The sequence below is a fragment of the Photobacterium galatheae genome (genome assembly GCF_000695255.1).
GTDB classification, from domain to species: domain Bacteria; phylum Pseudomonadota; class Gammaproteobacteria; order Enterobacterales; family Vibrionaceae; genus Photobacterium; species Photobacterium galatheae.
In genome coordinates, this window is sequence record NZ_JMIB01000021.1 from 230,686 (window position 1) to 279,621 (window position 48,936).

The window sequence follows — 48,936 nt, forward strand, 5'->3', positions numbered from 1 at the left end:
CCATTCCAGAATCGTTATCAGACTCAGTCTGATAAATATCAGAGTCAGATTTCTGCCTACGGCAAAATCGAATCAGCTCTGCGTGCGTTCCGTACTGCCGTGGAAGACATGAATGGCCTGAATGACAGCGTTGTTAAAAACAACGCAACCTTCTCTCAGGAAGGCAACCTGAGTGCCAGTGTGGACGGGAATGCACTGGCAGGTGAATATCAGGTCTTTGTTGAGCAAGTTGCAACAGCACACCAAATGAGTGTTGATCTGGGTGCTGGCACAACGTCATCAACACCGGTTCCGGCAACAGGCACCATGATGATTACCATGGATGGCAAAACCCTGAACCTGGATCTGTCCACTGTAGATACCGACAGCGACGGCACAGCAACCGTTCAGGAGCTTGTTAATGCCATCAATAATGATGAAAACAATCCGGGTGTAAACGCCACCCTGGTCCGTGCCAATGGTGAAACGCACTTCATGCTGTCCGGCAAGGAAACTGGTTCTGCCAATGCTATCTCTGTCAGTGCAAGCGGGACTGGTGATGCCACCTTTGAAAATGCCTTTGCAAGCGCCAGTGACATCACCACACCTCAGGATGCCGTGATCTGGCTGGGGGCTGAAGGAACAGGCCTGAAACTGACCAACAGCTCCAATACCTTTGAAGGGGTGATTGATGGAGTCGATCTGACCGTCACTAAAGCGCAGAAAAGCGGCGATCAACCGGTAGGCATGTCTGTAGGCGCAGATAAAGAAGCGACCAAAGAGCAACTGAACAAGCTGGTTGAAAGCTACAACGCCCTGATGTCTGAAATCGACAAGTACACCAAAACCGGTTCAGAAGATGAAAAACGCGGCGTTCTGGCCGGTGACGGTACACTCCGTTCACTGGAAAACCAAATCAGCAGCATTTTCCGTCAGAACTACAACAGCCAGAGCCTGTATTCCGTGGGTGTCAGCATCGACCGAAACGGCAAACTGGCCATTGATAACGAGAAATTCGAAGCCGCGCAAGCCAAAGACCCGGCAGCGCTCGGCGAAATGTTTAACGGCACAGATCAGCTGTTCGACTCTCTTGAAGCAACCGTCAAACCTTACCTGTCATTCTCTGATGGGGTCTTCAAGAGCCGTAAGGACAGCCTGCAGCAAAACATCAGCCGGATCGACGACAAGTTGTCGGGCCTGGAGCGTAAATATCAGATGTCTTATGACCGTTATCTTGCGCAATTCACCCAGATGAACCAGTTGATGACACAAATGAACCAAACAAGCGGATTATTCGCGATTTAAAGGAGCTACCCATGCTAATGCAAAACTCGGGCTTTGATTCTTATCAAAGCGTTGATCTGGATGCCCAGGCCGCATCGGCAAACCCGCATCAGCTTGTCCTGATGCTGATCGATGGCCTGTTGGATGAACTCATCCGGGTCAAAGGTCACATCGAATCCAAACGTTTGGAAGCCAAAAGTAAAGGAATCAGTAAGTGCATGAACATTCTGATTGGCCTGGACAGTGCGTTGGATATCGAAGCAGGTGACGAACTTGCTGCCAACCTGCATGACCTTTACGAGTTTTGCATTGCTGAGCTTTTCAAGGCGAGCTCTGAGAACAAAGCCGAGCATCTCGACTCCGTTGAGAAAGTCATGAAGAACATTCGTGAAGGCTGGGAAGGATTCGGACAGCATGCCTAACATCACGGTCACTCAACTGCACAATCTGAAGCAGAATATCGACCGCGCAGTTGCCGAGCACGACTGGAACCGTTTGCAACAGCTTGACCAGACACTGCAAAAGGTACTGCTGAGTTTACAGCATGAGTCTTTCAGTCATGAACAGATTCAGGCATTAAACCACCTGAAAAGCAGTCATCTTGCGGCGATTAGTGCCGTCAAGGAAAACAAAGACAAACTTCAGCAAGACATGAATGCCGTCAGTGAAGGAAAAGAAGGACTTTTGGCATATCAGATGGCCATGAACATGGAGCTTTAATGAATACTATCGTCTCAAATTCCAAACTGGCTCACAGCAACAGTGAAACTGGCGACATCAACGGCGGTATCGTCAAACCGTCTCAGGATGACAAATCCACCAGTTTCACCGACACGCTGCAGCGTAAAGCGCCACGAGGCAGCCAAAGCAACATGGGCACTGAAGGGGCTTTTTCTGCAGACGAGCCTCAAACACTCGCTGAATCAAATGCGCAGACTGAGTCAGGTGACAACACACTGACCCCTGCTGTCGCAGCGGACATCATCGCGAACTTGCTGGCTCAGGCTGAAAAACAACTGGGAACCGGTTCCGCCCTCTCGGGCAATGCAGCCGCAGAACAAATGGCGATTGGCGCGACAGGTAAATCGGGAACAGCTTCGGTTCGTGACGCGCATCTGATGCAAACGGCTGCCGCGAACGCTAATGGCGAACGTCAGGGTGTTTCAGGTCAACAAGGGGCCACTTCATCCGCTGAGCGTCTCTCAGTTCTGATGCAACAAGCACAGTCCGGCGTTCAGCAGGAAACAACTTTATCAGGTCTGAGCGACAACCGCTTAGCGAACAGCACGTCTTCCTTACAAGCGCTCGTCACTGGCCTGTCGGCAGATCACGGCGCCAGTCCAACACACTCACAATCCGCTTCAGCACCTGGCTCACCTGCTGCCACTCAAGTTGAATGGGCCAGTGTCAAACTGCCGCAAGGGCAGCAAAGCAAATGGGGCGAACAAATGATGCAGGTGCTGCAAGACAGAGTGCAGTTACAGGCCAGCCAGAATCTTCAGGAAGCACGCATTCGACTGGACCCGCCTGACCTGGGCAAACTGGATTTAATCGTTCGTATGGACGGTGACCGCCTCAGTGTTCAGATTCACGCGAATCAGTCTGCGGTCCGGGATGCGCTGGTTCAGGTATCTGAACGCTTACGTGCCGAACTGCAGGACCAAAATTTTGTTCATGTTGATGTGAACGTCGGCGATGGCCGTCAGGGACAACAGCAGGAACACACAGAAGAAGACTCACAACCTGTCATCTTTGCTAATCAACACACAGATGACCACCAGATAACAACAACAGATTCAGGCCATTGGCTGTCAACCAGAGCCTGATGAGGAGCTATTTTCATGACCCAGCGTAATCTCGTCTTGATCATTATCATCATGCTGATCACCAGTGTTCTGGTGGCAGCAGCCAGCGTCGGCGGTACCCTCTGGTACGTCAAAAGTCATCAGGGCGAAAGCGGTACAAACTTTAGTCTCCCCTTTGGCCAACCTGAGAATTTAGATCCTGTCTTCCATCCGCTGGAAAAACTGGTGCTGTCAGTAAAAGGAGAACGCCAGACTCATTTCATTATGATGGAATTGGCCCTGGAAACCCGTCGTCCGGAAGCAATTGAGGGCATTGATAACTACATGCCGGTTATTCAAAACGCCTTGCTGAAATTGTTCAGTGACAAGACTTACGAACAGTTACAGAACCAGCGCACGATTGATGAGCTACAGAACGAAGTCAAAGGCACGCTAATGAATGCATTTGATAAAACCCGTTACGCCCATACTATCGACAACGTATTACTGACCAAATATGTGATTCAGTGAGGCGCTTATGCTTGATATCAACCCGACTGAACATTACGACAACGAACAGGAAACCGGGCAAAACAGCCCGGTCATCAACGAAAATAAGCTGATCCGCGATCACCTGGTTCTTGTGAAACGTGTTGTCAACCAACTCCGCAGTCATGTCAGCACCCATTGCAGTCTGGAAGATATGCAGCAAATCGGTCTGATGGGGCTGTTAGAGGCCGGCCGCCGTTACGGCAATGTCGAAGATCCGAACTTTCCTTCTTTCGCCGTCTGTCGTATCCGAGGCTCCATTCTGGATGAGCTTCGCCGGCTGGACTGGCGCTCACGCCAGACCCGTCAGCAGGCGCATGAACTCAATGACGTCACGCGTGATTTAATGAAAAAACTTGGCCGCCAGCCAAGCGAAGCTGAAATTATTGAAGCCCTCGGAACCGATCAGGCGGACTATCTGCAGCGCCTCAACGCGTCGATGGCCAGTGAGATGCAAAGCCTGGATCAGCTTCTGGAAAGCGGCAACGACTTTTCAATGACCAATGACGGCGGTGAGTCTGTCCGTCATGAACATATTCGCCGCACCCTGAATGTGGCACTGGGCAAGCTGAAATCTCGCGAACAGCTCTTGCTCACCCTGTTCTATCAACATGATATGAACCTGCATGAAATTGCACTGGTGCTCAACCTGACACCGCCACGCGTGTGCCAGCTTCATAAGCAGGCCCTGAAACAACTGAATCAATATCTTTGCTGATAGGAGCAAACTGAAATGCAAAAATTTACCGGCGCAATCGTCATTATTCTCTGCGTATTCGGCGGTTTCAAATGGGCTGGTGGCAACTTTTCGGCCATCTGGCAGCCTGCTGAAATTCTGATTATTGTCGGTGCAGCACTGGGGTCCATCATTATCGGTAACCCACCCCATGTGATTCGTGAAATGCGCATCCAGCTTCGCCATATTTTAAAGCCGCGTAAAAATGAACAAGAATACTACATGCAGTTGATGGGCCTGATGCAGCTTCTGCTTGAAACAATCCGTAACGGTGGCTTCAAGTCTCTCGACAGCCATATTGAAGACCCGCAGAACAGTGAAATCTTCGAGCGTTATCCACTGGTCAAAGATGACAGCCACCTGGTTGCCTTCATTACTGACAACCTGCGCCTGATGGCCATGGGTCAGATGTCACCGCATGAACTGGATACATTGCTGGAACAGGAAATCATGGCGATTGAAGATGACTTGCTGCTGCCTTCCCGTTCCCTGCACCGCACTGCAGAAGCCCTGCCCGGTTTCGGTATTCTGGCTGCTGTGATGGGGATCATCATCACCATGCAAGTGATCAATAGCGAAATCGATGTCATCGGCGTTAAGATTGCCGCAGCACTGGTTGGTACTTTCCTGGGTATTTTCGGCTGTTACTGTGTGTTAGACCCTGCGAGCAATGCCATGTCTCAGCGCGTAAAGCGTGACATGTCTGCGTTCGAATGTGTTCGCGCAACACTGGTCGCTTATGTAGCGAAGAAGCCAACCCTGCTGGCAATCGATGCAGGCCGTAAGAACATTCAGCTGGACATTAAGCCAAGCTTCAACGACATGGAAAAATGGCTGTCTGAACAGGAGGCATAATGCAACGGCACAATCAGATCATCATCAAACGCGCACGCCAGAACGACCATGATGTCGGTCATGGCGGCGCGTGGAAAGTCGCTTTTGCCGACTTTATGATCGCCCTGATGGCTCTGTTTCTGGTTCTCTGGATTCTGGCCATCACAGATCAAACACAGCGTAATGCAATCGTCGCACACATGAACAGCTCGAGCCTGTTCGAGCAAGGTGTCGGCAACCCGTTCGACAGCTCCACCAGTCTGTCTCCGATTGACTTTGGTGGTGACGCTTCTGATTTAAGTTCGCATAACGCAGCGATGACAGTCACCTCTTTCTATGATGGTAATGGCGATGGCCAGTATACAGAATCTCTGGTTCAGGGTACTTATGACACCCAGGAGCAGCTCAAAGTTCTGGCAAAAGTCGTTGAAGAACTGGCAAAACAGGTTTCTGCTGAAGGCAACATGTACGTTGATGTCACCCCACAGGGTCTTCGGATTGTCCTGCAAGACGACTTCCGCGAAAACATGTTCCACCGTGGCAGCAGTCAGCTCACCCCATTCTTTGAAGATTTGCTGTTAGCGCTGGCCCCGATTTTCAAGAAGATCGAAAACCCATTGATTATCAGTGGCCATACCGATGCCATTCGCTACAGCCGCTCTGTCAGTGATAAAACAAACTGGGAGCTGTCGGCATCCCGTGCCAATGTGGCCCGCCAGACACTGATCGCCGGTGGCGCACCGGAACAGCGTATCCTGCAGGTTGCAGGCATGGCTGACAAGGCCCCCCTGAATCCGGAAACACCCAGTGCCAGCGAGAACCGCCGGATTGAGCTGTTCGTGCTGACACCTTCGGCTGCGCGTATGGTGGAAACCCTGTTCAGAGGCCCGGCGAAACACAAAGACGGTCCGGCAGTTCAGCAAGCACGTAAAGAAGCTGAATTAAACCAGCCTGTTATTCGACAGGATTTCGTCAAAGCATCTTAACCTGCAAACGGCAAAGGCATTCCTTTGCCGTCTGCTCATCATTAGCGAAAGAAACCCATGAAAAAAGCTGCATCTTCTTCTGTTGTTGACCCAAGGGTACGCCGACCAGACGGACTGCAAAAGTTATTTCTATGGCTGATCGTTCTGGATTACTTCCTGCTCAGTCATTTTCTGCTGAGGATGCACCAGATGACTCTGAATGCAGGAACCACAATCAGCCTGTTACTGTTTGGTTATAACGGGCTGCTCGTGTACCTGTGTTTCAAGCGTGCCAGACGTGGTGGTGATTACTACATCATTTACCCGACGCTTGCTGCCATTTTGCTGGCTTTTATTCTTTTTTTGTATTTCTTCTTTCTGGTTGCTTAATGGGACAACGCCGCAGGATGCGAAGCAGGAACTTATGCCACAGAGCACAATTTTACATCACCATTTCCTGATATAAGTTAATTCTGCCAGCCGCTTGTCGCCTAAGCCTTAGAGATAGCGAATGAGCTTAGCGTAATGAAAGATCAACTCACAATCTCGATATCAACAATTAATGGTTCTTACCATTTTCAGTTAGGCAAGTACCTGCGCCGAAATCTGGTCGCGACTTTCCTGCTGTTTCTGGTCACTGTCGTGGTGATGGCATTTTCAATCCAGTATTTATGGACAGCCGTCAATCAGACAGAACAGGAAAAAACTCAGTTAAGTCGTCATGCGAACGAACTGAAAGATGAAATTTCAAGCCTGGAAAGTGATCGACAGTCACTGGAGCAAAATCTGGCTGATCGGCGCTATGAGCTGGAGCAAATCACCGGGCGCGTGAACGATCTTGAAAATGTGCTGGGTATTGATACGGAAACTGAACAACCGCTGAATGATCGGTTGGATACAGCCGCGTTGAACTCAGCGGTTCGTGTCGCCATGCTGAAGGTGATCCCGAACGGTAGTCCAATGGATTACCGCCGTATATCTTCAAGCTATGGTTCCCGCAACCATCCGGTCTTCGGGAATAAACGGCGCCATCTCGGCATTGATCTGAGCAGCAGTTCAGGTACAGCTGTTTACGCGCCAGCTGATGGTGTCATCGAGCTGGTTCGTCCGAGCAAAAAAGGCTATGGCAATCTACTGAAAGTTGATCATGGCTATGGCTTCATGACCTTGTATGCGCACTTAAAGACATTCAAGGTCAAAACCGGGGATTTCGTCCGAAAAGGCGATCTGATTGCACTATCAGGCAATAGCGGTACTTCTACCGGCCCTCACCTCCACTACGAGGTACGTTTTCTGGGTCGGGCACTAAACCCCAAATATTTCATTAACTGGGGGCCCGATAACTTTGACTATCTGTTTAACCATGAGAGGAGCATCCAATGGGACTCTTTAGTAAAAGTGCTGGAAACACAAGTAAGCACTCAACTGCAACTATCATTGCACAAGGCTGTTCCATCAAAGGGGATATCGAATTAAGCGGCAACATCCAGGTGGATGGCTACATTGAAGGACGTATCCGTACCGAACAAACGCTGTCGATCAGTGCGACGGGCCGGGTATCCGGAGAAATCTACGCCAATAAAGTCGTAATTAACGGCTTACATGAAGGGGCTTGCCACGCTGCCAGTATCGAAATTCTGGAAAAAGGCAAAGCGAAAGGTGTCATTTATACCAATGACATTTGCATTGAGCGAGGCGGTTGCTTCCTGGGTCAAACCCATCCGGCCGACGATGAAAAAGTGGTGACACTGAACAAAGAAGAAGCGAAGACCAGTAGCGAGTCAAAAAGCAACCCAAAAGATGCGGCGTCTCTGACGCCTCCGACGCAATTAAAACCCGCAGAAGTCGGCAGCAGTGACAAAAACAGCACGGCGGCTTCCGCGTCAGCTGGCAAACCCGGTGCCTCTCCTACCCCGACCGCAACGGCCAGTGACAATAAAAAACAGGCCAATGCGAGAAAATAATCATCATAAACCGGAACATCTCGTTCCGGTTTTTTTCACGTCTTCCCTATCTTTGCCGATCCGAATCGTCTGCCCAAACTGTTAGCTGTCTCCAAAAATTACGGTTTTCCCTAAAGCCAGCAAGAAAAGCCTGTATATCAAGACAATAATGGAGTCATCCATCGACAAACATAGGGAACATGTATGAAATCAACACTCACCTTCGTCGCAGCCCTGATTGGCAGCCTGAGTCTCACCGCCTGTACAACGACCACGCCCGAATCCGGACAGACGAATGTCGCAAACGCAACGCAGGATATCCTTGTCGCTGAAAACTGCATTGGCTCAACGGAGCCACCGGCAGCATGGGCCGGTAAATTAGTCTCTACCGATGATCCGCAGCTTCTGACCAATTCACTGGGTGAACCCAATCAGGGCAAACTCTGTCAGGGGCAGGTGTACAAAGTCAAAGACGGTGAAGCACTCACAATTTACCGCGCATGGAACAGCACCAATCCAAACAGCCAATATGGCGCTTGGTGGGCAACCAGCCAGCCAGACGGAAAAGTTGCTCAATACCGTGCCGGTTATGAGATTTGCTATCAGTGGTCCCCGCTGGATAAGTTGACACGCTGTGAACTGAAATCCGGCAGTAAACTGGTGATCGGGAACGGACAGAGTGCTCAATGTTCACAATGGCTCACCTACCCTGTTTCTGCCGATCAACAGCTTTATCTTGAAGACACAGCGTCTCTGGTTGGCAATTGCCAAACGTATGATGCTGTTTTCGGGTGGGAGTAATTACTCAACCGGATTGATTAGGAAGGCTTCTCCAACGGCACGGATTGCCTCTGCCACTGAGCGAAAACTCACTTTGGCTGCACAACATGCCCCCTGACAGGACTGATGAAACTGAATCATTTCAGAAATTTCTATCAGGGGTATCAGCCTCGGCGTTTTCATCAAAGCAACAAGATCTCCTTTCCTCCAATGCAGCTCAAAGACCTGTCCCTGCGAATCAATCAACTGGTCTCGCGGCTGAAATCCCAACACATGTAAATCCTCATCTTCCTCCCAGCTTTGCTGATCTGGTAAGTAAAACAACTCAGGGTCGCCGTCATATTTGAGGATTGCAGGCCAAACAACCATGCTCTATCTCTTCAGTACCGAAAAGCGTGATCATGCCTGCCGCAGCCGCAGCTTTCAAGCAAGCGGCAAAGCCCTCAGTCCAAGTTTCAACGTCATTTCACCTAACAACTTGATTACTTAACAGATATTCTGCTGCAGCATAAAAAATAACTGCTGTACCTTTTCATGCCTGCATTCATCTTACTTGATCTCAGATGTCACCAATCAAGCATCTCAATTTCTGATATTAATAACTTAGATATTTTTACTTAAACTCAATCTACTTGAGTTCATCACATAAAAATAATTTTCCCAGTTTTCATAGAAGTACAAAATCGTTTGAACTAATTGATTACCAAAATATCCGGCTCCACCGATTATTCATATTTATCACCTAACATAGACCATAACAAAAGTTATCATTCATAATAAATCAGTTAATTTTATATCTATGCTAGCATCATCATGAGTACGTTCACGATGAAACATCAGCGTAATCATATCTATAACCGTGACCTTCATTCCACCTATTTTTTTGGCACAAGATCACACAATAAATTTAGCTGATACGTTTTCATAACTATCAAAAATTGTAAAAAAAGCATTATCGCGTATTATCTCAATGCTTTTTATTCAACCGCCCCTTCATGATGTGATGCTGGTACAAATATTTCACCTTATTTTCATTTATTTGGTTTTTAGAAATTATTATCATCAATAATTAAATACGAAAGATTGAAGACAAATGAAGCTTCTTCGTGAGTTGCTCTGTTGATAAAGATTTTAAACTGCTCACAGAAGGAAATAAGACTCATGGACCTTTACTCATAACCTGAAGCGACTGGGCTCGACTACCATGGCATAAGCGGTAACAAAACCAGCGATGAAACAAGGTTGATATAAGGTTCAGCAGATAGATCATTTGCTCTTTGATGTGAGAACTTTAGCACTGACAACAGCGGCAGGTCAGAGCCTGAGTGAGTCCGTGTGATTTGGTGGTAATAGATACACCAGACGATAAGAACCGATGAGTTTGGATTTGAAAACTTCTAATGCTCAACATATTGATAAGAAAGCGAGATTTTCAGTAATGAGTGATTTATATCAGAAAAACTTAGGCGTGATTCACCGCAGATGGCCTGAGCTAGCCAACCTGATTGATATACAAGAGATTGAGCATTTAGATGCATGTGTCGTCGATGGCAAACACCAAACAATCAGTGTGGAAGGTATTCAATTAAGCAGTCGATACGACCCGATTGAAGAAGCGTTCATGTACAGAAAACACACAAGTGGTGATGAATACCACGTCATGGGTTGTGGCATGGGTGATGTGCCTAAAATTCTGATGCATGATAAAAATGCAAAAAAGGTTTTTATCCATATCATTAACCCGGATGTATTTAAACTCGTTCTTCATTTTACAGACCAGCCATGGTTAAACGATGAACGATTTCACTGCTTGCACGATACTCTTATGAATACTTCTGTATCAGAGGTTGTATTAAAACATCCAGGGGCAATCATTCTCCCTCAAGAAATAATTTTGGCGAAAAGAAAAACACCTAATCTATATTATCATTATGAAAGCATTATATTTTATCGCTATGCGATCCAGCAGTTCAATTCTGATGGTTCAATCGAATTTGACCAACTCAGAATTAAGGAGAACCTCCCACTCCTTCGCAAGAAAAAGCCTGTAGATGAATTATTCAAAAAACATGGGAAAAAACATCAAAGTGTTATTCTTATCGGAGCTGGCCCAACGCTGGAAGAGAATATAGACAAGCTAAAAGAAGTATATAAAAAACCAGGAAGACCTTATATTGTCGCAGCATCCATGGCAGGAAAATTATTATATAAACATGAGATTTATCCTGATGTAATCGTCAATGTTGACCGTGGTAAAGGTCTTGAAGATAACAATCAGGATTTAGCCGATTTTTTCCCTTTTGAACTGGCGAGGCACAAAACCCGTTTTGTCTGCTCGACATTAACACCTCATAACATTTTGAAAGACTGGCGTGGAAAAACTTATTACGCCAACTTGCTTACTGAAGATTATGATAAAATACAAGAGATTTTACCATCAATCAGGTTATACATGTACGGTTCAGTTATTGCATCCGCGCTTCATATTGCATTTGCTATAGCAACGCAACGCGTTTATTTCATGGGGATGGATTTTTCTTTCCCTGATAATAAATTCCATGCTGGCATGGATAACTCAACACATGAAAAAACAATGAAGGCGAACACCAGCGTTATCAATGGTTATGGTGAAGAGGTAGAAACTGAAATTTCATACCGAACATTCCTTACTGGTGTCGAAAACTTTATCTCTATGCAAAAAGTCAATGAGCTAGAGTTTATCAACTGCAGTCGAAGAGGCGCTAAAATCGCAAATACAACGTATTTAGATGATCAGGAGATAATCTGATGCAAGAGATTAGCTACACAACTATTGAGGCCCCTTTTAAAGAGCTATCCAGAAGCTTACGATTAGGTGATTCCTATGCCATCAGTAAACTCGTCAGAGATTGCTGCCTGCTTTTAACAAAGTATTGGCACACGTTTGAAAAAGATGGACGTGATTACATCAAGTTACTATTTAAAGAAATCAATCTGAGAACTAGAACTGAAGACTACATATCTTTAGCTGACACGATTGAGTATGAACTTATTCCCAATCTAAAAATCATCCTGTCCAGCAACGACACGCCTCATCATTCAGCGTGAATTGACCTCCCCAAAAACAGCGCCCTTCCCGGGCGTTGTCTAATAGCATAAAAACCATCTATCAACTTTGTGAAAATTTTTCACCAGTATATAAACTAAATTTATTTCAAAAATAATACGTGTGCTCATAATTTTTCGCCCAGCTTTTTCAGATAACTTTTTGCCAATGTGTGATTCCCTCTGCTCAACCATTTTACTAGGGTAAAATCGCGAGCATTATATAATCAATTTCCTCCTGTTTGACCTGCAGACCGAGTTATGATCTTATACTCTCTTTTTCGAGAGTAGCACAATGAGGATTAATACCTTTCCTCAGTACTTCTGCGATCTGAAAGACCCACGTCAATCAGCGAAAATCAGTTATCCATTATTTAATTTTGTTCCTAACCACTTGTGTAATGATAGCCGATACCGAGGGGCGGAAAGACATTGAAGACTTTGGTGAAATCCACCTTGGTTCCAAGATAAGGCCTTATTCAAAGATGGTTGTCTGTTACTCATAAACAGGACCTTAAGCATTAAGCCTTTAATAAATTCCATCTAAGGTTCTGTCGTTCTTGGATTTTCTCTAAGCTTCTTTACGAGCATTCATTGATATGTATGCCCACTCCAGTCGTCCTGATATTTCAGACATTACTTGGTGCATCAAGCCTTCCAATATTGAAAGTAGCCAAACATCACCATTTTTTACCGCTTTAAATACAGATACTAACGGCAGGCTGGTCATGGTGATACTTCGCCGAAAAATCAGTGTTAGCAAACTAGCCCAAATCAGTTCCTCAGCAATGGCTTTTGTGCCGTTACAAACGGCATCAATTCGTATGTGATTTCAACGCTTTAAATAGTAGATCAATTTTTCACTGGCACCGATAGAGCGTCATGCTATCGTCTGCTGAAAATTGCCATGTCGGCAAGTTTGTTAACCACAGACAGAAACGTTTTTCTTCAGTAAACCAACGGCACACTACCCGGAATTTATACTTTCCTCGCTTTCATCTCAGGTCAAGAACTTCGGAGCGGTTGGTTTTTCAGCTGGCATCCTTGAGTTTCTAATCAATTAATTTTGGTAATCGCCGACCTTCCTCATTGTGGGCATCAACAATCGTTGGGTTAAGAGATTTGCAGCCACGGACGATGAAAGAGTTGCTCGAAATAGCTAAAATCCACATAGTCAGCATCGGCCAAAAGCAATTTTTTGTCTATAGGTGCAGGCAAGTACACCCGCTCAGATGCTGTATCTGCCGTTAATGTCATTGTTTTTGGTGATTGGTCAAGCAACGACATGGGCATATGACATTCAGTCGCAGTTGGATAGTTTTTGAATCGGCTTGGAAAAGCCTCACTAAGTCCGTCATAAATTCGAAAAGAGCTGTTAAAAAGCGTAAAAGCCGCGATTTTACGGGATGATGTCACCATCGAGCAGAGTCATGGGCGTGTAGAAGTCCGTAAATACCATGTGCTTCCAGCAGGTGAACTTACCCAACATTTCCCAGACTTGAAAAAACTAGAAAGTATAGGAATTGCTATCGGTTACCGTATTGATAAGGCTGGTAAAAAATCGCTCGATTATTCTAATACATCGGTTCTGCAGAGCTAGGACAAAAGCGTTTTGCAGCCGCTGTTCGGTATCACTGGAGCATAGGAAATAACCTGTACTGGGTTTAGAATGCATCGGTAAATAAAGATGCTTGCCAGATATTCAGCTGCAACGCCACTAAGATCATGGTTTGTATGCGCCACATCGCCATCAATATGCTGCGTACTGAAGCGACCCCAAAAGCCAGTATCTGGCGTCAATAGAAAATTTCGGCAATAAGGAGCAGCTATTTGGAGAAGCTACTTCTGGCTGGTTTTAAGAGGTGAGTAAAAAGCGAACATTCATGCTCTTATCCTGTATGATGCTGTTTTCGGGTGGGAGTAAAGACTAAAATTCAAATACTTACCATTAAAAATATCTGATGAGGTCAATCATAAAGATACGATCTCTGATTAACTTAGTACCATCCCACATCGATTGTTGGTGTTATTTCAATTAGTTATCACATTAAACCATAAGAAAAAGACCACCTTTGCTATAGTGGTCTTTAAAATAAATTTATTTTATATAGTAAAGTAGAGAGTTGATTCTATCCCAGACGTGTCCTTGGTAATAACGACCTGGAGCATAATCCCAAACATCAAATTTTATATAACCGTGATTATAAACAGAAGCCCCATTCAGCTGACTTTTATTGAAGAGTCCTTCCCCAGAATCTTTACTATACATCACTATAGCCGTAAAATCATTGATTCCCGCTGAAGATGATTTAGCATGCCAGAGCAAATGTGCCTTGGATAAATCTGGAGCTAAACTTTCAACTCTATTTTCAGGATTCACTTGATTCATGGTTTCAAAAGTAACCATTGCTTTTTTCCCAGCTTGATCCAATGTCATAAGACCATAATGAGAGGCAGATAAAAGTGCATTCCAACGTAAATTACGCATAACACCTAACTGATTGGGAGATACAGTTTCTACAAACTCTTTCGTTAAAATGTTGTCTTTATTATGAGCAAAAAGTGTCCATCCCCCACCCTGGTTAGTCATATCACAATAGACTTCAAATGGTTCAACGCCATTATTTTCTCCATCTGGATCAATCATGTAATACCCGTCACCAACAGAGTTACCAGAGTCCAAGATGTGCCAACATGTTTTTTTTATGACAGTGTTATCGGTATCCGTGCGAATTGACCAGTCACCAGATTGACCTGCGGTATTGTACCAAGTACCTGCGTAACCAGACTCTCCTTTCTTACCTAAGTAGTATTGTTTGATAGATTCGGAAGTCTGGTTAAACTCGATGATTTTACCATCATTTAAATACTGACCGACAAAAACATCATTCTCAGTTGAAGCAAAGGTCATTTGTCTTACTGTGACATCAGTGTTATATTCTGCATCCCCGTTAACAACACCATCTAGAACATCGTCATAGTGTATGGACCAATTATCAGCCGATACATGTAACGGAACTAAACAGAAGATTAAAGAAGAAAATTTCAAACAGTTTTTCATCAAATCACTCTAACTACTATTAATAAAACAGCTTTAAATATACACATTTTCCATATGAATAACACGCATATTATTGAAATTTTAAGATTATAAGCCAAAAAACTCACAATAACGGTCAAATCATTTATAAAATGATGGCAGTAGATTTGAACAAGCACAATAGATGACTCACTCAATTAATCCTCAAGATATTGAAAATTTCTTCTATGACAAGTAATTCATTTATAACCTAGCGGGTTTACTTTCAGAATTGTTTAATGGGTATCCACATAGTGGCCAATACCCATTACCATCAATTGTGAATTTTAACAAATTTTTATCAATTCCAAATTTAGTTCAGATCGCCAGAGGTAATATTTATCTTCACAGAGATAAAACTCCACGTTTATTTCCGGTGAGAGTCGCTCCACCAGCAACACGACCCCGAGACACTTTCCTGAACAGTAATATTAGCGCCATCACTGCTCATATCTATTTTCACTTACCCTGAATGAACCGGACAGACAACGATGCTCTCTTCATGCAATACTGCATCACTTGATTCACGGCAACTTTCGAGCACCGGTACGCATATATGCCCATTCCTTTGCCATTCAGGGAAACCATCATATAGAAAAGAGTCACAATTCTGCGCCGCTTTGAACGCTTCAGATTAGGCAGACGATGACTGACTGACAAATTGATAAAAATCATTGGCATCATTTCAGATCCTCTTCTGAAAAAAAAATAGAAACGAACTCACTCAGGCGAACAGGCATGCTCGCCTGAAAGGTGCTTAAACAGGATGTGCTGCGGGCCAGCAGGTCCACCGTAATATAAATCGCCAGTGTCCTGAAAACCTGTTTTCAGATAACACTGATATGCAGGCAGGTTGTGGCAATTTACCGTTAAATAGAGCGCCTGAACGTCTGGATAATGTCTCTGTACAAACGCTGGTAGTGCTCTGATCCCCTGACTTGCAATTCCTTGTCCCTGAAATGCCTTATCAATCAGTAAGGCCCTGACACCCAATGCATCCTCAGGGCAAAAACGATACGTCTCGGCATAACGTGTATCCAGAATGAAAGAGCCAGCGACCTGATGATTGATGGTGATTAAACAAGCATGCTCATGCGCTTGTAAATCAGCGAGAACCTCGGGCATTTTTCCAATTGTAAATTCCGTTTGTTCTGGGTTAACCAAGAGTGAACAGACTTCCGCTTTACGATATTCTGTATACTGTTCAATTCGAATCATTCCATTTCCTTTTTCGTTCCTTTTCCTGACGATACACTACATAGAGAAATGGAGGAACACATTTGCCGTTATGACCAATGTGGTTCCAGCTTTCGTCCATTGTATTCACACAAATACCCGGGCCAGCAAGAAATATGAACACGGTGTCTAGTCTAATATTCACCAAGATAATACGGATACTCCGGTTTTTCTCCGGGCTCTGACCACAGATCCTGGCTTTTAAACACAAACTAGTTACCATTCAGCCAGAGGAAAAAGTCAGCCCAAGCTAAACGAACAAGACCAGGGTGTGCTTGTTGTTGTTTTCAATTTCATTCTCTCAATGAAAGTTACTGAAGGAAGACGTTGCTTCTGGCTATTTGCTCCCTCAAAGGTCAACCAGAAAAAACTTAAGCTTCTCTGATGCTGTTCTGGCAGATTTTATGAATGCAAACTGTTGGTTGTTCACCCAGTAGATTTTTTTCACCCGCCACAGGTTGAGAAAATCACCTTCTTGATGTCCGTAAATCGTCTTCCAGTTTCCATCTATTTTTTCTTGTAAGCAGTATTCACTGTCCTGGCCATTGTAATAATTAGTATATCTGTAGCGGCCATTGGGCGAGTAAACAGCTTTCTCAGGATTCCCGTACAAATATTCCCCGGTTTGAAGGGAGATCAACGTTTCGGCTTCATGACCACAGGTAAAATTGATCACATCTTCTTCCGGATAATACGCTTCAAATTGGCACTCACTTTCAAAATGGGGCTCCTGCAACAGAACTTTCCCTTTAGGTCCCTTGATAAGCAGTGTCTCGTTCAGGTGAAACCGATCACCAAGCATTTGCTTCGCCTCACTGAAGCTGAACACAATTTGCAGCTCTGGTTGACGATAAGAAGGTGCGAAGCTGACCCACTGCATGAACGATGACCCGGTAAGAGGTTTCATTTTCAATTGAAACTTATTCTCTTGAGCCAATCCTGCCGGGGAAAATAGTGCCGCAATCAATACAGATACCGTCAGCTTTTGTTTTTGATTTATTTTGAACATGGTTTCCTCTCAGATTCACTGTGCTTCGACAAACCAGTGCCTGTTTGTACTCTGCACAATCCACCGCTACTTTTAATACATTCTATGTAACTGTATGCGGCAGTAAGGAAACAAGATGAAATACAAAACGTTCGTGCTCACGCTGGCCTTCGTTATCAGCTTTCCCGGTTATGCCCAAAATGGCCTGATCAAGATGAAAAGTACGTTTGACGTGGCCACAACGGCTGACCGTTTAGAAGCAGCCTTAACATCCAAAGGAATGACCCTTTTTGCGCGAATTGATCATGCAGCCGCCGCGAAACAAGCCGGAATATTATTACGCCCGACAACCCTGCTGATATTCGGAAACCCGAAAGTTGGCTCCCCGCTCATGGTCTGTGCACAGAGTGTCGCCATCGACCTACCGCAAAAGGCACTCATCAGTCAGGATGAATCCGGTACAGTCTGGCTGAGGTATAACGATCCGAGCTATCTGGCTTCACGTCACCACATAAGCGGATGCAATGACGTGCTCCAGAAAATCGGGACGGCACTCTCCGCTTTTGCCAATGCCGCAACACAACCTTAGCCAACTTCGTCTGCCAGTCATTGCTGTCATATAACCATGTCGTGTATTCATCAGAGACATGCTCAGTTTTGCAGTAATATAGTGCTGGCTCTATCTTCATGGCTGTATGCACTGCAGAGTGTTTGACCATCTATGGCCACCACGTGACCTTCAGTCAATCTATGTACCGAAGACATCCACAGGACAAAAAAACTTGAACTGTTCGGCATCAAATCGTAGAGACAACTCTATCAATAGAATCATCAGCGAGATACTCAAAAAAATCAATATCCCTGAAGATCTCCCCAAAAAAGAAGGCATTGTCACAATTTATATCGCCCGAAAAGAAAACGACCCGATTCCCATGCTAGCATCATCACTTGACCGAACAGGTTTCGCGATCGTGTCCGCTCCGAACTATCAAGAGCTGGATATTTTGATGAAAGACATTGACACCGTAAGCTTGGAAACTCGTGATGCATAAGGATATGAATACCCCACTTTCCCATCAGATTGAACGTTTTGTCATGGGCTGGTCTAACTCACGCCGTATTGGCCCTGTGAAACTTAATCAACGTCAAGAAGGGTTACTTTGCAGCTTCAGCCAGCCGATCGGTTCAACCAAACGTTCACACGAAATGTTTATCTGGGATTGGGCTTCCTTCTCTCCTGAGAAACTGATCAGTGAAATGGGTAGCAAGCTGCATTTTGTCTCAGTCTTTGATGCAAATGAAGCGGCGAAACAAAAGCTGGCATCCGTTGGTTATCAACACCTCACCAACGAAAAGCTGATGCGCCTGGATCTCACCCGCCTTCAGTCAGTCAATGATCAGTCTGTCAATCATTCGTCTGATATTGAGATTGCGGTTCAACCTGCACAAATCGATTGGTTTAACCAGCAACGGCAACAAAATATCATCCAGCATGAACAGTTCAAAGCTGATCAAGTTCAGGTTTATTTCATTCGAAAAGAGAACGTGCTGGCCTCATGGGCGAGAGCAATTCAAGTGGGGCAGACAGTCATAATCGACGATGTTCAGACGCACCCCGAATTCCGGCGTCAGGGTTTGTCTAAGCAAATCATGCGTCTCATCTTCCGTGACGCACAGCAAAATGCATGTGACCAGGTGTTATTGGCTGCAAGTGAACTCGGTCAGAGACTTTACAGCCATTTAGGCTTTGAAGTCTTAAGTGAGATTCAGGTCTTTTCTAAAAGCGAACCAAGAAATCATTGAACGTTTTCTTCACACAATTATCCGGGATGAATCGTTCGATTCGTCCCGCTCTTTACACGTCTCAGATGAAATTTAACCCCGACGAGCCATCGTAAGAAGCAGCCTTAACCGACACCGTCAGTAAGTCATCGCCATCATGGTACATATTGTGCAATGTATTCCGAGCAGCAATGTATTCCACCGGGCAAAAAACGCGTTACCGATTCTGAAGTCAGCAGCTTTGAGTAAATATCGATATCATTGGCAGTCACCGGAGTTAAAATAAGCCTCTTCGTCACAATCACGTGATCCCTTTCCATTTTCATCTCTTCTGCTAGTCATTCATAATCTGGTAAGTCAGGGACTGTCATGTAATAAACACCCAGCTTTTCCATACAAAGGAACATCTGATATTTTTGATAATTGTACTTTTTGTCCACATAGGTTTCATAACCACACACCTGCTTTGCCGCTTTCACGGCCAGTGGGTTTACTTCATTTCCCGGCTCATCAACCCAAATATAGTGACGCTGTTTTGATGTTGTTGATGTTTCTTTTGTATTCACTGACTCGGTATTCGTACAACCAGTCATGACCATCAGAAGCAGACCCGGTATGACCGCACCTTTTCTCGGGTGAAAACGCATATTTCTGTCCTTGAAGATTTTGATGCTTTACTTGAAATCAACAGAAGTCTGATATCGGCCTCACAATAACACTGATGCTAATTGATTGACAGATTCCCGGATCTCATCCTCATTTAAAGCACCAAAGCCAAATCGAATATGGCTCGGGCCTGCTTCATCGTTCCCGTCATACAGGTCAACATGATAATTTTTCAGTTCCGTACTGTTGAACGATTTATTTTCGGTCAATCCTGAAACATTGACCCAAAGTGCCATGCCACCAGCCGGTAAATCAAAACTGATTTGCTCACCGAACACCTGTTGAAACATCTGAGCCGCAAAATTCCGTCGGTTTTCATAGCATTTTCGAACTTTCCGGATATGTTTTTTCACTTCGCCTAATTCCATCAGTTCTGATACAGCTAATTCGGTCAGAGGATTCCCTTGCCGGTCTATCAGCATGACTTCCTGAGCGGCTCTGTCGATGAATCTTTCGTCTGCAATCAGATAACCTAACCGAAGTCCGGGCGCAAAGACCTTTGACATCGAACCAATGTGAATCACATTCTCTGCACCGGGTAAGCTGGAGAGCGGCGGAATCGGCCTGGATTCATAGTGAAACTCATGATCATAGTCATCTTCAATCACAGCGAACTGATGCCTTTGAGATAGCTTTAAGAGCATCAATCGTCGTTCCATCGACAGCGTCACGGTTGTCGGGTACTGATGATGCGGTGTGATAAACACACCAGCCACCTGATGACGAGAGAGTATCTGCTGGAGTTCGTTGGTATCCAGCCCCTGTTTGTCCAATCCACAACGGACGATTTGAAAGCCATTCGACTCAAAGGCAGCCATGGCCGGCGGATAGCACTGAGCTTCAAAGACCATGACACCATTTTCAGGGTTCAAAAGCCTTGAGCTGAGATAGATACCCATCTGACTACCACGAACAATGCAAACCTGCGGCAGAGAGACTTTCATGTATCGATCCATATTCAGCATCTTCCGGATAGCATTGCGCAACTCAATGGTGCCACGCGGATCGCCATACCCAAGTTTTGCCTGCCGGCTCGCGTGAATCATTGCTCGACGATAGGCTCTGGATAATACTTCGTAAGGGATGAGCCGGGCATCTGGAATGCCATCGTTCGCGACCGGAACAACGCGCTCAGCAACCATTGCGGTACGAGATATCGAACGCATCAGCCCTGAAGCTGAGCGGGTTTTCTCTGCAGCGTTCACCAACACCTGATTTTCTGCCGAAAGATCTTGCTCCGGTAAGACATCGGCAACGAATGTGCCACGCCTTGGTTTTGTCACCAGCCACCCCTGCGATTCCAGCTCCTCATACACAAGCTGAACGGTTTTTCGGTTTACCCCCATGTCGGCAGCCAGTGAACGGGAGCCTGGCATCATCGTACTGGGTTGCAGCCTGCCCGTTTGAATCTCCCGCGTGAGCTGATTTGACAACCGCAGGTGAAATGACTCCCCATGACACTCCTCCAGCCAGAGTTTCATCTGCCAGGGTCTTTTCATCAATCCGCCCTCTCTGGACCATTACAAATCTGAAATCTGGATGTTATTTCTGGTCCAGATGAGCATTAGTATCCCGGTTAGAAAGTCGTGATGCAACAAGAGGAACTCACCATGAAAACTGCTTCTCTTCCCAAACAAGACCTCATGCGAACCGCACAGGAACGTATGACTCAACTGATTGAAGATACCGCGCTCACTGATCGGCAAAAACTCGCACTCACATGCAGAATTCTATTTGAGAAAGGACACGACGCGGGTCTGGCCGGGCAGATCACCTGCCGCACTGATCAGTCCAATACTTTTATCACCCAGCGATTTGGATTAGGTTTTGATGAAATTACGGCAGAAAACCTGCTCGAAGTTAATCAGGATCTGATCCCGCTGAATGGTGAAGGCATGGCAAACCCGGCGAACCGCTTTCACACCTGGATTTACAAGGAACACCCGGACGTCAACTGTATTATTCATACCCATCCGACACATGTCGCGGCTTTATCGATGCTGCGGGTGCCCCTCATCATTTCACAGATGGATACCTGCGGCCTGTATGAAGACTGTGCGTTTCTCAGCGACTGGCCGGGCGTCCCTGTCGGGAATGAAGAAGGCATTATCATTTCAAAAGCTCTGGGTCAAAAGCGCGCGGTGCTCCTGGCACATCATGGACAACTGGTCGTCGGTAAAACCATTGAAGAAGCCTGTAACCTCGCCATTTTAATTGAGCGCGCAGCACAACTGCAGCTGATTGCCATGTCTGCAGGGCAAATTCAACCCTTACCCCAGCCCTTGGCCCGAGAAGCCCATGACTGGGTTTCTACAGATAAGCGAAACAAAGTTAATTTCGCTTATTACGCCCGACAAGCGCTGAAAAACCATACTGACTGTATTTGAGGAACCTGCCATGCAACTCTCCGGTATTATTGCCTACCCGATCACCCCATTCAGTGATGATGGAAAAAAGATTCAATTCGATATTCTTGGACAAACGCTGGAACATTTACTCGACCACGGCTGTGATGCGATTGCGCCATTAGGCAGCACTGGTGAAAGTGCCTATCTCAGCCTGGAAGAATGGCAGCAGATTGCTGAGTACACAGTCAAAACTGTCAATCAACGTGTTCCGGTGATCGTTGGGATTGGCGAGCTGACTACCCGCCAGGCAATTCTGAAAGCCAAGTTTGCTGAATCTATCGGCGCTGACGCCATCATGGTCATTCCCGTTTCCTACTGGAAGCTCACGGATGAAGAAATCTTCAACTATTTCGAAGAAATTGCGACATCAACTTCGCTTCCTGTGATGGCCTATAACAATCCGGCCACCAGCGGCATTGATATGTCTCCAGAGCTATTGGTCAGGATGTTCGAAAACATTACGAATGTCACCATGGTCAAAGAAAGCTCGGGCGATATTCAGCGAATGCACAGACTGCATGAACTGTCTGGAGGTGGATTACCTTTTTACAATGGAAGCAATCCCCTCGCCCTTGAAGCACTCTGTGCCGGTGCAAGTGGCTGGTGTACCGCGGCACCCAACCTGTTGGGCGGATTACCCAAAACGCTGTACCAATTGATAACCTCAGAGCAACTCTCAGCAGCACGCGCGATTTTCTATCAACAACTGCCCCTTTTACGGCAGATGGTCATCGCTGGCATTCCTAAAGTGGTGAAGGCTGGACTAGCCATTCAGGGGATTCACGCAGGCAGCCCAAGAAAGCCGCTCCATCACACGACAACAGAAGAAGCGCTTTCCTTACGGGAAATGTTGGCAGAAGTGAACCGATAACCGAAACATCATGACGGGCTGCACGCTCGTCATGTCTTTATCCTATGGCCTGATTCACACTTCAGGCACCAACTTAAAGCTCACAAGAGACCCAATACCGGGCGATCGGTTCGGGAAATACCTTTCCCATAACGACACTTTCAAAAATTCCACCGTTACTTTCAATCACCTTGCGTGACGCAATATTATCTTCATCCGCCGTAATGAGTGCCTTCCGGATACCCAGTTCGCAGGCTTTTGACAGTGCCAGTTTCAGCATCACTTTTCCGTTTCCCCGACCCCGGGCAGATGGTGCGACATCGTAACCGATATGTCCGCCCTCCAGAGACAGAAAGTCATTTTCAATGTGGTGGCGTATCCGGATAGCACCCAGAATCACGGCGTTTTCAACCAGCCATAAATGACTGCACGGCACATAACCATCGGGCAGGTTGATACCCTCTTCTTCATCCTGCAATTGCCGAACATAGTCCGCAAAGTTTTCAGTGCCCCGCGCATAAAAGTCGGCATTTTCAGGATCGTGTTTGATGAAGTCATGATAGAAGTCAGCAAATGCTGATTCTAATTCAGAAGAGAGAACCACTAATTCCATTCATTAACCTTAAAATTTCATTCATTGAAATTGACAACGTTCAAAATATATCAACGCCTTAAGTTTCGACATTAAAGAAAATGAAATACATAAGCAAGTCCACATCAATATCGGTCGTGAGCGTATAACGTTCTCCGGTCATACGACCCACAGCGGAGGTCCAAAATTTCAGGGCTGGCGTATTTTCAAGCAATACACGAATTTGCCACTGTCCGGGGTGAGCATTCACAAGATGCTTCAGGGCTTGCCTGCCCACACCCTGTCCTTTGAATTTACGGAAAACAAAAAACTGCTCTATATCATGCACCGACTGAGTTTCGGGGTATAAACGCACCAACGCAAAACCGGCGAGTTCATCACCATGCATAATAAAATAAGGAAAATGATCATCCTTTTCCCAATACTTGTTCAGGCTCGGCGAATGAAACTGAAATAAACCGTCGTCATTCGGGTTCCACTTTAAATACGCCGACAGCTCATAAAGGTAAAACTGGAAAAGATTGCCAAGCATTTGGCGCTTTTTGATTTCAATGGCTCTGAGCGAAACATCCATGTTTTGTATATCCATGTCATGTATATTCATCAATTCATTCAATTATCTGTCATTCAGGCCTTTACCATCCAGGATATGTGGGATGCATTTCTCGACTCTGGAGGAACGCGTCTGGGATTGCTTCGCTCCAGAAAAATGTAAAAGATAGGCTCTCTGTCGACCCGGAGACAGCGTCTCAAACGCTTGCTTTAACTCGGGCATTTCCTCAAGCTTTATCTGAAACTCGTCAGGCACATCAAACGCATCCGTCGTTTTAAAATCAAACTGAATACCGGACTTTTCAACATCAATGGCCTGGCTGAGATAGGTTTTCAGCGTCTCTGCATGCTGTTTAAGCTCATCCAGCGTGGTAAACCGAGCTCTTCGAGCCAACTGGGTATTCTCTCCCGGTGCTTCCAAAATCCCCGCTGAATCTTTCAGCAATGCACCTTTCATAAAGAGTACACAGAAAGATGCCTTAAACCCCTGCAAAATCGCAATGTTATTCCCCTGATAGGTATAACAGGGTTTCCCCCACTTCAGCGTCTCGGTTAACTGGCAATCCAGAGCAATGTTTCTCGCCAGCATAAACTCATCCTGCCACTGGCTGGCTTTTCGGATAAATCCGTCCACTTTTGGATGAGTTTGCCCTTCATATTGTTCGTCCATCAGCGCTTCCTTTTTCTGAAAATAAACGATTGTTCGATGTCTGAGCTTCATGGTTGCCTTCCGTCTCAGACACCGAGCCCCTTCATCACTTTAGCATCAGAATCCGCGTTGTTTCATGAAAGCAACCGCCAGCACGCCAGAAATGAAGATCCACCAGCCTTGCTCTTTACGCTTCATCCAAACTTTCCCTGGAAACATTTGAACCGCCCTGTTCATCATCGATAAAAAGTGAAGCCGTTTTACTTATCGACTTGTTCAATATCAGCCGGCTCACCCCGATCACATTTCTTGCAAGATAACAAAATGCCTAACATTCCCCGACGACCATCTGCCGTTGTCACCCAAGGACGACAGATGAACGGCGGTTGATGTCTGACATGCTGAAAGTGGCCACAGCCAAGTTCAGCAACCCAGTCTCCTTCGTCATCCAGATGGTAGCCCACAATGGGTTGCTTCAAGTTTGACGTCCTCCAGTGTTAACTTTGAAGATGCGCTCCGTGTTCAGCCCGCAGCACCGACAGATTTGAAATCGCCGATGATTTAAACCCTCTTCCGCATCTTATCCAGCAAAGTTAAACAACCTTGCATCAGTAATATTTCCATCTCATGCTCACTGAATAACGACCCGAAACCAAATAATCCGCGAAAACTGAACACCTTTTTGAAATAGACAGACCAGGGGACCGTTTGAGACACCTCGAAGGTTTCTTTGGTTTGTTGCGTGCCGGCATAAGATAACCGGGATACCAGCTTGATCTTGGGCCGGATAAAAACAGGTAAATAGATATCACTGGTACGGATATCTCCATAATGACCATTTCGCAGATTCACGATCACAACATCCAGAATCAGGTCATTTTTCTGGAAGTGTGCCACTGATGCTGCAGGCTGAAGGCAAAAGATTTCCTCTAATTTAGCCTTCATCTCATCTTCTAATTGATGATCCGCCATGCGAAACCATTGCTCAAGCTGGTTGATCTTTCCATTCGGAGCAACCGCCAAAGAGCCCAGATAAATCGCAGACTTCTCTTTCTGAAACAAAGTTGAAAACACCATTAATCCTTTCAAGCTATCAAGACAATTTTTACGGGGCGTCGTGATGGATTCGATTGGCGGGCATGACCAAAATTTAGCGTCATGAAACCTTCCATGCATACAATAAATCTGGCAGGCCCTCTTCATTATCACAATCACCACCGATTGCAACAAACCCATGCCTTTCATAAAAGCGCCGGGCTTTTTCGTTCACTTCAAAGGTTCTTAACCGTAATGATCCCTGAGAGATGTCCTTAGCAAGATTGAGTAATTGGCTCCCAATCCCATACGACTGCCAGTTGGGATGCACATACAATTGGCTGACTTCCCGGCCATCTGTTGCCAGAAACGCAACGGGGCTATGTGTTTTCTCTTCACGCGCGACATAAATCAGGTCGTTTTTTGCCAATATTTCTCTCAGAAAAAATGCCTGAGACTCAAAAGAATGAATCGGTGGTATCCCAATCGCGCGCTGCATCGACACACGCCATAATTCAGTCACGGCCTCGACGTCATCCATTTCTAATGCATCAATGCTGATCTTCGCTGGGCTGCTCTTCACTGTCTTACTAACCACCTTAAACGCACTCAATCCCTTTACTGATAACGAATCATAAAAGAATCACCCTGTCGAAAAAAGAAAAAAGCCACGTCTCTCACGACGTGGCTTTTGCGAAGTCATCAATGGACATTAACTGATTATTGGCGATCCTGATCAAAATCACCGTGGAAGTGGCCGTGGTCAGAATGACTTTCTGCCGCTTTCAACTTCTCACCGATACGCAGTTTCTGGACTGGCTTATCCGCATGCATACGCGTCATTGGTTTCACCGCAGGCTCTTCTTTCGGCGGGAACAGTGGCTTACTGAACGCATAGTAAGTGGTGACATAAGCCAACGCCTGTGTATTCGTATACAGAGCTTCCTGGCTGACATTGTTCAGGTCATCACAAGCCTGGTGGTAACACTTGTCATAAGCGACATCGATCTCACCCCCAAACTTCTCTACTTCTTCAGCGGTTTTCACTTTCTCAGCGCCCGTGAACAAGCCACCGAAAGCGACCCCCCAATCTGCAAAACCTGCATAGTCAGAGCGTTTTGACAGTGCCTGCGGAATGGTTGATTCAGACTTCGCACCAAAGAACTCGTTGAATACAGATTCAATATCTGACGTACCATAAGGCGGTTTGAAATCGCCGGTGTAGGCATTATCAGGACTGTCTTTGGTATCAGACAAGTCGCCATCCATGACACCATAGATATAGTTTGGCGAAGCGATCATGTCGAAGTTCAGGTACAGCTTCACTTTATTCAGTTTGCTGTAACGTGCATCAACCATTTCAATCTGCTCTTCTGTCAACTGACTTGGATCTTCCAGCCCAAGCTCTTCCAGAATCTCTTTCTGAGCCTGATTGTAAATCGGTTCGAACAAATCTTTCGTATAGTATTCAGACCCAACCAGACCGGCTTCTTCTGCTGCCCACCAGGCAAAGCGAACCTTGTTCTTCACCGGTGCTTTTGTTTCTGCCAGCGTAACCGCATATTCCAGTAAGCCTGCTGTCCCTGAGCCATTGTCGTTAATGCCCGGACCTTCAGGCACAGAGTCCAAATGCGCCCCTAACATCACAACCTGATTCGGGTTTCCACGCTTGGTTTCTGCAATGACATTTTGCGTGACGACCATTTCATCTTTCACACTGACAGAAAGTGAAACGGGGACGGCTTGTGTCGCGCTTAAATCAAACCACTGTTTGCCCAAGTCATACCTTGAACCATACGCTGGAATCGCGGCGGTTGTATCACTCCCCAGTGTGCCGTTCACGACTGATGTACGACCTTCGCTATTCCCCTGGTTGAAGATAATCACTGCCTTCGCACCAGCGTTTTGGGCATTCACCACCTTATCACTGAAGGCACAGCCACCACGTTGAATGACCGCAATCTTTCCGGCAACATCTTTACCGGTAAAGTCTGCTGCCTCACAGCCATCGGTATCATCGTAATCAGGCGCACCAAAATTAAAATCTGGCGTCACAAAAACTGCTTGCCCTGTCAGCTCGCCATTCGAGTTGCCTGAATAAGACATCACCGCATAATCCGGCTCAACACCTTCGCCAGCTTCGCGCGTACTGATTAAATCGACACCATTGACATTCAGCTTCGTCCCCGTCAACTCTTCCCATGCGCGGAAATCGAATTCCTGGGTAGACACCCGATAGCCATGCGCTTTCATGACATCGATAATGTAATCAACAGAGTACTGATAACCATCGGTTCCCGCAGCACGTGTGACAGAGTTGCCATCTGTTGTTTTAGAAGCTCGCGCTTCCAGTTCTTCCAGATGTTCTACAACTTCTTCACGGTCAATTTCACTGCTCACATAAGCTGCCGCAGATTGGGGATCTTTCCAGTAACACCCGGTTAGCATGGTCGCACTAATCACGGTCGCGAGAAGTGTCTTTGTTGTTGTCATGCTTACTTGCATTCGTGACTCCTTGTTTTTAGCCAACATTTCAGAAGCGATTTAACGCACACATTGTTGACTAAACACAAGGTTAAAAAAATGTTAAATCAAACACCTTGGCAAACAAAGGAATCGACATCAAACTATGCGCAAATGGGTGTGCAACTTACACCATAAAATCCATTCTGGATCACAACGGATTTTGGTTCACAGTTCACATTGCGCAAGCGAACACATTCATCCCATAAAACGCTACGACCCTTCGTAGCGCTTGGTAACCAAACATGAGAACAGGCGAATCAGATCTTGCCAAGAATGATTGCATAGCTCACAAAAATTGCCAGTCCCCAAAACACCACACCCAAAATCATCCAGAGATAATTTGCCCAGGTTAAAGAAGCATTCGTTGTTCCGGCTTCGTCCTTCATCATCTTGTTTACATAGATCTGAATGTCATAAAGCGCACGATACATCAATGGGATAGCCAGCAGGGTGTAAAAAAAGGTATAGGGCATCCCAATTTCATTCTCTGACAATTTATCCGCGATACGACAGGAGATAACCAAGAGTACATATTTGATTGCATTCCATTCCATCACTGAGTTTTCTTTCGTCGTCGCAAAATCGAGTTGTCCGATTTTTTTGCAGAGTGAATGTACAAAAAAGATATCAAAAAAACCTCGTGCAACTGGCCAAACATCACTGCCAGTGCTTTTTTTATAAAGAGACCAATTGATATAAACCCAGTACATACCATAAAGGCCCATCGTACTCAGAAATAAAATTGTAAATTTCTTGGGCGAAACCACATAAAACCTGTGTTCTCTTGTACTTGGACTCATGTCGGTATCAACCTCAGATTGGATATTTTCCATCAACATCACGCCTCATGATTTAAATTTTTATGACTGACATGGAATATCAAAATCAACGTGGTAATGGTCATCATGTCTGACCCAGGAACGTCGTTTTGAAAACTGAATATGCTTTTTCAAATAATTGCCATATTGGGTTTGAAATAAATAGGGTTGCAAATCCGGATCAAAAATTACCCGCCAAAGATCATATCCTTGCTTTATCGCCGCTTGATGCAATGCGACAAGATGAGCACCCATCGCCTCATAATCAATGGTCAGTGTTTGGTAATGACCCCGATGGTCGAATTCAATGTTGTAGCCAAATTTATTCAACGGATGTGTTGACAAATGAACAGATTGCCCCTGTTGATTCACAACAGGTGTCATGAAATCTACAGACAGACCATTCCGATGTGTTTTGTGAGGATAGAACTGACCACCTGACTGAAAGCCTGTTTCAGCATATTTGAAAACCTTTCCGGGTGCATGATTTTCCAGATTCGCATATGCGCCCAAAACAATGTTGTAGACTTCCGAATGAACATAAGTCCGGCCGAGCAATCGGGCGATATTGCTATAACCAACATAGTTCGGCCCTTCAGCCGGTAACTGGATACCATTTTCCAGATATCCATTCGAAGTTGTCCCATAGCATGTACTTTCCGCCGCATAAGTACCAATAGACAGACAACACAATACAGCAATGATTATTTTCATGACTTTTAATCTGACACGTCTTGTTTCAAGTTGATTCACATTGAACCCGCAAGTATCTTTCCATTCAATGCGGCAAAACATCGTTGAATCGTAATTCTGATTCTACTGAAATGTGAGTCATCCAATGGATGGAGGCGTCCAAAGGCAAACCTTCCTTGAAAAGCCGCCATCGAAGTCTGATCTAAGATTTCATGCTGACAAACAAAGCCTGCTTTCAAAGTCGCTCTGTCGCTATCAGGCAAGGTAAGCAAAGTAAGAGAAGCGTGCGCAACTCGGGCTATCAGTCGCGCCAGATGACAGACGAGAACCGTCTGAGCGGTGTTTATCGCTCAGCGATCATAAGATTTAGGTGGGCTTACACTACTGGCGAGGTATTTGCTGCAAGGTTTCTATGGTCTCCTTCGATGCTGTCAGCCAGATTTGAACCGGAAACGACTCCAGAACCGTCACATCTTTCACCAGGCCACTTTTCTCAAATGCTTCCACTTGTGCGAGCACAGGATCATTCGCCTCTGCACTTCCCAGAATCATGACTCTTTGCCATGAATCTGTAGTCGAACATGCTTGAATCATCATCAACCATAAAATCGCGAAATATCTCATTATGTTATCCCAATAATTATGAGGCCCAACACAGTTGGACCTCTCTTTTGATACGATTGTTCAGTCGATTAAGGATTCTTCACGATCCAATCTTTAATCGTGTTATACACGGTACTTGTTATTTTAGTCCCGCAGTTCCTTGTTGAAGAACCTGTTGTATGAATACCCCGAACATAATGGTTGCTGTCTTTGATCCCACTACCACTCTGACCACCCGCCGTATCAAGCGTATAGCAAACACGACGAGAAGAAATGGAATTCGTTGAACCAGAATCCGTCCACATGGTTCCGGAAGGCTTATCACCAGGATAACCGGTCACGCTATGCGTTCCACCAGAGTAGATCCCCCACCCCGAATTACCACCGTGAGGCTCACTGTTTAATACAATAATGGCGTAATCATAGTTTGTGTCGCCATTATTGTGCCATGCGGTCGTCGTCACCGCATTTTTCCAGGTCGCTGTTCCCCAAGGTTTATAAGAGCCATTTTGACCCGCAGTGAAGTTCAGCGATTTATACCAAGTCCCTGAACCATTCGAGACACAGTGACCCGCAGTTAACACATGTTTTTTGGTGATCAATGTTCCCGTACAACCGACAGCAATACGACCATTGTATAAGTGCGGCTTTGAGGTGGTGTTCGTTACGCGCACCCGGTTGTCAGCGCCAATGACTTTCAGTGATGAGAAAGTATCATCCGGCAGGGCCGGTTTTGTGGGCTCATGGGGTTCTGTCGTAAAAATGCTGGCATCTAAGCCTTGTGCTTGCATTGCTTTTACCGCACTTTCTAAAATTGCCAGCGTTTCTTCAGAAATATCCGCTTTGTACTGTGTACCATCCGCAGAAACAGCAACAGCACTCATGGCAGCAGCTTTTTCTGCCATCGAATATTCATACTGCAGTAAATATTCATCGTCAGCAGGTACCTGGACAACGTTGTCACCTTCAATAAAGGCTGCTTTTTCATCCATCTGAACAAAGTGCGTGAGTTCATTTGCATTTGCACCGGCAATACAAACGCCGGCGAGTGCAAGTACGATCAGTTTCCTGTTCATTCTTTTATATCCTGTTTATTTGAAATAATAAATCCATTCAACACAACGAATGGTGCGAATTATAAGCCAACTGTTTTCGCAGGTATAAATATAGGACAAAAGAATGTAACCACCACTGATTTGATTTAAATCAATACAATTCAAACGATTCCATTCAATCAAACAAAATCACACAATAAAACAATATGTAATTATGCTGAACCCAGTGAATTACTTCATTCAATACATGATAATCTATGAGTCTATCAATATTATGAATCTCTGATTGAAATGGATAATAATCAATCTAATTATAATTAGAACACATAAATATTATGGAATCGAAAGTTTCAGTCGAGTAATTCAGAACATGATCAGATACACATTTTTTGCTATTCATGGCCAATGAAAATAGCAGCCCTGACATCACCCCAGAGCTAATCTCAGTACGATGACTTTTTTCATGATCGTGCCAGCTTCAGCACCGTGCATGGATAACCGTGATTCTGACTTTGAAACTGCTGAGCTACCTGAAAGCCTTCACTTTCATACAACCGACGCGCATACGTATTACCCGCGAGCACATAGGTCATATCGTCAATTCTGTCACTGTTTTCTGCTTGTGCTGATACGCATCCATCCGTCAACCTGCACTTTGCAATATTCTGGTTATTGATTGAGCAACTCGGTTTCAATTCGTTTTCAGTCTGTATTTTGTTCGTACGTCATCAACCAGCCTTTGACGTGAACTTCTGGGGCGTTCGTGAGGAGCAAACATAGAGCTGGCCTGATCAAGCAAATTTACTGCGCGCCCTAAAAGAGAGCGGCGACACTCATCCAGTTCGGTCTCATCTATCAATTCATTGATCATGAGAACAGCAAGCTCTTTTGAAGCAATATCTTCAGGTAAACCGGTTTTGGTGCAAAGACCATAAGTCCCGGCCAGAAAATGGGCCCATTCTTCATCTAACGTTGCTTCAAGTCCTCTCCCCAACTTTGGATGATTCATCTCAAATCCAGCCGCTTTCAACTGTTCGATTTGATGACAATATCTTGTTTTGAAAACGATAACCGCTTTTTCGATATCATCTAAAGCCAGTAAAATACCCAGCCACGACACATAACCCTTCGCATAATATTCCAATGTCGTATTGACTTCATGATGCCCAAAGAAAGAATGACAGCTTACAGATGATGCCAGTTGATAAGATGCTAGTGGCATCACACCAGCACTTTGCAACTCAGCAAATTTTTCAGGACTGACCTTAGACAGGCTTAACAATTGCGCTTTCGTATAAAAATTGTTGTTTAAATACTCAATGAGTTCCATTCACGCTCATTCCTTTCTTAAAAAACAAATATCCTGAAAAATACACGGACTTCCTTGTCGCTATCTCTTCAATTAGGTTCATGTAGCCAATTCAACTACCAGCGTAGTGGTTCAAATGACATGACCGAAGATGAAAGAACCTGACTATGGTATGCGGCCTGGCGCCCTCATTTGACCGTATGAAGTACTTTATACCCGATTAGGTAAACGTGTTGATATACAAGGCTTCAACCTTGTCTCTTGCCCATTGGGTTTTGAGTAAAAACTTCAGCGATGACTTAACAGACGGCTCGTTACAGAAGCAATTGATATTGATTTTTTTATATAAACCATCCCAACCGTAGTGTTCGACCAAGCGGGTTAACACCTTTTCAAGCGTTAATCCATGTAAAGGGTTGTTGGGTTGCTGTTGGCTCATGATGACATTTCCAAGGTAGTTTCAGAGCGCTTCCCTCTTGTTGAGAGGGAGCGACAAAACAAGAATTCTACCAGAGAACTTCATCTTGCCTAGTCTGAAGAACAAACAAGTTATCTGTGAACTCAGCAGTTTGGATCTCGACACAACCGACTCTACGCGCTTTTCATGATGATTTAACTATAGAAAATCAACTTGATGGATTACGTTAAATGAGTTCAGAAATATACTGAACTCATTCATGGAACCTGTCGGTTTATCGAACTTTATAGGCTATAAATGGTTGGAATGTATTTAACCCCGCAAATGGGCACATAATATTTCCAGTCATTTTTGTTGTTGTGACACTGTCAATTTTTACGCGGATACTTCCTGAGAGCTGACCTTCAATTGCGTTATCTGTCGCAATAATAGGAAACGCTGAACAACCAGTACCATTTCTCCCAGTAATATCTATGACGACACTATCCGTGCCATAAAATTTAAACGTCGCATAATGGTCATCAATTTTCCATTTAGTATCTTTGAGCTCTTCTATTGTAGTATCATCAAGATTCGAGGATTGGCTTGATACTTTGATTTCACCATTTGCAGTCAACATAATAATTTCTGGCAGGCCATCACCATTCAGGTCAGCAACTTCAAACTGTTGAATTGATGAGTCTGTTAACAATGTTTGCGGTTCTTTATATTCAATATTTCCAGCGAAACATGGTGTCGCGACGAAGGCGATGGTGAATAAAGCAATTTTATGCACTATGATTTCCTTTTTTCCTAGAGAATGAACGTGTAAATCGGCGCCATATTAAAATATAACTCTCATTAAGAACACGCAGTTTCATATGCATAAGATTTACTTCTGGAGCAATATCAAAATTTCTTATCCAATCACATGCCATGATGATTCCCAATTCAGCTCATTTAATTCGTTCTGGATAACGCCTGTACATGCTTATCGTATTCAATTGATGTCTAATTTCCCTACAACTTTCTTCTCGTGTCCAGTTCAGAAAGATCAAAAAAACAGCATCCTCCACCAAGCGAACCGATGAAGTGATGCTGTCAGTCCATGAACGTTTTGCAAATAAGCGATGAAGCGGCGTCTCAATCCCCATCAGAAAACAGAGTTCTGCTTTCCCACTCTTCGATACAGTTCGTCTGAAACAAACCACCGACACTTAACAATCGACAATGGTTTCAAAACCGCCATATATCAGTCGCTTCCCATCAAATGGCATGGGATTCTCATTCGGGTCACAGAATGGGTCTTCCATAAACTTCGCCATACCTTCGTCCCGGGCTGCTTTTGACGGCCACATAATCCATGAAAAAACGACGGTTTCATCGGTCTTGCACTGAACCGCCAGCGGAAATGATGTCAATTCTCCATCCGGGATATCATTCCCCCAGGTTTCCACCACACGCTCAGCACCGTACTTTTTGAATAACTGCGCGGCGGCTTCGGCATGCTGCCGATATTCCTCTCGCTTGTCTGTCGGCACAGCGCAGACAAAGCCATCAACATAACGCATGATCATTCTCCTCTACCGATGGTGCTCAGAGCACAGAAGTGGATTCAAAGCACATCGGTATCTTGATAACTCACATTATTTTCTGTCTGAAGCTCGCGAACGGGCCGGATTTCCACACTGCCATAGCGCGCAGGCGGGATCTGACTCGCCACCTGAATCGCTTCATTCAGATCTCTGACATCTAACAAATAAAAGCCGGCCAACTGCTCTTTCGTTTCTGCAAACGGGCCGTCTGTGATATCAACTTTGCCGTTTCGAACGCGCAAGGTCGTTGCTGTTTGGGTGGAAAGCAGCGCCTCACCCCCAATCATATAGTCACGAGATCGCAGAGATTCGCCACAGGCCATACATTCCCGATTCAACGCGTCCCACTCCGCTTGTGACAGCGCCTTCAGGGTTGACTCGTCGTAATACACCAGAGCCACATATTTCATTGCAGCCACACTCCATATTTGGGTTGAGAAGAGATTACTGCTCGCCGTTATCGCTGCCTGGGAGCATGACCATCCAGCCGATACCAAATTTATCCGTCACCTGACCGTACAACGGTGACCAAAAGGTTTTCTCAAGGGGCATACGAACAGCACCACCATCTGCCAGCGCATCAAATACGCGGTGCGCTTCTGCTTCGGAATCAATCGTTAAGGCCAGGTTGAATCCGGTAAACGGCCCTTCATCACCACAACCATCTGAAGCGAAAATTTTCATATCGCCAATCGAAAACTCACAGTGCATCACCTTTTCCTCAAAACCGGGAGGCAACATACCCGCAGGTACCGGATCAGGGCTTTCATTGAAACGAAATTTCAAACCAACACGGGCACCCAGGTGCTTTTGATAATATTCAAGCGCCTCATCACAGCGACCGGAGAAAAACAGATAGCAGTTCGTCTTTGCTTGACGCATTGAAAGGGTTTGCCGTAACTGATCTTCGTGCTCACGAACCGAACCATCCTTATCGATCTCGGCAAAATCATCCATTTCAAAATAAGGACGGATCTCAATCTCTGAGGCTTCCTCCATCGGGTTCGGGCATTTTTTCACCCATGCGATCGCTTCTTCCATGGAACTCACCTGCCAAACCCAATAACCGGCCACCAGCTCGTTCGTTTCAGCAAAAGGCCCTTTCGTCACCGTACGTTCACGGCCATCGAACCGTACCCGAACCCCTTCACGACTAGGTTTTAAACCATCTCCGGCTTCCATAATGCCAGCTTTCACCAGCGTTTCATTGAACTCGCCCATCGCCTGCAATAACGCCTGACTCGGCATCTTACCTGCTTCCGAACTTTGACTTGCTTTCACCATGACCATCACTTTCATTGTGCTTCTCCAATTCATATATTCAGGTGGATTCAAGAGCGGCTCATTCTGCTCTCTACACAATAGTCGAGTGATGATTCGTGAAATCGACAACCCGTAAAAATTTTTTTCGATTTTTTTATTCCGGGGATGACAGAGCAGCCAACTTCCGTCTGAGCATACGCTGCTCAGGAGCTTGCTGGGTCAGACTTAAAGCGTGTTCAAAGGCAGAGATCGCTGCTTTTATCCGGCCGGAGCGGCTCAGCAATTCGCCATAGGTTGCATAGGTGAGATGATATTGTTGCAGGACTTTTTGCTCCAGCAGACGTTCAACTAACGCCAGACCAGCCTGAGGGCCATCACGCATGGCGACGGCAACAGCCTGGTTCAATTCAATCACGGGGGATGGCGCGACCTGAAGCAGCAACGTATAAAGCGAGACAATCTGATCCCAGTCAGTCCTGTGAGTATCCGGTGCTCGGGCATGTACCGCGGCAATCGCAGCCTGAATTGTGTAGTAACCGAAATCTCTGGTCGCCAGAGCGCTCTGTATCAGAGCCGTCCCCTCCTGAATCAGGGAGGTGTCCCACAAAGTCCGATCCTGATCTTCCAGCAAAACAATGTCACCCGCCTTGTCTGTCCGGGCTGGACGGCGAGACTCATTCAGGAGCATCAGTGCCAGCAAACCGCTCACTTCGGCATCCGGTAGCAAAGAGCGCACTAAGCGTGCCAGACGAATCGCTTCTGTCGTCAATTCGGAGCGCGTTACCTGCTCCCCTGCCGAAGCAGAGTAACCCTCATTAAAAACGAGGTAGATGACAGACAACACAGACTCGATTCTGTCCGGCAGTTCAGTTTTCGAAGGAATTTGAAAAGGAATCCGGGCATCACGGATTTTAGCCTTCCCCCGTACAATACGTTGGGCCATTGTAGATGGCGTTGTCAGAAAAGCGCTGGCAATTTCTTCTGTCGTTAAGCCACACACTTCCCTCAGTGTCAGCGCGACCTGTACCTTGGCATCAATCGCCGGGTGGCAACAGGTAAAGATCAACCGCAGTTGATCGTCTTCAATCACTTCATCATTGAATTCAAGCGTATCTTCGCTGCCCTGGCCTTGAGATACCAAGGATGATTCAATGGGCGACTCGAGTAACGCTGAAACAATCTCGCCTTGTCGTTTCTGTCGGCGTAGATGATCAATCGCTTTAAAACGCCCGACTGAAACCAACCAGGCACTCGGGTTTTTAGGAATCCCTTCCTGTGGCCACTGCGTCAGCGCTGTACTGAAAGCATCATGAAGTGCTTCTTCAGCAAGTTCGAAATCCCCCAGCAAGCGAATAAGGCTCGCATACACTTTGCGGGCATCGTTCCGGTACAAGTCATCAATTTTTCTTTGCACCCAATCGCTCGTGACCCGTGACTTCTCCATTTCTTTTCCTTGTGACACCATACAGGCAGTGAGTCAGGTTACCTTGACTAATTAAAGGAAAAATGACAAGCATTGGCAATTCAACACGTGTTGTTTATGATTGCAGCAATTATAACTGGTACATCCAATACTTTAACCACGCCGGAGTTTCTCTCAAATAAGCATAAACATCTCTGAACTCATAAAAATCAGGCGCATATCCATGAACAATACGGAAACCAGCATTCCTCAATGGAAGCTTTGCACGGGAGAGATGATATCGTTGTGATATTGCAACCACTGGCAGTCACCTTTCTAACTTATTTCTTGTCATATCATTGAAAGGCTGCCTGTGATCTGACTTCTAATCTGGCAGAGGGCAAACCATTGTGTTCAACTTTATTACCGTAAACAATGCCTACATCAGCAATAAAGTCCCGCGATTCATATGAATCAACGCGAATATCCGAGACCAGTAAAACCAAGACAAAAGCTACCGTTTTTATTCGCTTCAAGATTATAAAATTCTTACATCTGAATACTGTCAGCAACATGGTATGTACTTCACGTCAGCTTGTTTTTCTATACAAACACTCAGCGTGATGTTTTAACCACTAAAATCCTCCTTGTATATCACACCATATAAAGTTCAGCTGAATACCCTTGTTATATTTCCGTGTAATCAGACTTGATCAAGCCAAAGCACTTCAGGTCAGGAAACTGATTTTTCCAGTAGCCGCTTTGACGCCGTAAGCCTTCTTCTTTGAAACCTGTTTTCAATAGCACAGATTCTGACGCCACATTGCCAGGAATCGTATCCGCTTGAATTCGATTGATTTCCCCGCAAGGCAGCTTGTCCGAAAATGCATACGCTACAATTTGGTGAACGGCTTCTGTGATTAGCCCATTACCCCAATAAGATGGCAGAAGATCATAGCCGATGACAGCCGATTTCATCCTTGAATTCCACGAATTGAAGCCACAAGTACCAACTAAATCACCAGTTTCTTTGAGATGAATACCCCAGCGAATCCCAGACTTTGAATCAAACCTTTCTTGCATAAGACCAATGAAATTCACGGATTGAGATAAATCACTAAACACTTCCAAATCATAAAATTCGATGACTGCAGCATTCGAAAACAACGCAAAAATACTGGCTGTATCTTGTATGGTGAGTTGCTTGAGTGTAAGACGTTCTGTTTCTAACTCCGGAAAATTCAATCTGCTTCCTCCATGAAATCAAGGTGTACGATTCAAAAATCAGGCGACTCCATGTCGCCTGGATAAATAATTTATCGCTAAACAAAACCACTGCTTCAATAAGATTTCACTAAATATTCAGCATCTGTTTTGTCTAACAGTTGTTGATATATTGATATCAACTTAACTCACACATTCCTTCGCCGTTTTCGCTTTTTCAACTCCCTTTTCGATCAGTGACATCACGTCTTTATCTTTGACCGACGACAGTACTTTATCCATCAGACTTTCTGCCGTTGCTTCTGAAGATGAATCAATCAAGCAGCGATATGCATTTGCAATTTGCTCTGTTGCATCAACAAATGCCGTGGGATCACTCAGATCGGTTTTCGCAAGTTTCTCAACTGACCCGGCAAAATCTTTTGCGGACTGTGCTGCCTCGCCTAACTGGTCAAAGTTCAACTGACTCAAATCAACCGATTCAACGGTCTTCTGCACATGATTCACGGCTTTGCTGGCAGCATCTTGCGCTTGATGCATCGCATTCGTTGCGTCTTCACACCCCACCAAAGCAAAAAACAGGATAAGTATCGTGACCGTTTTGTTCATTTTTAATCCTTCTCACAAACACTGAACAGAGGATACTAATTCAAGGCAATAAAGCTGAGAATAAAAATACCGTAACGGAGTGTTTATCAGAGCACAACGCAATATGACAACAGGGAGTCATCGAAGATGCATCTAATGGTGCGCATTCACTGAATTCATCATGATTCTATTGCGGAATATTAAACGTGCCTGTCCCGGTGACATCCAGACCCCGCAACATGCAGGGTCCTGTGAGTCAAGAACCTATCCTTCAGATAAAGCTCAACAATTTTTTTCTGTGCTTTGCATTCAACAATGCAACGGCAGCGGTGATCGCTGCTGCAATCTTCCGCTCCCGTGCAGCCAGCATCGTCGGCTCATCAGGATCAATCTCATCTTTATGGCGATAGATATTGAGCACTGTCTCGTACAAGCGCTTCAGGCCTTTGTCATCACTAAAATCGTCCAGATCATCCTGATACTCATTGACCTGATGCACCACCAGAATCCGGGACAGGAACGCATACTTCTCGTCAATTTTCAGATCCGTCAGAACATCACAAAACGCTTCCACTTCATCTGCGGTCGCGCCAGAACAATACCTGCCGCCTTCAGAGTATTCAATAAAGCTGAGCAATAAGGTTTCCGACGGGAACAACTGCAAAATCAGTTCATACAAACACAGGAATTGCTGCTTGTGTGGTTTTTTTGCCACTTGTGCAACATACAACATCGACGCCAGAATCATGCCGAATTCATCAGAGACGTAGAGTGGCGCTATCTTCTGTTCATCCTCTTCCGCTTGATCAGATGAAACCAACAACTCACGGGCAAAGGCAAGCGCCTGCTCTCTGGAAATAGTGTCGTCAGACTGTGCCGTTTCATCCTGACCAGACACCTGCATAAAGCGGGCAAACAAACCACCAGCGGCTTTCGCCTGTGAATCAACATAAGCTTTGATTCCGGCAATCAGACGTGCGACTTTCTCACCACCTTCCTCATCAGACGAATGCCCCAAGACATTCCGTTTTTCCAATTCACGATAAAAACTCGGGAAAAGATGCTGGTGATAAAACGTCCATAAAGGTTCCAGTTCCGGTTCGGCAAAGAAACCACTGGCTTCCTGAGCCAAAATATAAGCCACCGATAGTAACTGGCCCCCCTTCGCATATTCGGTCTGATTCAGCGCAGGAACGACCCCTAATAAATCCTGCGGGGTATCTTGATACGCGCGCAAAATAATATCGTCCAGCATCTCACCGAAACCTGATTTATCCCGCTGATAAAGCCCGTGAATCTCCTGAAGTTGTGTCAGACCCAAATGACTCAACAAGGGTTTGTTGATTAAGACATAAAGCCTTTGCCGAATCTCTGCAGCACTCAGCGCTCTGAGCGTAAAACGGGCAGCCGCTTCTTGTTTACTGCACAGCTCGAAATCGTTCGCGATAATTTTCAGCTCATCGCCACTCAGCTCTTTTTTCCCCAATAAACGCACCAGGACATCCAGCGTTCGCAGGCACTTGTCGTTCTGAGCGGCTTCCCCTTCATCTTCAATATAAAAGCTGTCCGGATTTTGATAGGTCACCAGAAAACACTCAATGATATCTTTCAGCGTAATATCCTGAGCCAGAATCGAAGAAAACCGCCACCCGCCGGATCCGAAATATTCAAAGCGTTTGTAGATATAGTGTTTATGCTCAAATGCCAGCTGTCTGAAGTGGACGGGCTGCAACTGGTCCAAAATTTCTGGGTGAAGATTCTTTTCGATATAAGCCAGAATCTGCTCACCGTTGGCGAAACACTTCAGGAAAAAGCTTTTGTTGGTTTCGTACTCGTTATACTCGTCATATTCCTGATAGAACGGGTCATCCTGAATATCAGCAAGCGTGGTCGTTTCGTCATAAACAGGTTGATCGTAATACCAGAGATCTTTCAGGGGCACATCTTTCACCGCGTCATACAACGCCTGACGAAATACCTCACGCTCCTCTGCAATGGTCCGGCCATGGAAATTCAGATCATCAAACTCGCCCGCGGCTGCTTCCCGCGAGATCAGCGCATCAGCAAACGTGTCGTCGTCATGATAAGCATCGCTGACTTGGCTAAAGCCGTATTCCATCAATTCAAAGGGATCAACATCGGTAACATCTCTGGGCCGGCGTTTGAATGCCTGAATCCGCGCTTCTTTATAATATTGATAACGGCTTTCATCAGCTAAGAAACATTTCAGCAGATCGGGGACAAAATTTTCCGACGCCATGTAATGCGACAGGATACAGCCAAAAACCTCTTGAAAATGGCAACTGGCGTACGCATCCAGCACCAGAGGACTATAGCCATGCTGATAGAAGAGATACGCCATATAATTGGCGCTGTGATACATGATCTGGTCAAAATCACTGTCTTCCGGGTAATACTCACCAACCAGAGATGCATATTCCGGATACTTCTCTGCCAGTAGCACCAACAGGTAAATCCCAAACATCATATCGGATGAAAAAAACAGTTCGTTGGAAGAATTTACCCACAGACTGAAATCCACCAGCGCTTCGCAGAAGGCGACGATCAGGGGTTTCAAGTCTTCATGTTCTAAGGCGTGCTGAAACACCACCATGTGGGAAAAGCGCAGGTACGCATCATCTTTGTTGAGCCTGACGAGTGCTTCATCCGTCAGGGATTCCATGGGTTCGGACTCAAGCTGATCGTCACTGCTCATCATGAACATCGCTTTAAACTGATCCGGGCTGAACAGATCGCAGGGCTGAAACTGCTTTTGATCGTGAGCAATAAAACCACCGACGTTATCAATCAGTTCACCGGCTTGATAAGCGCGCTGTAATTGAGATTGAAACGCCACAATGGCTTCTTTTAATGAATCTTTATCTTTTAAATTGACCTGGATAAACGGCTGTTCCATGACGGTTCCATCAATACATCATTGAAATTCACATCATTCAAATGAAAGGATTGAATGACTTTCTATTAAACGTGCCTGTCCCGGTTATTCGACTCTGGTTATCCGTTCAGAACAGGCCCGGCTCACAGTTTAAAAAAGGTGAACGACTTCAGCCGATCCAACGAATCGCCCATGGCGAAGGTAAATGGCCTTCCCAGCTCTATCGCCATATCTCGGCACCTTTTATCAAGAGAATGGCTGGTTGAAAAATTAACCTTGCCACTTTCGTGACTGACGGCTCCCAATGAACCCAACTCAATCTCCATCTGTTTCATTCCCCGGTTCCGCCTTTGGAACGCACCCGGGGCACTGTTGGTGATTTCAGTGGAAATCAGGATCTGATGACTATCCAGTTTGGCCTGAAGGTGCGGATACCCTAACTGGATATCCGTGGGCAAGGCATAACCACTGTATCCTTGGCGTCTCACCAAGGACATCCCGACGGGCTTCTCTTCTTTGTGGTTCACCACAATATCGCTAAATGGCAATGCTGGAGATACTGTCATCGCAACCGTACAATAAGCCTCTCCCTTACTCCATGTAGAGCCTTTCATCGCCGACAGCATCATCTCTCTCATATCGTAAGAAATACCAACCATGACCTCCTTCACGATCAACCTTGTGTTGAATTCTTTGTTCAATCTCGCGGCTTCTTCACGGTGCCTCTTTATCTCAGTCTCCATATCCGAAGGTCGGAGTGTAAAGCGGATATCCATCCCGTTACTTTTGTCAGTAATAATTTTCTTGAGAGCACTCTGAATCGAGGCTTTTTGCGCGTCAGTAATTCCGTCTTTCAATGAAGTGCTTAACAGCAAGCTGGTCACATCCCCTTTTTCCTCGTCTAAGTGAATTTTCACAGCCTCTGGCGCAATACCGGCTGCTTTGAAGACTTGTTGCAGCCCATCCAGGTAAACCTGCTGTATGGCATCGTCTCTGCCGCGGTAGTCAATGTCGACAACCGCCCGATCAAAACTCAGCCTTGCAAAATTCACATCATCATTTCCGCAACCACTCAGTACCAAAGTTAAACCCATCAACCCAATGTGAGAAAACTTGTACATCGAATCCCTTACGCTCAAATAAAAAAAATGCATTTAGTTGAACAGCTTAGGCGGCAGTACTCGCGGCAAAAAGAAAGCTGCTAACCCAGTTTACGAGAACCGTCACAAGCTTTCTGGTGATTCAGGCTGAGCGAAAGATTAAAAATACGAAGGGACTGAAGATTGAAGATGAAAGAAATGAGCTGACTTACAAAAGCAGTTTGTTCCCTGTATTTGCGAAAAGCCGAGTTTTTGATAAAACGCATGGCCAATATCACTATGAAGATAAACCGCTTTGGCGCCATGTTGTTCGAACAGTGTTTGTGCCACTAAGCGTACAATCTGAGAACCATAACCTTGAGAGCGCATCTCCGGAGCCGTTGCAACTGAGCCAATCCCAAAACACCCGTCCTGAAGAGCAAATTGCCCTGAATAAACAATCAAAGAAGCCACCGGCTGGCCGTCCACAGTCAGCACATACCAAGTGCCCGATTGATATTTGGTACTTTTCCGGCAACCTTCAAGATAGGCATCCATAGAAAGCCCATTCCCCCAGGCATCAAATCCCATGCGATAAATCCAATCGAGTTCATTTTCACTGGCTTTTCTCAGGTACATTCAACCTCATCCTGTTGATCATGGCGTCTGTCGCTTTGTGAATACAGAGATTCCCCTTATCACACTTTGCCAGCCCCCTTTTCGTGGCGGGCCATGATTCTTTTTAAATCAAAACTGATAGATAAACTCAATCATGTGGAAATCGGCCCCAGTCGTCTCAGACCCATTCAAACCCGCATCTGAGTAATGAAGAAACCGATAGCCCAACCCTAGATTTTGATATAACGGTATTCCGAAGCCAAAGGTCAGAGCAAACTGGAAAGGCCCGCCATAATCCTGCGTCCCAAAACGATGTCTGCTGAATAGTGCACCACCTGCTCCCATGTCAAGCGTAAACCAACCCTCTTTGCGACCCAATGTGAGTTCAGGAATGACCGAAACTACGAGCGCATCTTCCCCCGCGCCCCGCAAGATGCCGGTACTCGCCATAAAACGGGTACCTACATCCCAGCCCAAAATGGTCGCAGGTTTCCAGGGTAACCCGATGTTCGCCGACACCGAGTATTCCTCAAACTCCTCTGGCGCATCTTCTCCGAGTAAAGTCTGTTCCGAAACACGCGCACGTATGCTGAAACTCTCTACACTCAGCGCTTCAGAAAAGCTCGGATGAGCAAAGACAAGACAACAGAAGCCAATCAGCCACCCGATGAAACACCGGCCGATCACTGAAGGCGTCCAAGGACAATCACACAAAGCAAAGCACAATTTCATCCTTTTCATGAGATTCTCGCCATGCCCTCCACCGTAGGTTTTTCCCTTTGTATCAGCTATGACAGCGATAAAAAAGTAGCTTCAAATTTCCACAATATCTGTTTCATAAAACGAACAGTGAAGGAACCAAAACCACGTCGTGTCACCGGGTCATGGCATGAATGCCAGAACGTAACAGTGCAACTTAATATTCCCCCAAAACTATCAATTGACTCCCTGACTTTTCGACAATGAAAGCAACTGTGTTTTGACCGTTTTGAAAGCCAACAGAACAAATAGCCATTGAACCTGAACCACAAGTAATCTCCGGATAATTTTTGTCGATCGGTGTTTCCTCGTCTTGTGTCGGTAAAAGTTTCCAGCCTTGGGTGAGAAGATCACTTTTCACGACTTGATACTCTTGGCCTTCGTAGTGGGAAAAACTAGGCTCATCTGCATAAGCAGTGGTAATCGTCCCCAGAAGTAAAAAAACAAAATAACTCACTTTCAATTTCACAATGATCTTCCTCTGAGTTTTCAATTGTCCCTGACAAATGAACGCCCCCTCATCAAGCTTTGCCATATTTACTGAATCAGACCCCAAGTCCTGAGAGGCCATCATGCATAATCTATTGATAGTATTGATTAAACCAAGCACCACGCCAGCCTCCACAACGAAGATAATGTAAGCAATAATGAATGGTGATAATGATAAATTGAAACACACAACTTTGTTGTTCAGATCAATTGGCTGCTATGCAGCCAACAAGTTCACTTCATCCCTTAACACCGAGAAGACTGATCTGTTTTATATATTTTCTTTTAGAAGTTTATCTTCCTCATTACCGAGCTTTCTTAACATATCCCTAGAGGCTAACAATATTTGGTTGTAATTATCATTAACAGTGCTCATATTAAACTGAACTCTTCCTAGAGTAGATTGTGAAATATCGGCAATCCACGAATCAGCACGTATTCTTGCAAGATTTTCTGGAATAAACTCACAATAGACATCAATCGTATTGAAGTACGCTGAGAAATCCAAAATCGTTTGGCGCGGTAAAAAAAGAGCGTCTTCGCCTGATAGCCATCGATGAAAAGAGTTAAGTTCGCAGACTGAATGCATTGATTGAATCACTATATCTTGGTTGACATCTCTTGAGAAATCATGAGAAGTCAGCGTCGACTCAATATCTATACTATTTTTTTCTTGCCAGGAATTTACTATTTCTAGACTCCTTATTGATTTTCTATATTTCTCAATCGTACCTATCTGCTTTTCTGCTGTTACGCTGAACTGCAAAGATATTTCTTTTGACACGTCATCAACACCACCTTGAATTCTACTGAGTAACTCTCTGCTTTCAGCCAAATCATTCTCGAGGTCAAATACTTTTTTTGTTAAAACGTTAATCGTGTTGTCTTTTTGTCCCATTAGCTCTTCGTAAGACTGGTGAAATTCGTTACCAATAATACCCGCCGCCGCTGCAAGCGCTAGCCAACAAATGACTACATAAATGCTTTTATATTTCTTCAATGTTTTATTACTCTGTTTTTCATAAAATATATAACAAGCAACATGAACTTCCCCTCATCAGGATTTACCCGGCTTTGGTAAGCCTGATTCCAACCTCCTTGGAAGCCAATATGTCACAAGCTGTTTATTGTATTGAATTAAACCCAAAAAGCTTCAGTATCCACAGCGAGGAGCATCAAAGCAAGATGTTGATTCACAAACCAGTCATGCCTTCAAACATTTGCAAATATGCCTTGCCAACTTTGGCATGGAAGCCTGTAGTGGAAATGATGAGGCCCTATAGCATTAAAAGGCCCTCATATGTCTTATGTGACTTTCTATCACGCGCCCAAAAGAGGTAAATGCTTTCTCTGATGATAAGTTAAACCAAGTTCGATGCAATGCTTAATTGCTGGCTCTGGCATAGGATCTGAAATGTTCAGTACAATTGCCCTATTGCCTTGAAACGTCAGCACGTCACCATACAACTCTCGAAATGTGTCGACTAACTTCGTGTTGCAATGAAAGAACAGATAGTAGTGATTTGGAGACTTCAATTTCCAGTCAATTCGGATTGGGCTGCCCGTTTTCACACTGTAACTTGGCTCTCCCCACTTCAGAGATTCTTCAACATCACCCAAATGCAGCTCAGAAGCAACCTGTAGAATTAAGCTTCGTAACGCTTTTAGCTGAGTTTGAGCAATATCTGGATACTCATCAAACCGATGCTTGACAGCCTTGTCCATTAGATTCTCCAATTCACATAACGCCCAATTGAGTCATGAGCTACACCCAAGTCAAGTCACTGTAAATCCAGCGTGCCAAGCGTTACGAATTTTCCTAAATCACTAGTTACAGGAGGATTTTCTGCAGCCCAGCCTCATGAGCAAAACCACCAACCCTAACCTTGAGAATACCCCGTTCGTTAGACTCAACTGATGCTGTAATGCTTGAAACACAGCCCATTGCCCGACCTTGTTCGAAAGTAAAGCCATTCGAATATTCGCCTCGAAGGTGCTTGGTTAAATAGCATGCTAATGCGCCACTCGCGCTCCCCGTTGCTGACTCTTCTGGGATACCAAACAAAGGCGCAAAATTTCGACAACTTGCTGTCAACCCGCTGTCTCTCTCGCACAATTCAAAAGCATGGACACTCACGAGATCATGTTTTTTACAGAAGTCACTGAGTAAATGTTCATTCACTTGGATTCTGTCCAGATAACCATGTGGCACTGGCACAATCATATCAGGCAAGCCGGTTGAAATAACCTCAATCGGTAACTGAGTTGATTCGAGAACTGTCGCGTCGATTCCAATGCACTCTGATATTGCTTCGTAACCAAACACCCCAAGATATTCTGGTAACCTCTGCTCCATCACGATACGGCCATTAGACGCTATCGTTACGGCAAGTAAACCTGCTTTCGTTCTTTGAACATATTGCCCTTCGGTGACAATTCCTTTTTGATACATTGTTGAAAATGCTGCTAGCGTTGCATGACCACAGAAATCAACTTCACCTGTGATGGTAAAAAAAGACAACTCAAAATCGACTTCATCATCTTGAGACACAAACGCAGTTTCTGAATAACCAACAGCTTGGGCTATTGCTAATTTTTCTTCATTAGACAGATGATCTGCGTGCAACACAACACCGGCAGGATTTCCTCCGGTTCCATTGGCAGTAAAGGAATGAACCAAAAAAGCTTCAACTTTCATCAATATCAATTTCTCCGTATCACGGTTGTATGCGCATGTTGGGCGGTTTTTTGCGATTAAAATCGATAAGGGACGGGGTCCTTTCTTTGTACGACCCTGCGCCCTCTTTTTTCATGTGTGTGACCCCATCCCCCAGTGACTGCTTCTTGATTAGACTGCTTCTCAATTGGTATGCTCCAATTTTAAGGCGGCTATTCTTCGTACTCGTCCCGAGAATCCGGATATAGGATAGCCCCTTCCCAGGTCAGCACGTCTCTGTTCATTATTATCGTCGGTTCACTCTGCGGCACGAAGACGGGGTGGCGACATCAGCTTGAATGAGTTTATGGTTGGGCACTCGAACTTAAATCTATCTCAGGATAGTCCTTAATGCCATACATCTCTTCCAGAAGCTTCTGGTAAAACTCTAGCGGCGGTATCTCCATTTCAGATCTTCGTTCATCAACCGACTCAGGGTTTGAGACAGGCTCAAAAATTACTTTTCCATGACCAATTTTGGCTTGTGTACCATAGCGTTGCTTCTGTCCCTTACTGATAAGTATTCGATCAGTTAAAAGTGCGACCTCTTGACCAGTAATCCCTTCATCATTTAAGTAAGACTGTTTTAGCACAGGTAGCATGTTTTCTTTAAATTCATAATCAGGAGAATGTTGAATAATTAAGAATGCTGCCCCGACACCGTCCTTACCAATCTCTGATTCAGTGAACCAAGAACGCTCTCTGAGAATAGACTTAAGTTTTAGCGTATTTTCTTCGTCTATGGCTAATAGCTTTTCACGTAATTCTTTTGGCGCTTGATGCCAACCCGCCTCCCCTAATTCTTTACGGATATCTTGATCTGCTTTAGCCATATCGAATAACTGAGCTCGTAAATTTTGATCTATTTCCGCAGAAACGGAAAAGGAAAAGGAAAAAAATATAAGTAGATAGAGAAACCACATTGTCACAACTCCTTTTCGATTATAACGGATGAGATGAACTTGCCCTCAACGATTAAAAGGACAACGATTAAAAGGACAGGCACCTTAAGAAAAAAACACCTCTATCATTTTCATCGGTTCCAGACCGATCTCTCGCCTTCATCACTTATTCCTTTCCCAAAAAACCAAACTGAAATACTGTTCATTCATGGCGCTGTTCGCATTAACT

The 48,936-nt window shown here is 45.2% G+C and carries 55 protein-coding genes (1 of these 55 only partly in view); 19 read left to right on the forward strand and 36 right to left on the reverse strand.

What is annotated here, in order from left to right; all coding sequences use genetic code 11:
• From fliD to EA58_RS21990, 12 genes are all read left to right on the forward strand, one after another.
• Nucleotides 1-1,284, forward strand: the 3' portion of a protein-coding gene (gene fliD / locus EA58_RS10820) for a flagellar filament capping protein FliD (RefSeq protein WP_036752346.1). It extends 57 nt beyond the left edge of the window; only the last 1,284 of its 1,341 coding nucleotides appear in the window; the start codon falls outside the window, past its left edge; its stop codon occupies nt 1,282-1,284.
• Nucleotides 1,285-1,295: 11 nt separating this feature from the next.
• Nucleotides 1,296-1,685: a flagellar export chaperone FliS gene (fliS, locus tag EA58_RS10825; RefSeq protein ID WP_036752349.1), complete on the forward strand. Its 390-nt coding sequence runs from the start codon at nt 1,296-1,298 to the stop codon at nt 1,683-1,685.
• A complete protein-coding gene (locus EA58_RS10830) occupies nt 1,678-1,983 on the forward strand; it encodes a hypothetical protein (protein ID WP_036752352.1) in 306 nt (101 codons plus the stop codon). The genes fliS and EA58_RS10830 overlap by 8 nt, the downstream gene beginning before the upstream one ends.
• Nucleotides 1,983-3,089, forward strand: a complete 1,107-nt coding sequence (locus EA58_RS20905; protein WP_051642021.1) for a flagellar hook-length control protein FliK — start codon at nt 1,983-1,985, stop codon at nt 3,087-3,089. Before EA58_RS10830 ends, EA58_RS20905 begins: the two co-directional genes overlap by 1 nt.
• A 15-nt stretch (nt 3,090-3,104) precedes the next feature.
• On the forward strand, nt 3,105-3,578 hold the full coding sequence (locus tag EA58_RS10840) for a flagellar basal body-associated FliL family protein (RefSeq protein WP_036752354.1): 474 nt from the start codon (nt 3,105-3,107) through the stop codon (nt 3,576-3,578).
• Nucleotides 3,579-3,585: 7 nt separating this feature from the next.
• Nucleotides 3,586-4,314 (forward strand): FliA/WhiG family RNA polymerase sigma factor, encoded by a 729-nt coding sequence (locus EA58_RS10845; protein ID WP_036752356.1) that lies wholly within the window; start codon nt 3,586-3,588, stop codon nt 4,312-4,314.
• Nucleotides 4,315-4,329: 15 nt separating this feature from the next.
• Complete coding sequence (gene motA, locus EA58_RS10850; protein ID WP_036752359.1) at nt 4,330-5,187, forward strand: flagellar motor stator protein MotA; 858 nt, start codon at nt 4,330-4,332, stop codon at nt 5,185-5,187.
• Nucleotides 5,187-6,152 carry a flagellar motor protein MotB gene (locus EA58_RS10855; protein WP_051642022.1) on the forward strand — a complete coding sequence of 322 codons (966 nt, stop codon included), beginning with the start codon at nt 5,187-5,189 and terminating at the stop codon, nt 6,150-6,152. Before motA ends, EA58_RS10855 begins: the two co-directional genes overlap by 1 nt.
• A 57-nt stretch (nt 6,153-6,209) precedes the next feature.
• Nucleotides 6,210-6,521, forward strand: coding sequence for a hypothetical protein (locus EA58_RS10860; protein WP_051642023.1), 312 nt, complete (start codon nt 6,210-6,212; stop codon nt 6,519-6,521).
• Between the two features lie 135 nt (nt 6,522-6,656).
• The gene (locus tag EA58_RS10865; protein WP_036752361.1) at nt 6,657-7,607 is read left to right on the forward strand and encodes a M23 family metallopeptidase; all 951 of its coding nucleotides are present in this window, start codon (nt 6,657-6,659) and stop codon (nt 7,605-7,607) included.
• A gap of 14 nt (nt 7,608-7,621) precedes the next feature.
• A complete protein-coding gene (locus EA58_RS21345) occupies nt 7,622-8,095 on the forward strand; it encodes a bactofilin family protein (protein WP_235199594.1) in 474 nt (157 codons plus the stop codon).
• Nucleotides 8,096-8,278: 183 nt separating this feature from the next.
• Nucleotides 8,279-8,875, forward strand: coding sequence for a hypothetical protein (locus EA58_RS21990; protein WP_036752362.1), 597 nt, complete (start codon nt 8,279-8,281; stop codon nt 8,873-8,875).
• Here EA58_RS21990 and EA58_RS10880 read toward each other — a convergent pair whose 3' ends face one another.
• Nucleotides 8,876-9,223, reverse strand: a complete 348-nt coding sequence (locus EA58_RS10880; protein WP_036752364.1) for a DUF4144 family protein — start codon at nt 9,221-9,223, stop codon at nt 8,876-8,878.
• A gap of 1,018 nt (nt 9,224-10,241) precedes the next feature.
• Here EA58_RS10880 and EA58_RS10885 point away from each other — a divergent pair.
• Both EA58_RS10885 and EA58_RS10890 read left to right on the forward strand, forming a co-directional pair.
• Entirely contained in the window at nt 10,242-11,642 is a 1,401-nt protein-coding gene (locus EA58_RS10885) for a motility associated factor glycosyltransferase family protein (RefSeq protein ID WP_161781031.1), read from the forward strand.
• A complete protein-coding gene (locus EA58_RS10890; protein ID WP_036752367.1) occupies nt 11,642-11,941 on the forward strand; it encodes a hypothetical protein in 300 nt (99 codons plus the stop codon). The genes EA58_RS10885 and EA58_RS10890 overlap by 1 nt, the downstream gene beginning before the upstream one ends.
• 1,110 nt (nt 11,942-13,051) lie before the next feature.
• Here EA58_RS10890 and EA58_RS22190 read toward each other — a convergent pair.
• The 4 genes from EA58_RS22190 to EA58_RS20915 all read right to left on the reverse strand — a co-directional run bounded on the left by EA58_RS22190 (nt 13,052) and on the right by EA58_RS20915 (nt 17,262).
• Entirely contained in the window at nt 13,052-13,357 is a 306-nt protein-coding gene (locus tag EA58_RS22190) for a hypothetical protein (RefSeq protein WP_152547991.1), read from the reverse strand.
• Between the two features lie 679 nt (nt 13,358-14,036).
• Nucleotides 14,037-14,987 (reverse strand): fibrinogen-like YCDxxxxGGGW domain-containing protein, encoded by a 951-nt coding sequence (locus EA58_RS10900; RefSeq protein WP_161781032.1) that lies wholly within the window; start codon nt 14,985-14,987, stop codon nt 14,037-14,039.
• 750 nt (nt 14,988-15,737) lie between these two features.
• Complete coding sequence (locus tag EA58_RS10910; RefSeq protein ID WP_036752374.1) at nt 15,738-16,235, reverse strand: GNAT family N-acetyltransferase; 498 nt, start codon at nt 16,233-16,235, stop codon at nt 15,738-15,740.
• Nucleotides 16,236-16,602: 367 nt separating this feature from the next.
• Nucleotides 16,603-17,262 carry a hypothetical protein gene (locus EA58_RS20915; RefSeq protein WP_051642025.1) on the reverse strand — a complete coding sequence of 220 codons (660 nt, stop codon included), beginning with the start codon at nt 17,260-17,262 and terminating at the stop codon, nt 16,603-16,605.
• A gap of 115 nt (nt 17,263-17,377) precedes the next feature.
• On the opposite strand from EA58_RS20915, the gene EA58_RS10920 reads away from it, so the two are divergent.
• The 3 genes from EA58_RS10920 to EA58_RS10930 all read left to right on the forward strand — a co-directional run bounded on the left by EA58_RS10920 (nt 17,378) and on the right by EA58_RS10930 (nt 19,044).
• Entirely contained in the window at nt 17,378-17,830 is a 453-nt protein-coding gene (locus EA58_RS10920; protein WP_036752376.1) for a DUF302 domain-containing protein, read from the forward strand.
• Nucleotides 17,831-18,023: 193 nt separating this feature from the next.
• On the forward strand, nt 18,024-18,293 hold the full coding sequence (locus tag EA58_RS10925) for a hypothetical protein (RefSeq protein ID WP_036752378.1): 270 nt from the start codon (nt 18,024-18,026) through the stop codon (nt 18,291-18,293).
• A complete protein-coding gene (locus EA58_RS10930) occupies nt 18,286-19,044 on the forward strand; it encodes a GNAT family N-acetyltransferase (RefSeq protein WP_036752381.1) in 759 nt (252 codons plus the stop codon). Before EA58_RS10925 ends, EA58_RS10930 begins: the two co-directional genes overlap by 8 nt.
• Before the next feature lie 317 nt (nt 19,045-19,361).
• Here EA58_RS10930 and EA58_RS10935 read toward each other — a convergent pair whose 3' ends face one another.
• Entirely contained in the window at nt 19,362-19,670 is a 309-nt protein-coding gene (locus EA58_RS10935) for a hypothetical protein (RefSeq protein WP_036752383.1), read from the reverse strand.
• 60 nt (nt 19,671-19,730) lie between these two features.
• Complete coding sequence (pdxR, locus tag EA58_RS10940) at nt 19,731-21,188, reverse strand: MocR-like pyridoxine biosynthesis transcription factor PdxR (protein ID WP_036752385.1); 1,458 nt, start codon at nt 21,186-21,188, stop codon at nt 19,731-19,733.
• 111 nt (nt 21,189-21,299) lie between these two features.
• Between pdxR and EA58_RS10945 the strand changes: the two genes are divergently transcribed.
• A complete protein-coding gene (locus tag EA58_RS10945; RefSeq protein ID WP_036752387.1) occupies nt 21,300-22,076 on the forward strand; it encodes an aldolase in 777 nt (258 codons plus the stop codon).
• Between the two features lie 10 nt (nt 22,077-22,086).
• Nucleotides 22,087-22,968 (forward strand): dihydrodipicolinate synthase family protein, encoded by an 882-nt coding sequence (locus EA58_RS10950; RefSeq protein ID WP_036752389.1) that lies wholly within the window; start codon nt 22,087-22,089, stop codon nt 22,966-22,968.
• Nucleotides 22,969-23,041: 73 nt separating this feature from the next.
• Here EA58_RS10950 and EA58_RS10955 read toward each other — a convergent pair whose 3' ends face one another.
• The 29 genes from EA58_RS10955 to EA58_RS11105 form a co-directional block, all read right to left on the reverse strand.
• On the reverse strand, nt 23,042-23,560 hold the full coding sequence (locus tag EA58_RS10955; RefSeq protein ID WP_036752392.1) for a GNAT family N-acetyltransferase: 519 nt from the start codon (nt 23,558-23,560) through the stop codon (nt 23,042-23,044).
• A 58-nt stretch (nt 23,561-23,618) separates the two neighbouring features.
• Nucleotides 23,619-24,113 (reverse strand): GNAT family N-acetyltransferase, encoded by a 495-nt coding sequence (locus EA58_RS10960; RefSeq protein ID WP_036752394.1) that lies wholly within the window; start codon nt 24,111-24,113, stop codon nt 23,619-23,621.
• Nucleotides 24,114-24,155: 42 nt separating this feature from the next.
• Nucleotides 24,156-24,761: a YdeI/OmpD-associated family protein gene (locus EA58_RS10965; RefSeq protein ID WP_036752541.1), complete on the reverse strand. Its 606-nt coding sequence runs from the start codon at nt 24,759-24,761 to the stop codon at nt 24,156-24,158.
• Nucleotides 24,762-25,000: 239 nt separating this feature from the next.
• A complete protein-coding gene (locus EA58_RS10970) occupies nt 25,001-25,219 on the reverse strand; it encodes a DUF3565 domain-containing protein (RefSeq protein WP_036752395.1) in 219 nt (72 codons plus the stop codon).
• 82 nt (nt 25,220-25,301) lie between these two features.
• The gene (locus EA58_RS10975; RefSeq protein WP_152547992.1) at nt 25,302-25,814 is read right to left on the reverse strand and encodes a hypothetical protein; all 513 of its coding nucleotides are present in this window, start codon (nt 25,812-25,814) and stop codon (nt 25,302-25,304) included.
• An 82-nt stretch (nt 25,815-25,896) separates the two neighbouring features.
• The gene (locus tag EA58_RS10980) at nt 25,897-26,373 is read right to left on the reverse strand and encodes a GNAT family N-acetyltransferase (protein WP_235199595.1); all 477 of its coding nucleotides are present in this window, start codon (nt 26,371-26,373) and stop codon (nt 25,897-25,899) included.
• Between the two features lie 122 nt (nt 26,374-26,495).
• Nucleotides 26,496-28,280: a M28 family metallopeptidase gene (locus EA58_RS10985; RefSeq protein WP_036752399.1), complete on the reverse strand. Its 1,785-nt coding sequence runs from the start codon at nt 28,278-28,280 to the stop codon at nt 26,496-26,498.
• A gap of 278 nt (nt 28,281-28,558) precedes the next feature.
• Entirely contained in the window at nt 28,559-29,134 is a 576-nt protein-coding gene (locus EA58_RS20920) for a hypothetical protein (protein ID WP_152547993.1), read from the reverse strand.
• 27 nt (nt 29,135-29,161) lie between these two features.
• Complete coding sequence (locus EA58_RS10995) at nt 29,162-29,833, reverse strand: penicillin-insensitive murein endopeptidase (RefSeq protein ID WP_036752549.1); 672 nt, start codon at nt 29,831-29,833, stop codon at nt 29,162-29,164.
• Nucleotides 29,834-30,193: 360 nt separating this feature from the next.
• A complete protein-coding gene (locus EA58_RS21680) occupies nt 30,194-30,364 on the reverse strand; it encodes a hypothetical protein (protein WP_161781033.1) in 171 nt (56 codons plus the stop codon).
• A gap of 140 nt (nt 30,365-30,504) precedes the next feature.
• On the reverse strand, nt 30,505-31,491 hold the full coding sequence (locus EA58_RS11000; RefSeq protein ID WP_036752400.1) for a trypsin-like serine peptidase: 987 nt from the start codon (nt 31,489-31,491) through the stop codon (nt 30,505-30,507).
• 670 nt (nt 31,492-32,161) lie between these two features.
• Nucleotides 32,162-32,800 (reverse strand): DUF6058 family natural product biosynthesis protein, encoded by a 639-nt coding sequence (locus EA58_RS11010; RefSeq protein ID WP_036752402.1) that lies wholly within the window; start codon nt 32,798-32,800, stop codon nt 32,162-32,164.
• A 199-nt stretch (nt 32,801-32,999) separates the two neighbouring features.
• Nucleotides 33,000-33,218: a VF530 family protein gene (locus EA58_RS11015; RefSeq protein ID WP_036752403.1), complete on the reverse strand. Its 219-nt coding sequence runs from the start codon at nt 33,216-33,218 to the stop codon at nt 33,000-33,002.
• Between the two features lie 253 nt (nt 33,219-33,471).
• Nucleotides 33,472-33,972, reverse strand: a complete 501-nt coding sequence (locus EA58_RS11020; RefSeq protein WP_036752406.1) for a hypothetical protein — start codon at nt 33,970-33,972, stop codon at nt 33,472-33,474.
• A 421-nt stretch (nt 33,973-34,393) separates the two neighbouring features.
• Nucleotides 34,394-34,747, reverse strand: a complete 354-nt coding sequence (locus EA58_RS11025) for a DUF1428 domain-containing protein (protein ID WP_036752409.1) — start codon at nt 34,745-34,747, stop codon at nt 34,394-34,396.
• Nucleotides 34,748-34,791: 44 nt separating this feature from the next.
• A complete protein-coding gene (locus tag EA58_RS11030; protein WP_036752412.1) occupies nt 34,792-35,181 on the reverse strand; it encodes a YciI family protein in 390 nt (129 codons plus the stop codon).
• A gap of 34 nt (nt 35,182-35,215) precedes the next feature.
• Nucleotides 35,216-36,070 carry a YciI family protein gene (locus tag EA58_RS11035; protein WP_036752415.1) on the reverse strand — a complete coding sequence of 285 codons (855 nt, stop codon included), beginning with the start codon at nt 36,068-36,070 and terminating at the stop codon, nt 35,216-35,218.
• A 118-nt stretch (nt 36,071-36,188) separates the two neighbouring features.
• Nucleotides 36,189-37,478: an RNA polymerase sigma factor gene (locus EA58_RS11040; protein ID WP_036752418.1), complete on the reverse strand. Its 1,290-nt coding sequence runs from the start codon at nt 37,476-37,478 to the stop codon at nt 36,189-36,191.
• A 645-nt stretch (nt 37,479-38,123) separates the two neighbouring features.
• Nucleotides 38,124-38,681 (reverse strand): GNAT family N-acetyltransferase, encoded by a 558-nt coding sequence (locus EA58_RS11050; RefSeq protein ID WP_036752423.1) that lies wholly within the window; start codon nt 38,679-38,681, stop codon nt 38,124-38,126.
• Between the two features lie 162 nt (nt 38,682-38,843).
• Nucleotides 38,844-39,269 (reverse strand): hypothetical protein, encoded by a 426-nt coding sequence (locus EA58_RS11055; RefSeq protein WP_036752426.1) that lies wholly within the window; start codon nt 39,267-39,269, stop codon nt 38,844-38,846.
• Between the two features lie 250 nt (nt 39,270-39,519).
• The gene (locus EA58_RS11060) at nt 39,520-42,165 is read right to left on the reverse strand and encodes a hypothetical protein (protein WP_036752429.1); all 2,646 of its coding nucleotides are present in this window, start codon (nt 42,163-42,165) and stop codon (nt 39,520-39,522) included.
• A gap of 122 nt (nt 42,166-42,287) precedes the next feature.
• The gene (locus tag EA58_RS11065; protein WP_161781034.1) at nt 42,288-43,298 is read right to left on the reverse strand and encodes a hypothetical protein; all 1,011 of its coding nucleotides are present in this window, start codon (nt 43,296-43,298) and stop codon (nt 42,288-42,290) included.
• Between the two features lie 105 nt (nt 43,299-43,403).
• Nucleotides 43,404-43,862 carry a GNAT family N-acetyltransferase gene (locus EA58_RS11070; RefSeq protein WP_036752433.1) on the reverse strand — a complete coding sequence of 153 codons (459 nt, stop codon included), beginning with the start codon at nt 43,860-43,862 and terminating at the stop codon, nt 43,404-43,406.
• 108 nt (nt 43,863-43,970) lie between these two features.
• A complete protein-coding gene (locus tag EA58_RS20925; protein WP_081819626.1) occupies nt 43,971-44,582 on the reverse strand; it encodes an acyloxyacyl hydrolase in 612 nt (203 codons plus the stop codon).
• 175 nt (nt 44,583-44,757) lie between these two features.
• Nucleotides 44,758-45,213, reverse strand: a complete 456-nt coding sequence (locus EA58_RS11080; RefSeq protein WP_152547994.1) for a hypothetical protein — start codon at nt 45,211-45,213, stop codon at nt 44,758-44,760.
• Nucleotides 45,214-45,360: 147 nt separating this feature from the next.
• A complete protein-coding gene (locus tag EA58_RS11085; protein WP_036752435.1) occupies nt 45,361-46,089 on the reverse strand; it encodes a hypothetical protein in 729 nt (242 codons plus the stop codon).
• Between the two features lie 320 nt (nt 46,090-46,409).
• Complete coding sequence (locus tag EA58_RS11095; RefSeq protein WP_036752440.1) at nt 46,410-46,814, reverse strand: DUF1801 domain-containing protein; 405 nt, start codon at nt 46,812-46,814, stop codon at nt 46,410-46,412.
• 106 nt (nt 46,815-46,920) lie between these two features.
• Nucleotides 46,921-47,790, reverse strand: coding sequence for a PhzF family phenazine biosynthesis protein (locus EA58_RS11100; RefSeq protein WP_412177944.1), 870 nt, complete (start codon nt 47,788-47,790; stop codon nt 46,921-46,923).
• Between the two features lie 320 nt (nt 47,791-48,110).
• Entirely contained in the window at nt 48,111-48,728 is a 618-nt protein-coding gene (locus tag EA58_RS11105; protein ID WP_036752447.1) for a DUF6624 domain-containing protein, read from the reverse strand.
• Nucleotides 48,729-48,936: the final 208 nt, after the last annotated feature.

What these genes read in the sequence shown, in the direction of transcription:
- fliS (WP_036752349.1), top strand. Translation starts at nt 1,296, where the DNA reads ATGCTAATGCAAAACTCGGGCTTTGATTCTTATCAAAGCGTTGATCTG.
- EA58_RS10830 (WP_036752352.1), top strand. Translation starts at nt 1,678, where the DNA reads ATGCCTAACATCACGGTCACTCAACTGCACAATCTGAAGCAGAATATC.
- EA58_RS20905 (WP_051642021.1), top strand. Translation starts at nt 1,983, where the DNA reads ATGAATACTATCGTCTCAAATTCCAAACTGGCTCACAGCAACAGTGAA.
- EA58_RS10840 (WP_036752354.1), top strand. Translation starts at nt 3,105, where the DNA reads ATGACCCAGCGTAATCTCGTCTTGATCATTATCATCATGCTGATCACC.
- EA58_RS10845 (WP_036752356.1), top strand. Translation starts at nt 3,586, where the DNA reads ATGCTTGATATCAACCCGACTGAACATTACGACAACGAACAGGAAACC.
- motA (WP_036752359.1), top strand. Translation starts at nt 4,330, where the DNA reads ATGCAAAAATTTACCGGCGCAATCGTCATTATTCTCTGCGTATTCGGC.
- EA58_RS10855 (WP_051642022.1), top strand. Translation starts at nt 5,187, where the DNA reads ATGCAACGGCACAATCAGATCATCATCAAACGCGCACGCCAGAACGAC.
- EA58_RS10860 (WP_051642023.1), top strand. Translation starts at nt 6,210, where the DNA reads ATGAAAAAAGCTGCATCTTCTTCTGTTGTTGACCCAAGGGTACGCCGA.
- EA58_RS10865 (WP_036752361.1), top strand. Translation starts at nt 6,657, where the DNA reads ATGAAAGATCAACTCACAATCTCGATATCAACAATTAATGGTTCTTAC.
- EA58_RS21990 (WP_036752362.1), top strand. Translation starts at nt 8,279, where the DNA reads ATGAAATCAACACTCACCTTCGTCGCAGCCCTGATTGGCAGCCTGAGT.
- EA58_RS10880 (WP_036752364.1), bottom strand. Translation starts at nt 9,223, where the DNA reads ATGGTTGTTTGGCCTGCAATCCTCAAATATGACGGCGACCCTGAGTTG.
- EA58_RS10890 (WP_036752367.1), top strand. Translation starts at nt 11,642, where the DNA reads ATGCAAGAGATTAGCTACACAACTATTGAGGCCCCTTTTAAAGAGCTA.
- EA58_RS22190 (WP_152547991.1), bottom strand. Translation starts at nt 13,357, where the DNA reads ATGGTGACATCATCCCGTAAAATCGCGGCTTTTACGCTTTTTAACAGC.
- EA58_RS10910 (WP_036752374.1), bottom strand. Translation starts at nt 16,235, where the DNA reads ATGATTCGAATTGAACAGTATACAGAATATCGTAAAGCGGAAGTCTGT.
- EA58_RS20915 (WP_051642025.1), bottom strand. Translation starts at nt 17,262, where the DNA reads ATGTTCAAAATAAATCAAAAACAAAAGCTGACGGTATCTGTATTGATT.
- EA58_RS10920 (WP_036752376.1), top strand. Translation starts at nt 17,378, where the DNA reads ATGAAATACAAAACGTTCGTGCTCACGCTGGCCTTCGTTATCAGCTTT.
- EA58_RS10930 (WP_036752381.1), top strand. Translation starts at nt 18,286, where the DNA reads ATGCATAAGGATATGAATACCCCACTTTCCCATCAGATTGAACGTTTT.
- EA58_RS10935 (WP_036752383.1), bottom strand. Translation starts at nt 19,670, where the DNA reads ATGCGTTTTCACCCGAGAAAAGGTGCGGTCATACCGGGTCTGCTTCTG.
- pdxR (WP_036752385.1), bottom strand. Translation starts at nt 21,188, where the DNA reads ATGAAAAGACCCTGGCAGATGAAACTCTGGCTGGAGGAGTGTCATGGG.
- EA58_RS10945 (WP_036752387.1), top strand. Translation starts at nt 21,300, where the DNA reads ATGAAAACTGCTTCTCTTCCCAAACAAGACCTCATGCGAACCGCACAG.
- EA58_RS10950 (WP_036752389.1), top strand. Translation starts at nt 22,087, where the DNA reads ATGCAACTCTCCGGTATTATTGCCTACCCGATCACCCCATTCAGTGAT.
- EA58_RS10955 (WP_036752392.1), bottom strand. Translation starts at nt 23,560, where the DNA reads ATGGAATTAGTGGTTCTCTCTTCTGAATTAGAATCAGCATTTGCTGAC.
- EA58_RS10960 (WP_036752394.1), bottom strand. Translation starts at nt 24,113, where the DNA reads ATGGATGTTTCGCTCAGAGCCATTGAAATCAAAAAGCGCCAAATGCTT.
- EA58_RS10965 (WP_036752541.1), bottom strand. Translation starts at nt 24,761, where the DNA reads ATGGACGAACAATATGAAGGGCAAACTCATCCAAAAGTGGACGGATTT.
- EA58_RS10985 (WP_036752399.1), bottom strand. Translation starts at nt 28,280, where the DNA reads ATGCAAGTAAGCATGACAACAACAAAGACACTTCTCGCGACCGTGATT.
- EA58_RS20920 (WP_152547993.1), bottom strand. Translation starts at nt 29,134, where the DNA reads ATGGAAAATATCCAATCTGAGGTTGATACCGACATGAGTCCAAGTACA.
- EA58_RS10995 (WP_036752549.1), bottom strand. Translation starts at nt 29,833, where the DNA reads ATGAAAATAATCATTGCTGTATTGTGTTGTCTGTCTATTGGTACTTAT.
- EA58_RS21680 (WP_161781033.1), bottom strand. Translation starts at nt 30,364, where the DNA reads ATGATTCTGGGAAGTGCAGAGGCGAATGATCCTGTGCTCGCACAAGTG.
- EA58_RS11000 (WP_036752400.1), bottom strand. Translation starts at nt 31,491, where the DNA reads ATGAACAGGAAACTGATCGTACTTGCACTCGCCGGCGTTTGTATTGCC.
- EA58_RS11010 (WP_036752402.1), bottom strand. Translation starts at nt 32,800, where the DNA reads ATGGAACTCATTGAGTATTTAAACAACAATTTTTATACGAAAGCGCAA.
- EA58_RS11015 (WP_036752403.1), bottom strand. Translation starts at nt 33,218, where the DNA reads ATGAGCCAACAGCAACCCAACAACCCTTTACATGGATTAACGCTTGAA.
- EA58_RS11025 (WP_036752409.1), bottom strand. Translation starts at nt 34,747, where the DNA reads ATGCGTTATGTTGATGGCTTTGTCTGCGCTGTGCCGACAGACAAGCGA.
- EA58_RS11030 (WP_036752412.1), bottom strand. Translation starts at nt 35,181, where the DNA reads ATGAAATATGTGGCTCTGGTGTATTACGACGAGTCAACCCTGAAGGCG.
- EA58_RS11035 (WP_036752415.1), bottom strand. Translation starts at nt 36,070, where the DNA reads ATGAAAGTGATGGTCATGGTGAAAGCAAGTCAAAGTTCGGAAGCAGGT.
- EA58_RS11040 (WP_036752418.1), bottom strand. Translation starts at nt 37,478, where the DNA reads ATGGAGAAGTCACGGGTCACGAGCGATTGGGTGCAAAGAAAAATTGAT.
- EA58_RS11055 (WP_036752426.1), bottom strand. Translation starts at nt 39,269, where the DNA reads ATGAACAAAACGGTCACGATACTTATCCTGTTTTTTGCTTTGGTGGGG.
- EA58_RS11060 (WP_036752429.1), bottom strand. Translation starts at nt 42,165, where the DNA reads ATGGAACAGCCGTTTATCCAGGTCAATTTAAAAGATAAAGATTCATTA.
- EA58_RS11065 (WP_161781034.1), bottom strand. Translation starts at nt 43,298, where the DNA reads ATGCATTTTTTTTATTTGAGCGTAAGGGATTCGATGTACAAGTTTTCT.
- EA58_RS11070 (WP_036752433.1), bottom strand. Translation starts at nt 43,862, where the DNA reads ATGTACCTGAGAAAAGCCAGTGAAAATGAACTCGATTGGATTTATCGC.
- EA58_RS20925 (WP_081819626.1), bottom strand. Translation starts at nt 44,582, where the DNA reads ATGAAAAGGATGAAATTGTGCTTTGCTTTGTGTGATTGTCCTTGGACG.
- EA58_RS11095 (WP_036752440.1), bottom strand. Translation starts at nt 46,814, where the DNA reads ATGGACAAGGCTGTCAAGCATCGGTTTGATGAGTATCCAGATATTGCT.
- EA58_RS11105 (WP_036752447.1), bottom strand. Translation starts at nt 48,728, where the DNA reads ATGTGGTTTCTCTATCTACTTATATTTTTTTCCTTTTCCTTTTCCGTT.